Source organism: Nocardioides sp. Iso805N, from assembly GCF_000364605.1.
Classification (GTDB): Bacteria; Actinomycetota; Actinomycetes; order Propionibacteriales; family Nocardioidaceae; genus Nocardioides.
Genome location: NZ_KB822583.1, coordinates 1 through 55205, shown reverse-complemented (window position 1 = coordinate 55205; position 55205 = coordinate 1). Strand labels below are relative to the sequence as shown.

Below are 55205 nucleotides of genomic sequence, written 5' to 3'. Positions count from 1 at the left end.
GATCCGGTGCAGCCAGCCCTCGAAGGTGCCGGGCACGTAGCTGTCGAGCGAGCGGAACACCCGGACGAACACCTCTTGGGTGAGGTCCTCGGCGTCGTGACGGTTGCCGGTCAGGCGGTAGGCGAGCCGGTAGACACGGTCGGAGTGCAGCTCGACGACCTCGTCCCACGACGGGACGCCTGTCGGCTGCGCCTGCTGTTCCGTGCTCATCTCGTCGCTCCTTGCATCTGACCGGGACCTTCTCCTCCACCGTAAGCAAAGCGTCTGAAGGCTTCCTGTGACATTCCAACGAACTTCCCCGGCCAGCCGTTCCCGACCAGGGTAGGCCGATCGGGATAGGTTTGCCTCATGGCAAGCCAGCAGTTCCCGCCGCCCGCCGCCGCCAGTTGGACCTTCGCGGAGCAGTACGTCGCCGAGGACGAGATCCTGGCGGCTGCTCGCGCACGCGCCGAGGAGGTCGGGGTGACCCCGATCAGCCCCGGCAGCGGCGCCGCCCTGCGCTTCCTGGCCTCGGTGCTCGACGCCCGCGCGGTCGTCGAGATCGGCACCGGCACCGGCGTCTCGGGGCTGTGGCTGCTCCGCGGCATGCGGGCCGACGGCGTGCTCACCACCGTCGACGTGGAGACCGAGCACCAGCGGCTCGCCCGGCAGACCTTCACCGACGCCGGCGTCCCCACCCAGCGGGCGCGGACGATCGCCGGCGCTGCCCTCGACGTACTCCCCCGGCTGACCGACGGCCACTACGACATCGTCTTCTGCGACGGCGACAAGACCGAGTACGCCGCCTACCTCACCGAGGCGCTGCGGCTGCTCCGGCCCGGTGGCGTGGTGGCCTTCGACAACGCGCTGTGGCACGACCGCGTCGCCGACCCGGCTCAGCGCGACGCCGAGACCGTCTCGATCCGCGACCTCGTCCGCGAGGTGGCCGCACACGAGGAGCTGACGCCGCTGCTGCTGCCGGTGGGCGACGGCCTGCTGGTGGCGAAGAAGGAGTGGGTCCCCGAGGCCTAGGCCGGATGGGATCTGACCGCGAGAGGTCACTTTCCGCGGGTTGAGTGTCCACGTACGTGGACACTCAACCCGCGGAAAGTGACCTCTCGACCGTTAGAAGCCGGCCAGCGGGTCCTGTTGGCCCAGCCAGGTCAGCAGCAGTCTCGCGCCGAAGCCGGTCGGACCTTGGGTCCACTCCCAGCGTTCCTCGGGAGCATCACCGATCGACGCGACGTCGAGGTGCGCCCACGGCAGTCCGCCGGCGAAGTGCTGCAGGAACAGAGCCGCGGTGATCGCACCAGGCCCACCGCCCGCGTTGTCGGCGTCGGCGACGGTGGAGGCCAGCTTGTCCTCGTAGGCCGCCGCCAGCGGCATCCGCCACAGCGGCTCGCCGGAGACCTCGGCCGCCTCGGCGAGCATGCCGGCGAGCACGTCGTGGTTGGCGAAGTAGCCGCCCAGGTGCTGACCGAGCGCCACCTTCATCGCACCGGTCAGCGTGGCGATGTCGACGAGAGCGTCCGGCTTGATCTTCTCCACCGCGTAGGCCATCGCATCGGCCAGGACGAGGCGACCCTCGGCATCGGTGTTCGTCACCTCGCTGGTGCGGCCGCCGTAGTGCCGGATCACGTCGCCGGGACGCAGCGCCGCACCGGAGATGGCGTTCTCGGCCGCGGCGATCAGGCCCACCACCTTGATCGGGCAGCCGATGTCGGCCAGCGCCGCCATCGTCGAGAGCACGACGGCACCACCGGTCATGTCGCGCTTCATCGTGACCATGCCCTCGGCGGGCTTGATCGAGAGGCCGCCCGTGTCGAAGGTGATCCCCTTGCCGACCAGTACGACGGTGGGCGTCTTGCGACCGGCCCTCGGCGGCGTGTAGTCGAGCCGGATCAACCGGGGAGGCGTCGCGGAGGCCTTGCCGACGGCGAGGATGCCGCCGAAGCCGTCGGCCGCGAGCTGCTCCTCGTCCCACACCTGCACCTTGAGGCCGGCCGCGTCGGCGACCTCGCGGGCCTGCCCGGCCAGCCATGCCGGGTTCTTCAGGTTGGACGGCACGGTGGCCAGGAACCGTGCGCGCCAGCCGGCATGCCCGAGGACCTCGGCCCGGGCGAGGGCTGCGGCGTACTGGCCCGGGGAGAGGTCGGCCAACGTGATCGTCCCGGCCGCGTGCCACTCCGGCCCGGTCGAGCGCCAGTTGAAGTTGAAGGACCCCAGGATCGCGCCGACCACGAAGGCCTCGAGCCCGTAGTCGGGCTCCAGCGCGGGGATCGACGTCGCCACCGATGCGACGTCCCGGGTGGCGCGCGCCAGCGCCGCTCCGGCCCGGCGGAAGTCGTCGCGCCGTTGCGCGCCGACCCCCACCAGAAGGATTCGCTTGAGCGTGCCCTGGCCCTCCGGCAGCGGCACCGACACGACCTCGCCGGCCTTGCCGGTGGCCCGCTCGCTCTCCAGGATGCCGAGCAGGTCGTAGCGCTCGTCGAGCGCCACGGCTCCCGGTCCGATCACCAGTGCAGAGTCGGCCTCGGCCCCGACCAGCGGGACCGCGACCGGCAACGCGACGACCTCGGCATCGAGATCGTCGGGACCGCCGGTGGCGAGGACGAAGCGGGGCGGGGTGACCTGGGGCGGGAGCGTCGAGACGGCCACGATCAGCCGACGACGTCCTTGAGCGCCTCACCAAGGGCTCCGGCCTCGTCGGCGTTGAGCTCGACCACGAGTCGACCCCCGCCCTCGAGCGGAACGCGCATCACGATGCCGCGGCCCTCCTTGGTGACCTCCAGCGGACCGTCGCCGGTCCGTGGCTTCATCGCCGCCATGCGTGGCACCCCATTTCAAATCGGAAACAGCCGGTGTCTGGCTCTCAGTGCGGGGACCATTATCCCCTATCGCAACGCGCCATGTTCAGCGATGCCCACCGAAGAGCCGCAAAAGCGCCTTCGGCGCCTGCACGCGAAGGGTGCGCGAGGCGGGGTGGGCGCCGTACTCGACGGTGATCGCGGTGCCCGGAAGATGCGCCTCGAACCACTGCGTCATGGTGCCGCCGCACACGCCGCCACACTTCACGTGCGAGACCGGAAGGTGCAGGGCGCGAGACACCTTGTGCGAGAACGCGGGCCGACGTGAGTCGACGTCGACGCCGTGCAGCGGCTGGTGGAAGCTGATCAGCCGCTCGGGCTTCACCTTCAGCAGGAAGCTCATCATCGCCCGGGTCTCGGGCTCGCTGGCGGCCTTGGGACCGGAGCCGTAGTGGCCGGTGGTGTGCACCCAGTGGGTCGGGAAGTTGCGGTTGAGGTCGACGCCGTGGGCGTTCTGCCGGGTGTCGGCAGCCAACCCGTCCGGGTTCATCACAGGCACGACCCACAGGTCGACGCCGTGGATCTTCCTGCCGTCACGCAGCGCCTCCGGGATCTTCTGGATCTGGCGCTCGTTGCCGTGCATCGTGCTGACGATCATCATCGTCGGGATGCCCGGGCCCTGCTCGCCGAGGTGGTAGGCGACGATCGGGCGATGCTTGACCGAGTAGCCGATCACCACCCTGTCCACCACGGCGGCCCGAACGGCCGCGGGTGCGGCCACGGTGGGGGCCGCCCCCCGTCCGGCGTACGCCGAGGGCGACGTCGCCGCCGTCAGCACGCCGACGGTGACCAGGGTGGTCAGTGCTGCGCCGAGTCGCAGGTTCACGAGCGTTCCTCAGACTTTCTGCATCAGGTAGGCCCACGTCATCACGATCGCGATGACCAGCATGCCGCCATGGGCCAGGAGGGAGAGCCACGGCCCGGCCGACCAACGGTCCTTGCCGCTGCTGCCGGCGTGGCGACCGCGACTGGGCAGCCACCGGATGAGCATCAGCATGCCGAAGATGACCACCAGCCACCAGAAGCCCAGCCCGAAGATGCCCATCCCCGCGCCACCGAGCAGGGTGTCGTCGGGCGCGACCAGGAAGATGGTCCAGATCACGAAGCCGAGCGCGCCGCAGACCGTGTGCCAGAACGCCCAGCGGCTGCTCACCGCGGCGCGGCCAGCAACCCGGTCCTGCCGCCAGCGCAGTCGCGTCAGCAGGACGATCAGGGCGGCGAGAGCGGTGAGGACGTAGACCACGACCGCTGCCATCAGGCCGGGTCCTCCGCTTCCCCGGCCGAGGCGGACGACCCGTCGCGCACCACATCCGCGGTGCCCGCGTCGCCCGTGTCGTGCGTGCCGTGGTGTGGCGCCGGCAGCGCCAGGGGCGCCGGCTTGCCGGTCGCCTCCTCCAGCTGCTTCGCGAGCCGGGAGAGCAGGGCGTCGACCTCGGACATCCGGTAGCCACGCACGGCCAGCGAGAAGCGGACGGCCTTCAGCTCACCGGGGCCCAGTGGCCCCTCGGCGGGCACGAACACGTCCGGGCGGTCGTCGTACTCCTCCTGGAGGGGCGTGCCGCGGCCGGCGGCGACCACCGCGATCGAACCGATGGCCAGCACCACCAGGATGGCGAACACCCACATCATGACGCGTCCCTCGCCTTCACCATCAGCTCGACCGCCTCGTCCACGTCATCGGTCAGGGTGAGCATGTCCAGATCGGACTGCGCGATGCGTCCTTCGGGCAGCATGGTGTTGCGCATCCACTCCACCAGCCCCTCCCAGTGCCGCACGCCGAGCAGCACGATCGGGAACTGGGTCACCTTGTGCGTCTGCACGAGGGTCATCGCCTCGAACAGCTCGTCGAGGGTGCCGACACCGCCGGGCAGCACGACGTATCCCTGGGAGTACTTGATGAACATCGTCTTGCGGACGAAGAAGTAGCGGAAGTCGATGCCCAGGTTGACGTAGTCGTTGAGCCGGGCCTCCCAGGGCAGCTCGATGCCGAGGCCGACGCTCGTGCCGCCGACCTCCGCTGCGCCCTTGTTGACCGCCTCCATCGCGCCGGGTCCACCGCCGGTGATGACCGAGAACCCGGCCTGCGCCAGTGCTGCGCCGAGCTTGACCCCGGCCTCGTACGTCGGGTCGTCCGGCTTGGTGCGGGCACTGCCGAAGACGCTGATCGCGGGGCCGAGGTCGGCGAGGTCGTTGAACGCCTCCACGAACTCGGCCTGGATCTTCATCACCCGCCACACGTCGGTGTGGTTCCACTCCGACAGCCCGCGGTTGTCGAGCAGACGCTGGTCATTGGTCTCTCCGCCAGGGCGCGCGCCGGGATGCCTCCCCGTGCCCGGACGGGCGCCGTTGAAGCCGGTCATGCTCGCAGCCACTCCTTCAACACGTGTTCACACTCCGTCAACTCTGCGGTAGGAACATACTCGTCACGCGTGTGCGCGAGCTGAGGATCGCCGGGCCCGAAGTTGACCGCAGGTACGCCGAGTGCGCTGAACAGGGCCACGTCGGTCCAACCGAACTTCGGTCCGGGCTCGGTGCCGACCACCTCCAGGAACGCCTTCGCGGCCGGCCGGTCCAGCCCGGGCAGGGCACCGGGGGCGCTGTCGGTCACGACGACGTCGTACGGCGCGAAGAACTCCCGCAGGAAGGCCTCCGCCTCGGCCTGCGATCGGTCCGGGGCGAACCGGTAGTTGACCGTCACGACGCACTCGTCGGGGATCACGTTTCCGGCCACGCCGCCACGGACGAAGACCGCGTTGAGGCCCTCGTGGTAGGTCAGGCCGTCGATCACCGGCTGCCGAGGCTCGTGAGCCTCGAGCCGGCGCAGCAGGTCGCCCGCCTTGTGGATGGCGTTGACGCCCGCCCAGGACCGCGCGCTGTGCGCCCGCTCCCCCGGCACGGTGACCTCGACCCGGATGGTGCCCTGGCACCCGGCCTCGACCCCCGCGTTGCTCGGCTCCATCAGGATCGCTAGGTCGGCCTGCAGGAGATCGGGCCGCTGCTCGGAGAGCTTGCGCAGGCCGTTGTGCTCGCTGGCCACCTCCTCGCAGTCGTAGAAGACGAAGGTGACGTCGCGGTTGTAGGCGCCGAGCGCGGCCGTCTTGAGCATCACCGCGAGCCCGCCCTTCATGTCGCAGGCGCCGAGTCCGAAGAGCTTGCCCATCTCGACGTAGCCGAGGGCGTTGTCGTTCTCCGGGACGGTGTCGAGATGCCCGGCGACCACGACCCGCTCGGCGTGGCCCCGGTCGGTGCGCGCGACGACGGTGTTGCCGAAGCGCTCCACCTCCAAATGCGCCAGCGGGGAGAGCGTCGCTTCAACGGAGTCCGCGAGCTCACCCTCGGTGTGACTGACCGACGGGGTGTTGACCAACGCCATCGTCAGGGACACCACGTCGAGCGGCAGCGGAAGGGGGATCGACATCTCGTTCACGAAGGACAGCCTCTCAGGCCGGGGAGCCACTCACGATAACGAGCCCGGCGTGAGCGTTGCGGCTGCGTTCAGCCACGGGGCGTCGTACACCCAAATACCTTGCTGGCGAAAGGTAAGAGGCCAGCCGCGTTCAGTATCTCGACGTCGAGCGTTTACCAAGCGCTGACAGGTTCCCTTCGCTAGTGAACGTCCAACCTCGCGGCACCCCCACATCGCGGCGGCTGGACCCCGCGGACGGAAGGGCCATCGGTGGCACTGAACCAGCGTTTCAAGATGAGGATGGGTCGGCGCATCGCCACCGTCCTGGCCGCGGCGGCGACGACCGCGGCGACGATGACGGCCGTGACGGCGGTGACCGCGAGCAGTGCTCACGCCGCTGACCCGACGGCACCCGATCACCTGGTGATCGCTGCCGTGTACGGCAGCGACGGTGGTGCCTACAACAGCGACTGGGTCGAGCTCTACAACCCGACCGACGCGGACATCTCCCTCGGAACCGTCAGCGGTTCGACGGTGACACCGAGCTACTACCAGTGCTACCGCAGCATCAGCGGCACCAGCTGCAGCTCGATGAAGTTGTACGGCACCGTCCGGGCGCATCACTACTTCCTGATCTGGGACGGCCACAACGCTGCCGCCGGCACCAGCCGCGGCGCTCCGCCTGCGGGCGTCACCCCGGACCTGAACTTCGCGCTCGACGCCGGCAACACCGCGGGCACCTCAACGGATCCCTCCGGCCAGTCGAACACCGGCTTCGGCGGATACAGCACCGGCGGCCAGATCCTCCTGCTCAGTGCGGCGAGCAACGGGACCTACGCCGGCACAGGCGATCTCTCCTCGGCGGCAGCGAAGGCTGCGGGCGTCGTCGACGCCGTCGCCTGGACCAAGTACGCCGCGGGTCCCCCGGCAGTCATCAGCCAGCCGGGGAGCGCCGAGACCGGCGGCTCCACGGTCGTGACCGGCGCCTCGGCGGGCACGTCCAACTCCTACGTCGCGGCCCGCACATTCGTGAACGGGCTCCCGCAGGACACGGACACCAACGCCAGCGACTTCTCCGCGCTCACCACCGCCGACTTCACGATCCACTCACAGGCCAGCGACCACGTCACGGTGGCCAAGGTGAGCGACGCGGAGATCAGCCGTGGTGAGGCTATGACGCCGATCCAGGTGCAGGGCAGCACGAGCGTCGGCACCCTGAGCTATGCGGCCGACGGTCTGCCGGACGGCGTCACCATCGACCCGACCACCGGCATCATCGGCGGCACCCCGAGCGCGACCGCCGACCTCAAGGACTACCCCGTCACGATCGTCGTCACCGACACCTGGCCGACCGGCTCCGAGACGGCGTCCACGACCTTCACGCTCACCGTCAGCAGTGCGCTGCGGGTCGACTCGATCGCGGACGCCTCCGTCCACAAGGGTGCTGCCCTCACGCCGATCGAGGTGACAACGCACGGTGGCACCCCGGACTATAACTTCACGGCCACCGGCTTGCCCGAAGGCGTCGACATCGACCCGAGCTCCGGTGAGATCAGCGGCACTTCGACGGACAAGGTCGGCCACTACGGCGTGCACGTGACCGTGACCGACGGCGGCACGCCTGCAAAGTCGGCCTCGGTCGACTTCGCCCTGGTCGAGCTGCCGAAATCGACGGCGCCCTCCTCGACCGACCCGCTCGCCGGGCTCAAGATCAACGAGGTCACGGCAACCGGTACGCCGGCCGACGACTGGGTGGAGCTCTACAACACCGGCGCCGACATCACCGACGCCTCGGTGAGCCTGGTCGATGGCGACGGTGACTCCTACCAGCTGCCGACCCAGAGCATCGACGCCGGTGCGTACGTCGTCGTCGGCGGCGCCGACCTCGACGCCGCCGGACTCGATCTCACCGCCCAGGACACCCTCGATCTCACCGAGAGCGACGACACCGTGCTCGACGAGACGTCGTGGACGTCGTACCCCTCGACCTCGTGGGCGCGCTACCCCGACGGGACCGGCGACTTCACCGTCTCCAGCAAGGCCACCGAGGGTGCCGCCAACCTGGATCCCGCCCTGGATACCGACCACCTCGTCATCGCGGCGGTGTTCGGCGCCAACTCCGACTCCGCCAGGTGGTCCAACGACTGGGTCGAGCTCTACAACCCGACCGACAACCCCATCTCGCTGGGCTCGATCGACACCACGACGACGCCCAACGCCACGGTCACCCCCCACTACGACCTGTGCTACCGCACCTACAGCTCCACGACCGCCTGCAGCAGCCTCGTCAAGCTGTACGGGACCGTGGCGCCGCACCACTACTTCCTCGTCTGGTACGGCAACGCCCACACGCCTGTGGACCATGGGGCCTACTCCCCCGGCTTCACCCCCGACCTGGACGTCTCGGTCGCAACACCCGCCAACGGCAACCAGTCCAGCAGCAATATGGGCGGCTGCAACACCGGTGGCCAGATCGAGCTGCTCGACGCCACCAAGGGCACCAGCGCCATCAACGGCGACCTGTCCTCGGCCGCCGCGAAGACCGCAGGTGAGGTCGATGGTGTCGGCTGGATGAACGCCTCCACCAACCAGCCCTCGGCGGCGGAGAGCAACGGCTCGTCCAAGGTCACCGGCGTCGACTCCGGCACGAACAACACCTGCGTCATCATGCGAAAGTTCGCCGACGGCTACCCCGTCGACGCGAACGCGAACAGCACGGACTTCACGCCGGTCACGGGCATCGACCGCGTCGCGGTCACGCCCGTCGGCAACACCGAGATCTCGCTCGGCGAGGCGATGAACCCCATCACGGTGCAGGCGCAAGCGATCTTCGGCGCGCTGACCTACTCGGCCGACGGCCTGCCGGCCGGGGTCACGATCGACAAGAGCACGGGCGTCATCAGCGGCACTCCGGGCCCCTCCGACGACCTGAAGGACTACCCGATCACCGTCACCGTCGGCGACGACATGGCGAGCGACACCACCACGACCGTCTTCACCCTGACGGTGAGCAAGGAGCTGCGACTTCAGCCGATCGCCGACACGATCGCGCACCAAGGCACGGCGCTCACCGCCATCCAGGTGCAGGCGCACGGCGGCGGGGCGCCGTACGCGTACGGCGCCACCGGCCTGCCTACCGGGGTGACGATCGACAAGACCTCGGGCCTGATCAGCGGCACGCCGACCGATGCGCTCGGGCGCTACAGCGTGCACGTGACCGTCACCGACAGCAGCGTGACCAAGGACTCGGCCTCCCGGGACTTCACCTTGGTCGAGCTGCCCAATCTCAGCGCCCCCGCCTCGGGTGACCCGCTCGCCGGTCTGACGATCAACGAGGTCAAGGCCACCGGCATGGCGGCCAACGACTGGATCGAGCTCTACAACACCGGCACCGGTGTCACCGGCACGTCGGTCCGCCTCGTCGACAGCGAGGGCGACACCGATCAGGTGCCCGCCCAGAACATCGACGCCAACGGGTACACCGTCATCAGCGGCTCCGCCCTCAAGGCCGCCGGTTTCGATCTCGCCGCCAAGGACACCCTCTACCTCACCGAGACCGACGACACACTCCTCGACTCGACCTCGTGGACGTCGTATGCCGCGACCTCGTGGGCGCGCACCACCGACGGCACCGGCACCTTCGGTGTCTCGGGCCACACCACCAAGGGCAAGGCCAACAACTCGGACGCACCGGCGGTCAATCCGAACGACCTGCTGGTCTCCGAGGTCAACTACGACACCAACTCGACCGACTACTACGAGTACAGCGAGATCACCAACACCACCGACCACGCGATCGACTTCGCCGCATCCGGCCTGACGCTCACCAAGAGCGGCGCCGTCATGACGCTGCACGATCCGTCGGACACGACGGCGACCTCGCCCATCGCCGACCCGGTCATCCCGGCGCACGGCACTCAGCTCTTCTGGTGGGTCGAGACCAACTACCTCGGCGTCAAGACGACCGCGCAGTTCCTCGCTAACTACGGCCTGCCCGCGTCGACGCCGGTGGTGCTGGTGCAGGGCTTCGGCTCGATGGCCAACTCGGGCGGCGACCGCAGCTACGACATCTCGGTCAACCAGGGCGCGACGACGATCTCGCAGGCCTGGGTCGACACGCCCTGCGCTGCCGGCACCGTGACCAAACCAGGCATCAACGGGACCTTGGTCTGCACGCCCACCAACGGCAACTACGCCGAGCACTACGAGCTGCCCAGCGACCTCAGCAACCCCGTCGCGACCGTCTGGTACAACTCGCTGCACAGCGGCGGCGACGACATCAACTACGCCCTGAAGACGGCCCTCAGCAGCCCCGGCACGGTCGACCTCGAGCAGCTCGGCTTCAGCCGCGCGCTGACCCTCGGGGACGTCAGCGGCACTTCCGTGGAGATCGACAACGGGTCGGCTGCGGCCGTGGAGCTCTCGGGCTACGTGCTCCAGACCAAGAACGGCTCGGCGTACACGTTCCCGACCGGCACCTCGGTCGCGGCCAACGGCTCCTTGACGCTCAGCGCGGCCACGTCGGGGCTTGACGTCAGCGAGAGCAACTACGTCGAGCTCCTGGCGCCCCAGGGCTACGACTACACCGACGGTCTGGGCCTGATCGACACCACCGGCCCGCTCCTCCAGGGCGTGCCCTACGGCAAGGATTCAGGCGGCGCCCCGGTCATCGACGTGACCACCGGCCTGCCGTTGCCCCCGGCCGGCGGTCTCTACCGCCCGGCGGGTGTCTCGGCCGACAACGGCACGGTCTACGTCTCCAACACCGGCGACAACGTGCTCGCGTCCCTCACCGGCGGCTCGCTGAGCACCGTGGCAGGCTCGCTCGCCAACTACGGCGATCTGGGCGACGAGGGCCTGGCCACCGCCGCCGAGCTCTACCAGCCCGGCGGTACGGCGAAGGATGCGGCCGGCAACATCTTCATCGCCGACAGCGGTGACAACGTGATCCGCGAGATCACCACCGACGGCAAGATCCACCGCTTCGCGGGCACCGGTCTCGCCGGTGGCGCGGGTGCGGCAGTCACCTCGACCAGCACGCCTGTCACGGTCAACCTCTGGCACCCGGACGGCGTGGCTGTCGACGGTGACGACAACGTCTTCATCGCCGACACGTACGACAACCGCGTCGTCGAGGTCACCGCGGCCGGCGCGATCAAGGTCATCGCCGGCACGGGCAAGGCCGGCTACACCGGCGACGGGGCCGCCGCCACCAGCGCCAGGCTCGCCCTGCCCGCCGGTCTAGCGGTCGACGCCAAGGACAACGTCTACCTCGCCGACTCGGCGAACAACGTCGTCCGTCGCGTCGATGCGTCGAGCGGTGCGATCACGACGGTGGCGGGCAACTACGCCGCCGGCCAGGTGAGCAACGACTGCCTCGGTGGCTACTCCGGCGATGGCGGCCAGGCGACCGCGGCCCAGCTCAACGACCCGCAGGGGGTTGCGCTGGATGGCAGCGGCGACCTGTTCATCGCCGACACGTTCAACAACGCGATCCGCGAGGTCGCGCCCGATGGCACGATCTCGACGCTCGTGAACGTGGGCGGCGTCGCCGGCGCCGAGAGCCTCAGCCCGGTCGCCACTGCCACCCTCCCCGCGAGCACCCGGCTGAACACGCCGTACGCCGTGGCAGTCGACCAGAAGAAGGGTGTCCTCTACGTCGCCGACACCCGTAACAGTGCCATCGCCGATGTGCTGCACGTGGCCTTCTCCGGCGACGCCGCGGGGCCGATCGAGCCCGCCGACCAGGTCGCCGTGACCGGGTCGGGCAAGGCCGCCACGGCGTGTGCCGCGGCCACCAACGGGCCGGTCACGGCCACGACCGCGCCGAGCATCACGGGCAAGTCCGCCGTGGGCTCGACCTTGACCGCGGCGCCCGGCACCTGGACCCCGACACCGGACTCGTTCGCCTACCAGTGGCTGCGCACCGGGGTGGCGATCGCCGGAGCGACGAAGGCGACGTACACCGTCACCGCCGCCGATGCCCGTCACGCCCTCACCGTCTCGGTGACGGCACTCAAGGAGGACTTCGGCTCCACGAGCGCGAACTCGCACCCGGTGAGCATCCCGGCGCCCGCTCCCCCCGTCGTGAAGCCGAACCCGGCCCTGCAGAAGGCGCAGGCCAAGCTCGCCCACGACCGTGCCGTCCTGGCCAAGCACAAGGTCGCCAAGAAGAAGGCGCAGAAGATCCTGCGGTCCAAGCACTCCTCACGGGCGGCCAAGGCGAAGGCGCACAAGAAGATCACCCACCTCAACAAGCTGATCTCCCGGCTCAAGAAGGCCATCAAGGCCGACGAGCGGGCCGTCCGGTCGGCCAGCTGACCGCCTCCGAGAAGAACGAGAAAGACGAACCATGACTGAGAACACCACCTCCTCGCTCGGAGCTGCCAAGGTCTCGCGGCGCACGGTCATCGCCGGCGCCGCGGCGATCGCCGGCGCGGCCGGCATGTCGGGCCTCCTGCCGACCAGGCTCGCGGCGGCTGCCGCCGCCGCCGAGCCGGCCACCTTCGACCTCTCGCAGATCAAGCACGTGGTCTACGTGATGCAGGAGAACCGCTCCTTCGACCACTACTTCGGCACCTTCCCCGGTGTGCGGGGCTTCGACGACCCGACAGCGATGACGCTGCCGAACGGCAACTCCGTGTTCAAGCAGCCCGATCCGGCCAACCCGGCCGGCTACCTCGAGCCGTTCCACATGGACACGAAGAACACCGCGGCCGCCGCCGTACCGTCGCTCTCGCACGACTGGCGCGACCAGCATGCGTCGTGGAACAAGGGCGCGATGGACGGGTGGCTGCACACCCACCTGGCCTCGGACGGGGACACCAAGGGCTCCTACACGATGGGCTACATGACGCAGGAGGACATCCCGTTCCACTGGGCCCTGGCCGAGAAGTTCACCCTGCTCGACAACTACCACTGCTCGGTGATGGGCCCCACCTACCCCAACCGTGCCATCTGGATGTCGGGCACCAACGACCCGCAGGGCCTTCAGGGCGGTCCGATCCTGGAGACGGTGAAGCCGAACGCGCTGAAGTGGCAGTCGGCCGCCGAGGCACTCTACGGAGCGGGCTACACGGTGAAGACCTACAGCAGCTCCGGTTCGTACAACTACTTCAGCTGGTGGGCGAACTTCGCCAACTATGTGGCGGGCGCCACGACCAACGCGATCCCCCAGGAGCTCTACCAGGCGGTGACCAGCAGCGGCACGCTCTTCGGTGACGGCAAGGGCGGCCTGGGCGATCCCACCAGCCCGACCAAGGCCAGCGTCGGCTATTACGGCTTCGAGGAGGACTGCGCCAACGGCACCCTGGCCGACGTGACCTGGCTCTTCCCGGACGGTCCCTACGCCTCGGACGAGCACCCGCCGAACACGCCCGCCGCCGGCGCCTACTTCCTGGCCTCGAAGCTGGAGGCGCTGGCTCACAACGAAGACCTGTGGAACTCGACCGTCTTCATCATCAACTACGACGAGAATGACGGCTTCTTCGACCACGTGCCGCCGCCGGTCCCGGATCCGAAGCTGCACTCCGAGGAGTACGTCGTCATCCCCTCGCCGAGGGGTACGCCGGGTGGCGGCCTGCCGGCCGGTGCCGGCTTCCGCGTGCCCTGCATCATCGTCTCGCCGTGGACGGTGGGCGGCCACGTCTACTCCCAGGTCGCCGACCACACCTCGCCGCTGAGGCTCATCGAGGCGATCACCGCTGCCGGTGGTCTCAACGCGACCCCCGCGACCAAAGGCCTGGACGGCCAGCTGACCGGCCGGGTGCCCGTGACCTTCGGCGCGATCACACCGTGGCGCCGGGAGACCTTCGACGACCTGGCAGGCGCGTTCCAGAGCGCGGCACTCGCCGCGCCCGACGACACCGAGTTCCACCCTGCTACCCGTGAGGCCAACTACGAGGCCCAGCTCGCCGCCTCGGCGCTGGCCATGCCGAAGCGACCCGGCGCCAGCCAGGAGACGCCGCACCAGGACCCGGCGAACGCGACGACGTCGAGTGCCGCGTCGGGCTCCAAGGCGACGGCCGCCAAGACGACGGAGCCGTACGAGCCGGCGGCCGTCGTCAGCAAGGTGCACGTCACCGATGTCGTCCCGGTCGGCCGTCGGGCCGTGCTCACGATCGCCGGTGCGAAGGCGGGCTCACGGATCGTGGTCCGCAACGCCCGCGGCAAGGTCGTCGCGCACGGCCATGCCCACGCCGGTGGTCGTCTGGAGGTCAAGCTGCCCACCGACCACCTGGCGCCGGGCAAGCACGGCTACACCGTGATGTTCGTCGACGTCGATGGGCTGCACCACACCAAGAACATCAAGGTGCACGTCAAGGCCCGCCACCGCTGACGCACGAAGGCGCGTCCGCCGAGCAACGCCCGCCGAGCAACGTCCGCCGAGCTTGTCGAGGCGCCTCGACAAGCTCGGCGGACGTGGTCAGGCCAGCGCGACCGCGACGGTCGCCTTCTCCCCCTCGCCGACGGCGACCTCGGTGCCGTCGGCGGAGTCCACCACGGCGTACGACGTCGCCAGGGTCTCCTGGGCGATCAGCGTCTCGTGCGTGCGCGCGGCGTCCTGCACCGCTGCGCCACCGGCGATGGTCAGCTCGATCCGGTCCTCGACGTTGAAGCCGGCGTCCTTGCGTGCCTGCTGCACCGCGCGGACCAGGTCACGCGCCAGACCCTCGGCGGCCAGCTCCGGGGTGACCAGGGTGTCGAGCACCACGAAGCCGCTGCTGAGCATCCCGACGGCCTGGGAGTCGGAGGCGGCACCGGCGACCGTCTCCAGGGAGTACTCCCCCTCGGCCAGGGCCAGTCCGCCGGCCGTGACGGTGCCGTCCGGGGCCACCGACCAGTCGCCCGACTTCGAGCCCTTGATCGCCAGCTGCACGTTCTTGCCCAGCCGCGGACCAGCCGCCCGGGCGTTGACGGTGAGCCGCTGCTCCACGCCGTACCCCTTGGCCTCCTCGTCCTCGGCGGCCAGCAGCCGCACCGCCTTGACGTTGACCTCGTCGGCGATGATCTCCTCGAAGCCGCCACCGAGGTCAGGCAGGGCGTCGACACCGACAACGGTGAGCCCACCGAGCGGGAGCCGGTTGCGCAGCTTGCGCGCCTTGCGCAGTGCGGAGGTGGCCGAGCAGACGTCGCGGACGGCGTCCATCGCCTCGACAAGCCCGGCGTCCGCGGGCAGGTCCTCGGCCGAGGGCCAGTCGGTCAGGTGCACCGAGCGGCCGCCGGTCAGACCCCGCCAGACCTCCTCGGTGGTCAGCGGCAGCAGCGGCGCGGTGACCCGGCAGACGATCTCCAGCACGGTGTAGAGCGTGTCGAAGGCGCCCTGCTCCTCGTTCCAGAACCTCTCCCGCGAACGTCGGATGTACCAGTTCGTCAGGACGTCGAGGAAGCGCTGGGTGGCCTCGCAGGCGTCGGCGACGTGGTAGAGGTCCAGCGCCTCGGTCATCTCCGCGACGTACGCCCGGGTCTTGGCCAGGATGTAGCGGTCGAGCGGGTCCTGCGACTCGGTCGACCACGACGCCTCGAGCTGGGCGGCGTTGGCGTAGAGCTGGAAGAAGTACCAGCTGTTCCACAGCGGGATCATCACCTGGCGCACCGAGTCGCGGATGCCCTGCTCGGTGACGACCAGGTTGCCGCCACGCAGGATCGGGCTCGACATCAGGAACCAGCGCATCGCGTCAGCGCCGTCACGGTCGAAGACCTCGCTGACGTCGGGGTAGTTGCGCAGGCTCTTGGACATCTTGTTGCCGTCCGAGCCCAGCACGATTCCGTGGCTCACGCAGGAGGAGAACGCCGGCTTGTCGAAGAGCGAGGTGGCCAGGATGTGCAGCGTGTAGAACCAGCCGCGGGTCTGGCCGATGTACTCGACGATGAAGTCCCCCGGGAAGTGCCCCTTCTTCACAGCCGTGCCGTCGAACCACTCCTGGTTCTCGAACGGATAGTGGTTCTGGGCGAACGACATCGAGCCGGAGTCGAACCACACGTCGAGTACGTCGTCGACGCGCCGCATCGTGCTGCGGACGCCCTCGGGACGCGGGTCGTCCGGGTTCGGCCGGGTGAGCTCGTCCACCCAGGGACGGTGCAGGTCGCGCTCGCCGTCCGCGTTGAGCGGCAGCGACCCGAAGTCGCGCTCGATCTCCTCGAAGGAGCCGTAGACGTCGATCCGCGGATAGGCCTCGTCGTCGCTCTTCCACACCGGGACGGGGCTGCCCCAGAAGCGGTTGCGGGTGATCGACCAGTCGCGGGCGTTCTCCAGCCACTTGCCGAACTGGCCGTGCTTGATGTGGTCGGGCACCCAGCGGATCTGCTCGTTGAGCTCGAGCATCCGCTCCTTGAACGCGGTCACCTCGACGAACCAGGAGCTGACGCCCTTGTAGATCAGCGGCTGGCGGCAGCGCCAGCAGTGCGGGTAGGAGTGCTCGTAGGACTCCTGGCGCAACAGCACGGTGCCCGGGGTGACCGGGCCGGAGACGTTCTTCAGGTCCTGGATGATCGGCTTGTTGGCCTCGAAGACCTGCAGGCCGAGGTAGTCGGTGACGGGCGCGGTGAACTTGCCGTCCTTGCCCACCGGCATCACCGCCTCGATGCCCTCGCGGTCGGTGACCTCCTTGTCGACCTCACCGAACGCACCGGCCGTGTGCACCAGGCCCGTACCGTCCGTGGTGGTCACCGCGTCGTCGGCCGCGACCACGCGGAACGCACGCTCGTGGCCGAGGTAGTAGCCGAACGGCGGGGTGTAGGTGAGGCCGAGCAGGTCGGCACCCTTGCCGCGCCACACGATCGGCGGCTCGGCTCCCGGCTCCAGGTCGGGATAGAGCTCCTTCTGGTATGCCGGCACGCGGGCCTCGGCGAGGATGAAGCGCTCGACACTCCCCGAGCTCGACGAGGGGGCCTCGACGACGACGTAGTCGATCTCCGAGCCGACCATCACGGCCAGGTTGCTCGGCAGGGTCCACGGGGTGGTGGTCCAGATCAGCAGCTTCGCGCCGCAGAAGTCGTAGCCGTCGGTGGTCCCAGCCGATGTCACCGTGTACCCGACCGTCACGGCCGGGTCCTGGCGCTGCTGGTAGACGTCGTCGTCCATCCGCAGCTCGTGGTTGGACAGCGGGGTCTCGTCGTTCCAGCAATAGGGCAGGACGCGGAAGCCCTCGTAGATGAGGCCCTTGTCGAAGAGCGTCTTGAACGCCCAGATCACCGACTCCATGTAGTCGGGGTTGAGGGTCTTGTAGTCGTGCTCGAAGTCGACCCAACGGGCCTGGCGGGTGACGTAGTCGCGCCACTCGCCGGCGTACTTCATCACCGACTCTCGGCAGGCCGCGTTGAAGACGTCGATCCCCATCTGGTGGATCTCGTCGGTCGTCTTGATGCCGAGCTGGCGCATCGCCTCGAGCTCGGCGGGCAGACCGTGGGTGTCCCAGCCGAAGCGGCGCTCCACGCGCTTGCCGCGCATGGTCTGGTAGCGCGGGACGATGTCCTTGACGTAGCCGGTCAGCAGGTGGCCGTAGTGCGGCAGGCCGTTGGCGAACGGCGGCCCGTCGTAGAAGACGAACTCGTTCCCGCCGTCAGCACCCGCGTCCCGCGCGTCGATGCTGGCCTGGAAGGTGCCGTCCTGTGCCCAGTAGGCCAGGACGCGCTGCTCCAGCTCCGGGAACCGGGGGCTCGCCGGGACGCCGCCCTTGGAGGGGTCGAGCGACGGGTCGGTGGTGACCTTGGGATAGGTCATCGGGCATCTCCTGGGATTTCGGTGGTTGCGCCTGTCGAAACCCCGGGGACGACTCTCGCCGCGGTACCACCCCGGTTGCGCCTCGACAGGCTCGGCGTACGTCCACCGAGCTCGGTGTCCGTGCATCGTGCTTGTCGAGATGCCCCTTGTTCTTCGGCTGTGACGGGCCGGACCCGCCCGGTTCTACTGGGACCTCGGCGATCGGGCGTGTCGAGATCTGTTCTTCCGGGGGCTCGCCGCTGATGACGGCTCAGACGCCTTGGCTCCTAGCGTACGGGGTCGCGCGCACGACTGGCGAACCAGATCTCGCGCTCACCGCCGCTTGGGGTCGTCGGCGAGACCGGCCTCGAGCCAGGCGTATACCTGGGAGTCGCCACGGGTCACGAGGAGGACCACCTCCTGCTGCACGGGCGTGACCGGCCGCCCTGCGATCCATCCGCGCACGATGTCGGTGGCAGCGCCACGCACGGCCTCGACGGCCTTGGCCAGCGCCCACTCCGGTGCGGGGTGCCCCGAGGTGGTTGCGACGCCGGGCACCTCGAGGCTCCACGAGCCGTCGTCGGCCTGGGTGATCGTCGGTGTCGGCAGAGGTGCGCGCTTGCTCGGCATCGGCCCATCGTGTCACGCACGAAACGGGCTTGCCCCAGGTCGGCGGCTACCGGTTGGCTGAGACCCATGGCATTCGACGGCATGTTCGTGGCTCCCGAAGACGACCCGCGCCAGGACGGCGGCGCCGTCGGAGAGCTCGCGACCTACCGCGACTACCTGCGCAACTACCGGCTCACCTTGGAGCTGAAGTGCCAGGACCTCTCCCCCCAGCAGCTGGCCAGCCGCTCGGTGCCTCCCAGCACCCTGAGCCTGCTCGGGCTGGTGCGGCACGCGGCGTACGTCGAGCAGACGTGGTTCCAGCGCGCCCTGCAGGGCAACCTCGACGAGCCGAGGCCGTTCACCTCCTCCGAGGACCACGACGTCGAGTTCAACGGCGCGATCGGCACCCCCGAGTGCGTCGAGGAGGCGTTCGCGGCCTGGCGGCACGAGGTGGAGCGAGCGGACGCGTGGCTGGACGCCCGGACGGACGGCGACATGGGTCGCACGGTCGTCTACAACAGCGACGGTGCCGAGGCGAGCGTGCGCGACATCCTGGTCCACCTGATCGAGGAGTACGCCCGGCACTGCGGTCACGCCGACCTGCTGCGCGAGTGCGTCGACGGGCGGACCGGCGAGTGACGCTCACCGGGGCCTTCGAGGCGCACCCGGGCGGAGAGCTGGCGATCTATGCCGGCTACCTGGCCGGCCACCGCGAGGTGCTCGCCGCCCGGTGCGTCGGTCTCACCCCCGAGCAGCTGGCCCGACCGGGCGTGCCGCCCAGCGACATGAGCCTGCTCGGCCTGGTGCGGCACATGGCGCGGGTGGAGCACTACTGGTTCGAGATGGTGATCGACCAGCGGCTCGACCAGCCCCGCCTCGATGACGACGACCCCACCGGCGGCTTCCACCGGGTCGCGCCGACGCATGCGTCCGTCGAGGAGGCGTTCGGTCGCTGGCGCGAGCAGATCCGGTACGCCGAGGCCTGCATCGGGCGGCTCGGCGAGGCAGGCCTGGGCGAGCCTCGCCGTACCAGGCACGGTGAGCTCACCACCGTGCGCGACGTGCTGGTGCACCTCGTCGAGGAGTACGCCCGGCACAACGGCCACGCGGATCTGCTGCGCGAGGCGATTGACGGGCGACACAGCGCCTGACTCTGTGGATAAGTCGTGGCGCCAGATTGGCGCCACACCTACGATTGAACCCATGGCGACGATCCAGATCAAGCACGTGCCGGACACGACGCACGCGGTCCTGAGCCGGCGCGCGGCGGCAGCCGGCCAGTCGCTCCAGCAGTACCTGCTGGGCCTGCTCGACGAGCAGGCCTCGCACCCGACAACGGACGAGCTGATGGATCAGGTCGACGCCACCGCTCGTTCGTCGATCTCGCTGAGCGCCACCCGCACGATGATCGAGGACGACCGTGCTGGTCGTTGACACCAGCGCCATGCTCAAGGCTCTGGCGGATCAAGACTTCACGGCGCGCCGGCTACGTCGCCTGTTCCGCGACGAACAGCTGGCGGTGCCAGAGGTGCACGACCTGGAGATGGTGTCGGCTGTCGCCGGCAACCTCCGCGGCGGCAATCTCGATCCCGCAGCGGCCGAAACGGCTCTTGCCCATCACGCCGCCTTGCGTCTGCGCCGCCACTCGCATCGCCCGCTGCTCTCCCGGATCTGGGAGCTGCGCGACAACCTGTCTCCGTACGACGCAAGCTACGTCGCGCTGGCTGAGCGGCTCGACGCGCGGTTGATCACCTCGGACGCCCGCCTCGCACGGGCACCGGGTGTCCGCTGCCCGATCGAAGTCGTCACTGACTGATCGCCGCCCCGCGCACCCACCGCGGCCCCGGTAGGCTTCGGCCCCGTGACTAGGACCGCCTGGGGCTTCGGCCTGACGACGTACGCCACCGACTCGACCGTGCTCGACGCGTGGTTCCCGAGCCCGGCGCTCGGCGACCAACCGGCCGACGCGAACGTGCCGGCCGAGCTCGCCACGCTCGAGGGCGCCGACGAGCTGCGCCAGGTCACCCGCAAGGTCGAGCTGGTCAGCATCGACCTCGACGCCGCCCCGGCCAGCACCCAGGACGTCTGGCTGCGCCTGCACCTGCTCTCCCACCGCCTCGTCCAGCCGCACGGGCAGAACCTGGACGGTGTCTTCGCCCTCCTCACCAACGTGGTGTGGACCAGCGCCGGACCGTGCGCGGTCGAGGGCTTCGAGCTCACCCGCGCCCGGCTCAAGGCGGCCGGCCAGCACGTCACCGTGTACGGCGTGGACAAGTTCCCGCGGCTGGTCGACTACGTCGTCCCGAGCGGCGTCCGCATCGCCGATGCCGACCGCGTCCGGCTCGGCGCTCACCTCGCCGCGGGCACCACCGTGATGCACGAGGGCTTCGTGAACTTCAACGCCGGCACGCTCGGCACCTCCATGGTCGAGGGCCGCATCTCCGGCGGCGTCGTGGTCGGCGACGGCTCCGACATCGGCGGCGGCGCCTCCATCATGGGCACCCTGTCCGGCGGCGGCAAGCAGGTCATCTCGGTCGGCGAGCGCTGCCTCCTGGGCGCCAACTCCGGCATCGGCATCTCGCTCGGCGATGACTGCGTCGTCGAGGCCGGCGCCTACATCACGTTCGGCACCAAAGTCACCCTGCCCGACGGCACCGTGGTCAAGGCCAGCGAGCTGTCCGGCGCCAGCAACGTGCTCTTCCGCCGCAACTCGACCACCGGCACGGTCGAGGCGGTGCCGTGGAAGGGCGAGGGCATCGCCCTCAATGCCGCGCTCCACGCCAACTAGCGGCATGCGGAAGCTCGCGATCACTCTCGTGGTGGTCGCAGTCGTCGGCGTGGCGGCGTTCGCCGGCCTGCGATCGCTGACCGGGAGGCTGCACTCGTTGATCCCGCAAGCCGAGGACTGCACCGCCTCGGTCGGCGGCCATGATGCCGTCCTCGACCCCGAGCAGGCGGAGAACGCCGCGCTGATCACCGCGCTGGCGGTCCGGCGCGGCCTGCCGGCGCGGGCGGCGACGATCGCGCTGGCCACGGCGATGCAGGAGTCCAAGCTCTACAACCTCGAGGGCGGCGACCGGGACTCGCTCGGCCTGTTCCAGCAGCGGCCCAGCCAGGGCTGGGGCACCCGTTCGCAGGTGCTGGACCCGGTGCACGCGACCAATGCGTTCTACGACGCACTGACCAAGATCCCGAACTACCAGAACCTCGAGATCACGGTGGCGGCTCAGAAGGTGCAGCGCTCGGCCTTCCCTGCGGCGTACGCCAAGCACGAGCCGGACGCACGAGCGCTGGCCTCCGCGCTGACCGGGTACTCCCCGCACGCGTTCGCCTGCCGCTTCGACGACCCGGACGTCGGTGCCGGCCACCCGGCCGCGCTCCGCAAGGAGGTCGGCAACCTGTTCAGCGGTGTGGCCGACGAGCCGGTGGTGCGCGGGAACGTCGCGACCATCGGCGTACCGTCCAGGACCGCAGGTTGGGCGGTCGCGCACTACATCGTCGCGGAGGCGCAGCGGCTCGGCGTCCTCCGGGTGTCCTACGCTGGCTGGACCTGGTCGACCGGCAAGGACGGCGACTGGAAGCGCACCGGCAACGGTTCGGCCGACCGGGTCACCGTCGCCTTCGCCTGAGCTCTCGCATCTCGGCCACCGCGTCCGGCCTCAGGCCAGCAGCTGGATGGTCACCACCGCGGCGACCCCGATCGCGGCCAGGCCACCCTGAGCGAGGGTGAGCAGGCGCGACGGCGGCTCGATCGGACCGCGCTCACCACGGACCCGTCGGACCACCCAGCCGAGCACCACCCAGACCGCGAGCATGCCGGAGAGCGCTGCCAGGGGCGCGGCAGTGGTCCAGTAGCGCGCCCCGGCCACATGCACGAAGGGCTGCAGCAGCAGGCCGAGCAGGCCGACCTTCACCAGGACGCTCAGCAGCTGTGCGCGCCGCGAGCGCCGGGTGATCACCAGCAGGCCCAGCGCCGCCAGCCGGACCGTCGGGCCGAAGACCCGCAGCGTCCAGTGCTCCACCGCTCGGGCCGTCGCGCTGCTCCTCTGACCTGGCGGGTGCAGCTTGAACAGGAACGCCGTCGGATCGTCACGGTAGTTGTGCCAATCGGCGATGACGTCACGGGCATAGGAGTGCGGCGTCACGTCCTGGCGGGCGTACGCCGACATCTGGCTCAGCACCGTGACCTCGCTCGTGCCGGTCGCACGCGCGACCTCGCGGGCGTAGCGCACCGGCGAGAACCAGATGGTCGAGCCCGGGTCGCACATCCCGTAGCAGACCTTGGTGCGGTCGCCGAAGGTGTTGGCCATCGCCATCGGCACCGACGTGGTGGTGATGACCCGGGTGTCGAACGTCGCCGACGCGGCGATCGACCAGGGCACCAGCAGTGCCACGAAGAGGCCGCCGGCCAGCAGCAACGGAGGCAGCGCCCGGCGACCGCACCACAGCAGCGCCATCAGCCCGACCAGTCCGATGCCGAAGACCAGCGGGGTCGAGGAGGAGCGCAGGTAGACGGTCGCGATCGCCAGGAAGCCGATCAGCGCACCCTCGGCCAGCCGCGGGACCACACCGTCACTGGCCCGGCGCAGCACCGCCACCATCCGGGTGATCAGCAGGGTGGCGACGAGGCCGGCGAGGAGATCGCCGTAGGCGGTGTAGCCGAAGAGCAGCCACATCGGCACCAGTCCCGGCACCAGCGCCAGCCCGAGGGCCCACCAGCGTCCGACCACGCGGCGTACGTCGAGCACGACCAGCACGTAGACGACCAACGCGATCAGCCCGAGCCAGCCACGAGCGACCGCGAGCGAGGCGTGTGGATCCACGAGGTAGAGCGGAGTCAGCAGCAGCGCCATGCCCGGCATGAACCAGCCGCTGCCGATCAGGTCGCGACGCAACTCGGCGGTGTCCGGACCGTGCAACCCGGCCAGGTCGCGCAGCAGGTTGGACAGTGCCTTGCCACCATCGACGTAGGCGACCTCGTCGCCGGAGAACGGCGTGTGCGAGACCTGGTGGAACAGCAGCGCCCGCAGGAGTACGCCCGCCAGCAGCGCCGCCCCGATCAGCAGATCGAGCCGGCGCCACATCCGGGAACCGACGAGCGGCTCAGGCATAGCGCGTGGAGGGCGGCCACTCCGGCGGGAACCGCTTGGTGGAGAACGGGTTGGCGCACTGCGCCGGGTCGGGCACGTCGGTGTGCTGGGCCACGCTCGGAAGGGACAGCACGATCTCGCCGCGCACGATCGAGTCGGACGGGATGCGGGCATAGGACGTGACGCTCGCGTTGCCCGGCGGGAGGCCGGCACGCCGCAGCGCGGCCGTGATCCGCTGCTGCGCGGTCGCCCGGTCGATCTCGTCGTACTGCAGCACCAACCGACGATGCTGCCCGCCCGGTCCCTCCACGTCGCCGTCGCTGCGCACCTGGTAGGGGAAGTCGATGGTCATTCCCGAGGGCAACGGGTAGCAGCCGGTGGCGAGCGCATCCGCGGGCAGCGGTGGACGATAGTTCCCGGTCGGCTCGGCACGCCCGACGTGCGGGCTCACCAGCAGCAGGACCAGCGCGATGAGCACGGGCAGCAGCCACCAACGGCGGCGTGCAGTGTGCCACGAGAGCCGTCCCGGGCCACGCGGGGTCCTGGTCGTCACGGCCTTGACCATAACGACCCGGACCTGAATCTGACCTTGCCCGACGCGCCAGGCTCAGCCGACTGTGAGGCGCTCCACAGCGGCGTCGACACGCTCGTCGGTCGCGGTGAAGGCGATCCGGACGTGCTCGCGGCCGGCCACGCCGTAGAACTCGCCGGGGGCCGCCAGGATGCCGCGCTCGGCGAGCCAGTCCACCGTCGCCCAGCAGTCCTCGCCGCGGGTCGACCACAGGTAGAGCGAGGCCTCCGAGTGGTCGATCGCGAAGCCGGCATGGATCAGCGCCTCGCGCAGCCTGGTGCGGCGCGCGGCGTAGCGGGCGTGCTGCTCGCGGGCATGCGCGTCGTCGGAGAGCGCAGCCGCCATGGCGGCCTGGATCGGCCCCGGCACCATCAGGCCGAGATTCTTGCGCACCGCCAGCAGCTCGCCGACCAGCGACTCGTCACCGGCCACGAACGCGCACCGGTAACCCGCCAGGTTGGAGCGCTTGGAGAGCGAGTGCACGATCAGCAGGCCGTCGTGGGAGTCGCCGCACACCGAGGGATGCAGGATCGAGAGCGGCTGCTCCCCCTCCCAGCTGCACTCGATGTAGCACTCGTCGGAGATCAGCACGGTGCCGCGCTCGCGGCACCAGTCCACGACCTTGCGCAGGTGCTCGACCGGGAGCACCCGGCCACTGGGGTTGCTCGGGCTGTTGAGCCACATGATCTTCGGCCGCTCGGGACCGAGGGCAGTGAGCGAGTCGCTCGCGACCGCGCGGGCTCCGGCGAGCACGGCACCGACCTCGTAGGTCGGGTACGCGAGCTCCGGGTAGACGACCAGGTCACCGGCGCCGACACCGAGGTGGAACGCCATCGAGCCGATCAGCTCCTTGGAGCCGACGACCGGCAGCACGCCGTCGAGACCCAGTCCGGTGACGCCGTGGCAGCGCTCGAGCCAGTCGATCGCCGCCTGGCGCACCGCCGGCGTACCGATCGTGGTCGGGTAGCCCGACGAGTCCGAGGCCCCCTTGAGAGCGTCCTGGACCACCTGCGGGGTCGGGTCGACGGGCGTGCCGACCGACAGGTCGACGATCCCACCGGGGTGCTGGCGCGCCTTCGCGGCGTATGCGGTCAGCTTGTCCCAGGGGTAGTCGGGGAGCTTGCTCGAGATGGTTCTCGAGGCTCGCTCCGCTCGCACCTCAACCAACGTGGATCAGTGGTCCTGGTTCTGCGGCTCGAGTGCGGCGACGAACGCCTCGTCCTTGTCGATCTCGCCCATCTTGGCGGCACCGCCAGGGGATCCGAGGTCGTCGAAGAACTTCACGTTCGCGTCGTAGTAGTCCTTCCACTGCTCCGGCACGTCATCCTCGTAGAAGATGGCCTCGACCGGACAGACGGGCTCGCACGCACCGCAGTCGACGCACTCGTCGGGGTGGATGTAGAGCATCCGCTTGCCCTCGTAGATGCAGTCGACAGGACACTCGTCGACACAGGCCCGGTCCTTGACGTCGACACAGGGCTGGGAGATGACGTAGGTCATCTGGATCCTCCTACGAGAGCTTCAGGGGGCGGTCGTAGACAGCCTAGTATCACTGCGTGCCCGAGCATCTGCTAGGTCCACATGTGGTGGGACAACGCGTCGTGATCAGGCGTCTGCTCAGGGGCCGGTCCGGTCCCACCGGCGGCCCCGCCTTCACCGACCTCCTCGGCGTCTGTACGGCGTGGGGCGACGGGTCGATGACACTGCGCCCCGACACCGGGGACCCGGCGGACCGCGCACCGGTCGACATCGCCCTTGCCGACATCGTCTCCGGCAAGCCGGTGCCGCCGCGACCCTCGCACCTGGCCCGCGTCTCCGCACGTGATGCCGAGGCGCGCGGCCTGGGGGTGGTCCCGGGCATGGAGACCGCCGAGCTCGGCGGGTGGATCCTGCGCACCGACCCAGCACCGATCGGGCGGTTGCTCAAACGGGCCAACTCCTGTCTGGCGATGGGCTCCCCCGGGCTGCCCTTCGCGGACGCGGTCGAGCGGCTGCTGGCGTTCTACTCCGCCCGCGACCGTGCGCCGATGGCCCAGGTCGAGCAGGGCTCCGAGGTCGAGGCGTCGTTCCTCGATGCGGGATGGCAACCTCTGGGGCGCGGTGACGCGTCGTTCCAGGCCGCGCCGCTCGCTCGGTTGCACCGGCTGCTGGCCCCTCGACAGGCTCGGGGAACGGGTGAGGCTCGGGGAACGGGTGAGGCGCAGCCGTTGACACTCCAGGCGGTGGGCTCATCCGCCACCGCGGAGCTGCGGGACGAGCACGGGACCCGGATCGCGGCCGGCTCTGCGGTCCTGGACGGCGACTGGCTGGGGCTGCACGGGCTGGCGGTGGACGCGGAGCACCGACGGCGGGGGCTGGCCACGGCCGTGCTGGCCGAGCTGGTCGAGTGGGGCGCGGAGCAGGGTGCGCGCACGGCCTGGCTGCACGTGGAGACCGACAACATCGGGGCACTCGCGCTCTACGAGAGGCTGGGCTTCAGCGAGCACCACGCGGCGCGCTACGTAGTACCAGCTTGACCAGCGCCACCAGCTCCAGCACCGGCCCGAGCACCACGAGCCCGTAGTCGAGCGGGTGCCGGCCAACCGCGTAGTCGCCCTCGCGGCGGGAGAACATCGCGATCACGAACGGCACCCACCAGCCGAGCGTGAACGGCACCTGCACCCACCACCGGGCCGGGAGGGCCAGCACGCATCCGATCGACGCGACGGCGGCCAGCAGCAACCCCCACCACCAGCTGTGCACCGCCACCGCCGCCAGGCCGACCAGCGCACCACCGACGAACAGCACGGCCGCCACCAGCAGCCGCACCGGCAGACTCACCGGCTCACAGCCCGGCGAACAGGTCGGTCTCGTGACCGTTCTCGTCGAGCGGGCCGAGCGTCCCCTGAGCGATCCGGAACGCCTCGAAGCCCCACGCCTGCGCGCCGACGTTGTTGGACAGCGCGAAGAACGGACCGTCCACGCTGATCTGCGTGGGGTAGGCGCGCAACGCGTCCAGCTTCTGCTCCACGTAGGCGATCGCGTCCACCTCGCAGGCGATGTCGGCATCGGGCGTGGTCATCGGCAGGTCGCCGTCCGGATCACCGCCGAAGAAGTCGATCTCCTCGCCGGCCTCCTTCATCGTGCGCAGACCCTCACGCATCCGCTCCTCGGAGATCGCCGACCAGTAGATCTTGCTGATCCCCCAGGGGGCACCCAGATCCTTGCGGTACGACGGCACCGCGGCGAGCTGCGCGGCGTACATCGCGACCCGGTGGGCCTGGATGTGGTCGGGGTGGCCGTAGTTGCCGAACTGGTCGTAGGTGACCAGGACCTGTGGCCGGACCTCGCGGATGATCTGCATCAGGTGGTTCGCGGCCTCGGTCAGGTCGGCGTGCCAGAACGCGTTGTCATGACTCTGCCCATTTTCCGGTAGGTCAGCCGGGATCGCGTAGCCGTCGGGGTGCCACTGCATGCCCGAGTCCCGGTAGCGGCCGAAGCCGCCCAGCCAGCGGTGGTCGATCCCGCGTCCGTCCGGGCTGGCGAGCGCCGCCATCGCGGCCTCGATCTCCGTCTTGCGGTGCTCTCCGAGCCGGTCGTCCTTGTCCGCGGCCAGGTGTTCCAGCTCGGGTACCAGGATCTCCCCCATCTCGCCCGCGGTGCAGGTCACAAGGGTCACGCCGCGACCCTCCGCGACGTACTTGGCCATGGTGGCGCCCTGACCGATCGACTCGTCGTCGGGGTGGGCGTGGACGAGGAGGAGACGCTGTGCAGGCTGGCGGGAAGACTCGGTCACGCCCCCGATCTTAGAGGGGCCTCTTGATCCGCTTCGGGGCGTCCGGCAGTGGCTCGGGGGCGACCGAGGTGTCCGGGGCCGTATCGGCCACGTCGAACCAGCCGTCGTACTCGTCCACGAGCAGCTCGACGACGAAGTCGGGCGCGTCGGTCTCCACCACCCACGGGTGGCCCTCGTCGTCGTCCTCGCCCTGGAGTCGCTCGCGCGACCGGACGGCTGACCAGCCGTCGCCGATCAGCTGCTGCTCAACGCTCAGCGCGTCGGCCTCGTCGAAGAAGACGGCGCGCACGTAGGCCGACTCCGTGGAGGCACCCCGACAGGCTCGGCGTACGTGCTCGAGGAACGGCCGATCGGGCTCCAGCCAGTCGACCTGGTCGAGCTCGTCGGGGGCGAGCCAGCGGATCTGGTCGTGCTCCCGCGGCCGCACCTCCCCGGCGGTCACCCGACACAGCGCCACGCGCAGCTCGTAGCCGTTCTCGGTCGATGCCGTACCGATGGGCACGACCGGCGCCAACCACTCCCCGACCTCGATCAGGCAGCCCAGCTCCTCACCGATCTCGCGCGCCAGCGCGGCCTCGACACTCTCCCCTGCCTCGACCTTCCCACCGGGAAGCTCCCAGCGGCCGGCAGTCTCCGGCGGTGCCGTACGCCGGCACGCCAGCACCCGGTCGTCTCGCAGGATCGCCGCTGCCACCACCGTCGTTCGCATGGGGCCATTGTGCTGCTGAAGGCGCGATCCTCGGCGCCGCGGTGGCCGAACAATCGTTCGCCGCGCCGGGACACCCCAGGCTCCCCGAACAATCGTTCGCCGCGCCAGGACACCCCACGCTCCCCGAACAATCGTTCGCCCTGCGGGCCGATCGCCTACGGTCGATCCCGTGATGCCGCGCCTGACGCCCACGCCTCTACCTCCACCCCCCGCCGCGACCGGCGCGCCGGTGAGCGTGGCCGAGGTGCTGGCGGGCGCGGAGCGGCGGGTCCGGTGGGCGATCCCGCCCGGCCTGCGCGTACGCCGGGGCTACACGTGGGACCGCCTCGACCGGCACGATGCGACCTGGTGGCCGCAGGGGATCACCTCGTCGATCGACGCCCATCGCACCGACCTGGCGGAGCGGCTGCTGCTGGTGAGCTGGTACTCCAAGGGCGGCGACGGCGTACGGATCACGTTCCTGGACCTGGCCACGCGGCGCTACACGCACGTGCCGCTCGCGCTGATCCGCGACGGGGAGCTCGCCCCGCTCTCGGTGCACGCGGGTGGTCTGGCCTGGCGTGGGCCGTGGCTCTATGTCGCGGCGACAGGCCGGGGCTGCTACGCCGCACACCTGGACGACCTCCGCCGACGACCCGACGGCAGTCTGACCTGGCCGGTGCGGTTGCGCTACGCCGCCGACGACGGCATGCGGTACTCGTTCCTCTCCGTCACCGACGCCGGGGAGCTGGTGGCCGGTGAGTACGGCGGACCGGCGCAGCCGACTCGCCTGGCCCGGTTCCGGCTCGATGACTCGGGGGCCCTGCTGCTCGGTGAGGCCGGCGCCGCCACTGCCCACACGGTGGATGTCGGCGTGCCGTCGATGCAGGGCGCCACCCGGATCGGCGACCGCTACGAGCTGATGGTCTCGCGCGGACGCCGCCGCCCAGGCGACCTGTGGGAGGGCCGGGCCGGCGAGCTTCGGGTCCGGCCGTTCGCAGCGCCGCCCGGGCCCGAGGACGTCAGCTACGCGCCCGCGACCGGGCTGCTGTGGGGCGTGACCGAGTTTCCCGGCCGACGGTGGGTCTTCGCGCTGCGACCGGGGCGTTGAGCCCTCTCCCGAGCGGGTGACTCACCCTCGGGGCAGCCGCGCCAGCTGGCGCGACTGCGCAACGAGGCGACCGGCCGAGTCCCAGATCTCGCAGTCCTCCTCGAACATGCCACCCGCGACGTTGCGGGTGGCATGTCGCACCTGGAGCCACCCTGGCGCCGGCATCGCACGGACGTGCACGGTCAGCTCGAGCGTCGGCGCCCAGCCCGGTCGTCCCAGATCGAACGTCACCGGCGGCAGCAGATCGACGATCGTGAGTAGGCTCAGTGGATCGGGCTCGCGGCCGTCCTTGAGCCGGAACCACGCGCTGATCACGCCCCTGCCGCTCGGCTGGCCGACCGCCCAACCGATGTGGTCAGGGTGGAAGAGCATCTCGAAGCGCTCCATCATCGGCGCGATCGTGCGCATCCGCTCGGGTGCCATCGCGTTCGGCACACACTCCTCGCGCGGCGGCAGATCGGGGGCCGTCGCAGTGGTCTCGTGCTGGTCAGGCAGGGCGGAGAGGTCGCCGTACGTCGCCAGCGCGGTGATCCGCGAGACACCGTCCTGCGTCAGCTCGGCAGCGACCGTCGCCACCGAGCCGCCGTCGCGCTTGATGGCGGTCGTGATCGTCGCCGGCCCGGGCACGCTGGCGCTGAGGTAATAGGCACTGATGCTGAACGGGTCCGGCTTGGCCGGCACCGTCTCGCGGATCGCGTTGCCGATCGTGGCCAGCAGATAGCCGCCGTTGACACCCCCTCCGACCACCCAGCCGCCGCTGAGGTCGGCGGAGTAGGCGCCCTCACCTCCCGAGGGATGCGCGATGGCGTTCACGGAGATGTCACGGTCGAATTCGGCGCCCACGGCGGCAACCTACCCGCCCGCACCGACATGATGGACCCATGCCCACCCACCCACCCCGCAAGCCCTCGTTCGTCTACGACGTCGGCGAGGAGCCGGACCCGCGGTTCAGCCTCGCGAACGAGCGCACGTTCCTTGCATGGGTCCGGACCGCACTGGCCATGCTCGCGGGCGCCGTCGCGCTGCACTCGCTGCAGCTGCCAACGTCGTCGTGGTTGCGCGGTCTCGTCGTCGTACTGCTCCTGATCGTCGGTGCCGTCTGCACCGTGCTCGCCTACGTGCGCTGGGCGCGGGTCGAGCGGGCGATGCGGCTGCGCCAGCCGCTTCCCCACTTCTCCCTCGGCTGGCTGCTGACCGCGGCGGTCGTGATGGTCGCCGTGCTGCTGGCCTTCACCCTCACCCTCTGACGAATCGGCCTTTCCTCAGGCTCGGATCGGGACGTCGTCAGTCGCCAGTCGGGCGCGGTCGTGCAGGTCCCCGACCCAGGTCGCCAGGGCGATCACGATGCCGGCCAGCAGGAGGCCGGCACCGAGGTGCCACTTGAGGAGCGCGGCGCCCGAGGCGGCTCCGGCGATGATCGCCACCACCGCCACCGCCCGTCGGGCGGCGCCGTCGTGCTTGCCGCTGCCGAGGTCGGCCGCCAGGCCGGTGATCGTCGAGGTCACCACGACGGTGGTGACGTCCTTGACCGCGATCAGCCGTGCGGCCGCCGCCTGCAGTCCCATCGCCAGCGCCGCCGTGGTGGTGACGGTGACACCGACCGGGCGCGACGGGTCGTCGCCGACCAGGAGGAGCGTGGTCCCCAGCACGAGCATGAGCAGGGCGACCGAGGCGAAGACCGCTGTCGTCCGACCGTGCCAGCTCCGGGTGCCGCTGCGCAGCAGCCGACCGGCGAGCGCCGCGCCGACCATGAAGCCGACCAGGGCCAGGGCAGGTCCCACGATGGGCAGTCCCGAACCTCCGACGACGGCCATGCCGAGGACGACCACGTTGCCGGTCATGTTGCCGGTGAAGACCTTGTCCAGGCCCAGGTAGCCGACCGCGTCGTTGATGCCGGTGGTGAAGGTCAGCACCAGCATCAGCCACAGGTGCATCCGCTCGGTCGGTACGTCGACCAGCCGCTGCCGCACACTCACGAGGCGGCTGCCAGCGCGGCGGCCGCGACCGCGAGGTCGTCCACACCGCGGATCAGCTCGGCGGGCTTGTCGGTCGCCAGGTCCAGGTGGAACCCGAAGAGCGAGGAGTCCACCAGCGTGACGACCCGCGTGACCCGGTCCAGGGGTGCGCCGCAGCGCACCAGGTACCGCTCCAGGGCCTCGGCCCAGCGCTCGTTGGCCTCGCGCACCACCGAGAGGTAGGGCTCCCGGCCGATCAGGCCGCTGGCGGCGGCCTGGCAGTAGACGTCCAGGAAGCCGTGCATCGGGGCGCCGAGGAACGCCTGCCACAGCCGGTTGACCCCGGCTCGGACGCCGTCCACGGGCGGGAGTGCGTCCACCGAGGCGACGCCGCGGTCGGAGGCCCGGGCGACCACGGCGGCGACGAGCTCGTCACGGCTGTGGAAGTGGTAAAGCAGCATCCGGTCGCTGGTCCCGATCGCAGCGGCGACCGGGCGAAGCGTCAGCCCGATGAGTCCATGCGCGAGGACGTGGTCGGTGACCTGGTCCAGCAGCGCCTCTCGTCGTGACATGGGCGAAATGGTAGCGGAATCCGTAGCAGGTGCTACGCTGGCGGGGTAATATGTAGCGAGCGCTTCATACAAATACCAAGAAAGTGTCGTGAGAATCGTGTTCGTCGCAGTAGTTCTACTGATGACGGCCATCGGCTTCGAGGTCGGCGCCACCGCCGCCATCCCGCGAACCGACTCCTTCCACAACTTCGGCTGGTCCGTGCTGGTCGTCGCCGGGTACGCCGCCGCCACCTGGCTGCTCTCCGTGGTCGTCAAGACCCTGCCCCTCGGGGTCACCTACGCCACCTGGGCGGGCCTGGGCACCGTCGCGGTCGCCGTCATCGGCTACCTCGCCTACGGCGAGCACATGTCGTTGCTCAAGGTGGTCGCCATGGTGGCGATCGTCGGCGGCGTGGTCGCCCTCAACGCGAGCAGCTCGCACGCCTGACCGCCTCGGTCGCCGAGCCCGTCGAGGCACCGAGCCTGTCGAGGCACCGAGCCTGTCGAGGCACCGAGCCTGTCGAGGCCCCGAGCCTGTCGAGGCGCCTCGACAAGCTCGGCGGCCGGTCACTCCTCGGGCTGCTCCCCCGGGAAGAGGTAGACCTCTCCGTCGCGCACCTCGACCCGGTGGGCGACGGTGTCGACCGTGGCCGGCAGACCCATCACCTTGCCGTTCTTGAGGCAGAACCGCGAGGCGTGCACGGGGCACTCGACGGCGCCGTCCTCCACCCAACCGTCCGACAGCGACGCGACCGCGTGGGTGCAGGTGTCGTTGAGTGCGTAGACGGTGCCGTCGTCATCGCGCAGCAGCGCGATGTCGTCCTCGGTGCCGGTGAGGTCGCTGGAGATCGCGAGCCCCTCCCCGATGGCGATGTCGTCAAGGGCGGCGACGCGGATTCCGGTGCTCATCAAGCTCCTTCGGTACGAGACGCTCAGACCGCTGCGGCCGCGGCGCGGCCGGCAGTGCGGCCGCTGAACAGGCAGCCGCCGAGGAACGTCCCCTCGAGCGCGTTGTAGCCCATCATTCCGCCTCCGCCGAAGCCGTTGACCTCGCCTGCCGCATAGAGGCCCGGCAACGGGGTTCCGGCCGCGGTCAGGCACCTCCCGGAGAGGTCGGTCTCCAGGCCGCCGAGCGTCTTGCGGGAGAGGATGTGCAGCTTGACCGCGATCAGCGGGCCGTTGGCCGGGTCGAGGAGCTGGTGCGGCTTGGCCACGCGGGAGAGCTTGTCGCCGCGGTAGTGCCGCGCGGCGTACATCGCGGTGATCTGCGCGTCCTTGGCGAAGGGGTTCTCGATCTGGCGGTCGCGGGCCTCGATCAGTCGGCGCAGCTCGCGCTCGTCGATGGCCGGACCCGACGGGTCGTTGGCGGCGAGCTTGTTCATCCCCGCGACCAGCTCGCCGAGCGAGTCGGCGACCACGAAGTCCTCGCCGTACTGCTTGAACGCCTCGACCGGGCCGGGACCCTTGCGGGCGCGGTCGATGACCCCGCGCACCGACTTCCCGGTCAGGTCCGGGTTCTGCTCGGAGCCGGAGAGGGCGAACTCCTTCTCGATGATCTTCTGGGTCAGCACGAACCAGGAGTAGTCGTAGCCGCTCTCGCGCAGCACCTTGAGCGTGCCGAGCGTGTCGAAGCCGGGGAAGTTGGGCGCCGGCAGCCGACGACCGGTCGCGTCGAGCCACAGCGACGAGGGCCCCGGCAGGATCCGGATGCCGTGGTTCGCCCAGATCGGGTCCCAGTTGCGGATGCCCTCCACGTAGTGCCACATCCGGTCGCGGTTGATCACCCGCGCACCTGTCGCTTCGGTGATGCCGACCATCCGCCCGTCCACATGGGCAGGTACGCCGGAGACCATCGACGCTGGCGGCGTCCCGAGTCGCTCCGGCCAGCTCTTGCGGACCAAGTCGTGGTTCCCTCCGATCCCGCCCGAGGTCACGATGATCGCCTGCGCGCGCAGCTCGAAGTCGGCGACCTCCACCCGCGAGGACGCCTGGCCCCGCTGGATCGAGCTGGCCTCCAGGACCCGGCCGCGCACGCCCGTCGCCGTACCGTCCTCGACGATGACCTCGTCGACCCGGTGGCGGAAGGCGAACCTGATCCGCCCGGCCTGGGCGTGCTCGCGCACCCGCCGCTCGAAGGGCGCCACCACACCCGGCCCGGTCCCCCAGGTGATGTGGAAGCGCGGCACCGAGTTGCCATGGCCGTCGGCGCGTCCGTCGCCGCGCTCGGCCCAGCCCACGACCGGGAAGAACCGGTGGCCCATCTGGTGCAGCCATGCGCGCTTCTCGCCGTGCGCGAAGTCGAGGTAGGCCTCCGCCCAGCGCCGCGGCCACAGGTCCTCGTCCCGGTCGAACTGGGCGCTGCCCATCCAGTCCTGCGTCGCCAGGTCCAGGGAGTCCTTGATCCCCATCCGGCGCTGCTCGGAGCTGTCGACCAGGAACAGTCCCCCCAGACTCCAGAACGCCTGCCCGCCGAGCGACTGCTCCGGCTCCTGGTCCACGATCAGCACCGACCTACCGGCGTCGGCGGCCTCCGCCGCCGCCACCAGGCCGGCCAGTCCGGCACCGACGACGATGATGTCTGCTCGTTGAGTCTCGGCCTGCGTCATGACCCCGATCTTGGCACGGACGGCTGAGCATCGAGCACGAACTCCGGGCTCAGCAGGACCGGTCCCGGGACCTACCCTTCAACCAGAGTTCAACCAGGGTTGGCCCGAGCACCTGGGTCAGGGCGGCAGGTTCGGACCATGTCCGACACTTCTCGGGGCTCCGACCTCACCCGCCGCAGTCTTCTCGCCGCCCTCGGCGCCACCGGAGCGGTGGTCGCCAGCGGCGGCCTGGCCAGCGCCGGTACGCCGAAGGCGTCCTCTCCCACCGGTGCCACCGGTGCCGCCACCGCGAGCGCCGCTACCGCGGCCACGACCGGCCGCGCGGGCGCCCGACCGACGCCGGTGCCGCCGGTCGCCGGCCTGCACGTGGGCTTCGGCACGGATGCCGCCACCCAGGTCAGCGTGACCTGGCACGCGATTGAGACAGTGCGGAACCCGCGGGTGCTGATCGCCCGCGACGGCGGCGAGTTCGAGCGGGCGGTGAGTGCCGAGGTGGCGTCGTACACCGACGCGAAGTCGGGCACCGTGGTGCACGCCCACCACGCCCGGCTGCGCGGGCTGAAGCCGGACACGTCGTACATGTACCTGGCCACCCACGACGGCGCGAAGCCCGAGTTCGGGACCTTCCGCACCGCACCCCGGGGCCGCGCGGCCTTCCGCTTCACCAGCTTCGGTGATCAGGGCACGCCTACGGTCGGCAAGTTGTCCGGCACGACCTACGTCAACGACAACCTCGGCTCCCCCGCCGCGGGCGACACCACTGCCGGGGTGGAGAGCGTGGAGCCGCTGCTGCACCTGTTCAACGGCGACCTCTGCTACGCCAACCTGGCCACCGACCGGGTCCGGACCTGGTCGGACTTCTGGAACAACAACACCCGTTCGGCGCGGCACCGCGCGTGGCAGCCCTCGCCGGGCAACCACGAGAACGAGCTCGGCAATGGAGCGATCGGTTACACGGCCTACCAGACCTACTTCGATCTCCCGCGTCAGGACGGCCAGACCGGCGAGACGGCCGGGCTCTGGTACGCCATCACCGTCGGGGCGGTGCGCTTCGTCTTCCTCGCCAACGACGACGTCTGCCTCCAGGACGGCGGCGACAACCGCGTGCTCGGCTACTCGCACGGCGCGCAGAAGGCCTGGCTGGAGCGCACCCTGCGCGCCGCGCGGAACGATCGCGACATCGACTGGATCGTCGTGTGCATGCACCAGGTGGCGATCTCGACGGCCAACAACTTCAACGGCGCCGACCTCGGGATCCGGGAGGAGTGGCTGCCACTGTTCGACGCCTACGGCGTGGACCTCGTGGTCGCCGGGCACGAGCACCACTACGAGCGCTCCAAGGCGATCCGCGGCCAGCAGCCGAACCAGACCCGCACGCCGATCCCGACCGTGTCGAAGCTCGACGTCGTCGACACCACCCAGGGCACCGTGCACATGATCATCGGCGGTGGCGGCACGTCGGCGCCGTCCAACCAGCTGCTGTTCGACCCGCCGCAGTGCCGCGTGATCGTCTCGGTCTCCGACCGCCCCAGTGCCGCGCCCGGCACCGTCACGCACGGCACGCCGACGTACGTCACCGAGGATGCTCCGTGGGCCGGCACCCGCGACGTGGCGCACTCCTACGGGTTCGCCTCGTTCGACGTCGACCCGGGCCGGCCGGGCGGGCACACGACGATCGCGGTGACCTACTACGAGGTCGGCGGCCCCTACGGGACGCTGACGCCGTTCGAGACCTTCACCCTCACGCGTCCGCGGAGCCGCTGAGCACGAACTCCAGGCGCGGCAGCATCCGACCCGGCACCGAGCCGCTCGGCACCTCGCCCACCCGGCGGGCTCCATGGCGCAGGTAGAAGCCCGCCGCGCCAGGGTCCGCGTCGAGCGCGAGCAGGCGCCAGGCCCGGCGCCGCGCCTCGGCGAGCGCACCCCGCAGGAGTACGCCGCCGACGCCGCTCCCGATCACCGCCGGCTCCACGAAGCAGGCGTCCAGCTCGCCTCGGTCCGGGGCCGCGCCGACGCCGAGCGCGTAGAAGCCGACCACCAGTCCGTCCCGCTCGGCGAGCACCACGTCGCCGCTCCCGCACTGCTCGGCGGTCCAGGTCAGCTCGGCGCGGCAGGCCTCGAGGAAGGCGGCGTCGTACCCCCAGTGGGCCTTGGAGCGCAGCGCCAGGTCGGAGATCAGCGCCGCCTCCTCGGGACGTGCCTGACGCAGCGCGGTCATGAGCGGGCCGAGGCCTCCTCGACCCCGCGGGTGGCGAGCTGGTCGGCGAGCTCGTTGTCGGCCACGCCGGCATGCCCCTTCACCCAGAACCACTCCACCTGGTGCCGTTCGCACGCCGTCTCCAGCCGCTGCCACAGGTCGGCGTTCTTCACCGGCTGCTTGGTGGAGGTCTTCCAGCCGTTGCGCTTCCATCCCGCCAGCCACGAGGTGATGCCACTGCGCACGTAGGTGCTGTCGGTGAAGACGTGCACCTCGCACGGCCGGTTGAGCGTCTCCAGCGCCATGATCGGCGCGGTCAGCTCCATCCGGTTGTTGGTGGTCGAGTCGGGCTCGGCGCCGTACAGCTCGCGGACGTGCGTCCCGAACCGGAGCACGGCGCCCCAGCCACCCGGCCCGGGGTTCGGCCGGCAGCCGCCATCGGTGTGGATGGTGACGATGTCGCCCGTCTCGCCAGCGGCGCTCATGCGCTCCAGATCCAGCTCAGCAGGCCCTCCAGCGGCTCGGGGATCGCCTCCAGCGGTACGACGTCGGCCATCGCGGCGGCGTAGGTCCGTTTGCGCCCGCCGTTGGCGCCGATGAAGCGCCGCAGCTGCTCGGCCGCCTCGTCAGCCCGGTGCGCGTCCTGGTTCTGGAAGGCGCGGAAGCCCGACAGGTCGCCCTTGCCCTCGAGCAGCTCGGTCACCGCCGCGACGCCGAGCGCCCGGACCAGCTCCTCCTCCAGGTCACGGCGGCAGGCGAAGAACCCCTGCCGGCTCAGGTCCTCGCCCTCCTGGCGATTGAGGGCACGGGCGAAGAAACGCTCCTCGGCCTCGTCGTAGAGACCACCGACGCGGCGGCCGGCCCCCGCCTTCTCCGCGATGAACCGGCCGGCGTTGCCGGCGCCGCCCATGCTCACCACCTCGATGGTCTCGTCGCCGAGGTCGATGCCGTAGCGCGGGGCGAGGGTCTCCACGGCGGCCTTGTCGGAGTCGCCCTCGACGAGGATGGTGATCGGTCGTGCCATGCGCGGGAGCCTAACGGCGGCCGGTCGTCGCGATCGCAGCGGGCAGGCCTCGCGGCGGCTCCGCTCAGAAGTCCTCGTGCGGGTCGTCGCCCGGCGACGTGCCCCAGCGCCAGCGCGGCCTCGGGCCCGTGGCGACGGCGATCGCGATGAAGAGCAGCACCACGACCACGACGTAGGCGACGTACGCGACGGTGAGGCCGGCACCACCGGCACTCGGCAGGACCAGGGCGGGCACGACGACCAGCACGAGGAACGCCGCCGTGAGCGCCCAGCCCTGCCACCGGCAGGGCTGGGCCCTGCCACCGGCAGGGCGTGAACCCCCAGCCGTAGCGGCGGCGCTTGAACCAGTACGCCATGACGCCACCCTAAGAGGCGCGCCGCCCGTTTCGGGTGACCCCTCGGCGCACCCCGCGACCTAGCCTGACGGTGTGAGCACACCATCCGTGCATCGCCGGTACGCCGATCCCACGCAGAGCCTGTTCGTGGGCTCCGCGGTCCTCTTCGCCGGCGTACTGCTCGGTGGCGTGGGCCTGATGCAGTTCCTGCAGGGCATCGCCGCGGTGGCCAACGACAAGGTCTACGCCTCCGGCGGCCGGGTCTTCGACATCAGCGTCACCGCGTGGGGCTGGGTGCACATGGTGGTCGGCCTGGTCGCGATGGTGGTCTCGATCGGCATCATCATCGGACGGCGTTGGGGCATGGTCGGCGGCATCGGCGTGGCGATCGTGAGTGCGGTGAGCAGCTTCCTCTTCCTACCGCACAACCCGGCCGGAGCGGTGATCCTGCTGGGGTTCGACGCCCTCATCCTGTGGGCGCTGTGCGACCAGCTCCGGGTCGGCGACGAGGACTGATCGGCTGAGCGCCGGCCGACGGTGCGTCGATCAGTCGCGGCGACGCCGGAACAGCCGAGCCAACGGCGAGGTCACTTCGCTGACCGGGTTGGTCCACTCCTGTGGCATGGCAGCAGGCGCGGCCGCCGGTGCCGTCGGGTCGACGACCGTCGGGCTCGCCGCCGAGGTTGTCGCCGAGGTCGCATCGGCTGCGTCCGCAACGACGCGCTCCAGGAGCCGGTCGACCTCGCCCATGTCGTAGCCCTCGCGCATCCGGACGGGCGTGAACCGCGCCCCGGCGACCAACGCGGCAACCGGTTCACCGGCACGCAGGCGCCTACACAGATCGTCGAGGAAGTCGTCCACCTCACCCGTGTCATAGCCCTCCCGGAGCCGTACGGGCGTGAAGCGGCAGTTCTCGACCTCGGCAGCGAGTGATTCGTTCACCCGCACAGTGTGGCCCAACGGCGCGCGGCTAACTCTCATCAGCGAGCGCCCTCGGCCGCCCGATGCGATGTCTCCGTGATCGGAACCACCACAGCTCCAGGGCGATGCCCATCGCGATCCCTACGACAAAGGTCAGGCCGGAGATCACGAGACTCAAGCCGAGCACGCCGCGCACCGACCGCTCGGGATCGACGTAGACCCTCGGGTTCTGATCTCCGCGCAGTACCCGCACCAGCGTCTGGCGCTCGTCGATCGTCGGTACGTCGCAGGCCTCGACGTCGGTGAAGACTGCCGGCAGACCGGCCGGCGGGTCGGAGGAACGCCGGGTGACCGATTCCCGCTGCTCGAGGTCGTGCTTGCCGCAACGCCCCGTCCCGTCGGTCGGGACCACCGCCACGACCACGGCGTGCTCGACCGGACGGTGGCGGGTCGCATACCAGTCCCGCCCCAGGACGCCCGCGCCGAGCACGAACGCGATCAGCGCGAACCCCAGTGCTCGCAGCAGCACCGCTGCGACCACCGTGCGGCGTGACGGCGCGGCAGCATCGTCCCGGTGGCGGTCGATCACGCCTGCCTCGCGGTGTCAGGCAGCAGGCTCACCGCAGAAGTATCGCCACCAGAGCCACCGACCTGTGCACCGACCTGTGCACCGACGTCGGCGTCACCCGCTCCGGGTGACCCGGGTCGCCCGGCGCCCGGTCGATGATCGAGCCGAGCGAGCGAGAGGACGAACCATGGGACTGCTCTTCCGGCCGAGGAGGCCACTGCTACGGCTGGCCGCCGGAGCGACCACGGCTGGCGTCGCCTATCACATGGGCCGGCAGCGTGCGGAGCAGAACGCGTACAACGACCAGGCCGCAGCGGCGTACGCCGCCACCCAGCCACCGCCGGCGGCGGCATCGCCCCCGACCGCCGGCGACCCGACGCTCGAACGCCTGGAGAGGCTCAGCCAGCTGCACAGCGCGGGCGAGCTCTCCGACACCGAGTTCGCGGCCGCCAAGGCCAAGCTGCTCGGCCTCTAGACCCCGCTGCACAATGGAAGGACCGATCGTGACAGATCAAGACCCCCGCGCCGACCTGGTGCGACGTGCCCTGGCGATGACGGCAGGCGCGGATCCGGCCGACCTCGAATCCGTCTTCACCGAGGACGTCACCTTCACCACTCCGGCGCTCTTCGTCGCCGGCCGCGCCGAGCTCGCCGCCGAGCTTGCGCTACGGGACACGATGATGACCGACCTCGGCGTGGACATCGGCACCCTCGGCATCGACGGCGACCGCGGCTGGGCGGAGTGGGTCGTGACCGCTCAGTTCATCGGCGGTCTGAGCGTGGACGATGGCACCGAGCGGACCATGCTGGTCGAGCCGGTCGGGAAGCCGGTGCGGCTCGAGGGGGCAACGGCGCTGGAGTTCGACGGCGACCGGATCTCGGCGCTGCGGCAGTACTGGGACGAGGTCGCCCTGCTCGACGCGCTCGGCCTGCTGCCGAGCGACTGAGCGAGCGCGCGTACGGCGTGCGCGCGTCGTGCTCAGGGCGCCAGGCCGCCATGTCGCGGCGGCCTGACGCCGTGAGGCGAGTGGGACTTAGGACAGCGCCGAGACGCCGAAGACCTCGGCGAGCCGCTTGATCTTGCGGGCGCGGCCGAGCCGGGGCAGGTCGCTGCCGTCGCGGATGACCTGACCACGAGCGTCGAAGTCGGCGAGGAAGTCACGGGCCCAGGCAACGTCGGACGGTGCCGGGCTGATCACCTCGTTGATCACCGGGAGCTGCTCCTTGTCCAGGCAGAGCTTGCCGGTGAGGCCGAGCGAGACGGTGACTCCGGCCTGCTCGCGCAGCACCGGGTGGCTGCTGCTCACCGTCGGGCCGTCGACGGGGCCCGGCAGTCCGCCGATCCGCGAGGCCACCACGAGGCGCGAGCGCGGGTAGGCCATCGCCAGCTCGTCGGCGCTGGTGCCGGTGTCGCGACGGTAGTCACCACTGCCGAAGGCGAGCCGTACGACGCCGCGGGCGCGAGCGATCGAGACCGCCTCCTCGATGCCCAGCGCGGACTCGATCAGTGCGAGCACAGGAGCCGCGCCGCCGAGCCGGTCGAAGGTCTCGGTCACGTCGGCGGCCGACTCGGTCTTGGCCAGCATCACGCCGAGCAACCCGGGCACGCCGGCGAGCTGGCTGACGTCGTCGCCCCAGTAGGGCGTGGTGTGGTCGTTGATCCGGACCCACGCCTGCCGCTCCCCCGACGAGAGCCACTCGATGACACCGCGACGGGCCTCGTCCTTGGCAGCGGGGTCGACGGCGTCCTCGATGTCGAGCACGATCTGGTCAGCGGGCGACTCGTAGGCCGCGTCGAACAGCTCCGTGCGGCTGCCGTTGACCAGCAGCCATGAGCGAGCGTCCTCGGGTCCGATCTTCCTGTGCTTGTTCACGCCGACATTGTTCCGGGCGCCTCCATGCCGCCGCGCGCCGCCCCCTGAGAAAGCCGGCTCGGGCGAGGCCCGACATGGACCACGACCGTGCCTGCGATGAGATCGTGCAGGCCGCGCGAGCGGCGCTGGAAGGCGATCAGCACCAGACCCACGAGGAAGAGCGTGGCCGAGAGCGCGAACGCCACCGCCCGCACCAGGGCCCGGGCCGGTCCGACGGGTGAGCCGTCGACCCGCTGCACCCGCAGGCCCAGCAGCCACTTGCCGACGGTGGCGTCTGCCACCGCGACGCAGACCGTGGCGTAAACAGCCGCCCAGGCGCCGAGGGCGACCGCCGCCAGCAGCTGAGCACCCTGCTTGCTGAGCCACGAGTCCGAGAGGCCGAACGCGTCGAGGAGCAGGTGCAGCACGGCGGTGGTTCCGGCGTACGCGGCGAGGACCACGCCGAGGTCCACCAGCCAGGCCAGCAGGCGGCTGACCCCGCCGGCGTAGGCCGACGCCAGTCCGGTGGCGGGGTCGTACCAGACCGGCCGGGTACGCCGCCGCAGCGTCACGCGGTCGGCGATCCGCTCCGCCAGCCGGTCGGCATCGGCGAGCCGCGCCCGCGCGAGGTCGAGGGTGCCGCCGGCCAGGTGCCCGGTGGTCTCCGCGACGATCTGCGGGATCCCGGCCCGGTAGACGATCCGCTCCATGTCGACCCGTTCGAGCAGCGCATCGATGTCGACGCGCTCCATCAGCCGGTCGATGTCGACGCGGCCGAGCAAACGATTGACGTCGACCTCGTCGAGCACCGTGTTGACGTCGACGTTGTCCAGCACCGCCTCGATCGGGACGATGCCGACCATCCGGCCGGTCACCGCACCCGCCACCCGGCCGATCAGGCCAGGCTCCTGGCGCTGATCCGGGGCTGGTTGATGACCGCGCGCCGGCGTACTCACGCTCGTCACCCTAGACCCGTGAACGACCTCCCGGGCGACGACTCGGCCGATGTCGGCACCAAGCAGGCGCCGGTGGTGGAGACTGCCCTGCATGGCCCTGCCGTTGCGCTCCCGCGTCGCGCTCACCGACATCAGCTCCCGCGCCTGGGAGCACCCCGCCGACCGCGGTGCGCTGGTCGCGCTGCGCAAGCTCAAGGGGTTCGACACCGTCGTCAAGACGATGAACGGCCTGGTCAGCGAGCGCGCCACCCGGCTGGTGCTGCTGGGCAACGCAGTGCGGGTCGACGAGCGCCAGTTCCCGGTGCTGCACCGCCTGCTCGCCGACGTCGGCCAGGTGCTCGACGCCGCCGAGCTGCCCGAGCTGTACGTCGTCAACGATCCGACGGCCAATGCGATGACGATCGGCATGGACAAGCCGGTGATCGTGCTCAACTCGGGCCTGGTCGACCTGATGGACGAGGAGGAGCTGCGCTTCGTCCTCGGTCACGAGCTCGGTCATGCACTGTCGGGCCACGCGGTCTATCGCACCCTGCTGCTGGAGCTGCTGCAGTTCAGCGGTGTTTTCGGAGCGCTGCCGCTGGGCGCACTGGGAGTGCGCATCATCCTGGCCGCGCTGATGGAGTGGTCGCGCACCTCCGAGCTCTCCGCCGACCGGGCCGGGCTGCTGTCCACCCAGGACCCGGCAGTGGCGCTGCGGGTCCACATGAAGCTCGCCAGTGGCGGCCACCTCGCCGACCTGGACGCGGCCTCCTTCCTGGCCCAGGGCGCCGAGTATCGCGAGTCCGGTGACCTGCGCGACTCGCTGCTGCGGCTGACCCTGGTCGAGCAGGCCAGTCACCCCTTCGCCGTCATCCGTGCCACCGAGGCGCGGCGCTGGGTGGACTCGGGCGAATACACCGCGATCCTCGGCGGAACCTACCCCGTCCGTGCCGACGATGCCGGTGCGCCGATGAGCGAGGCCGCGCGCCAGGCCGCGGCTCACTACGCGGAGAGCTTCGCCCGGGCCCAGGACGCGCTCGTCTCGGCGATACGCGACCTCGGCGGACTGGTGGGTGCCGCCAAGGGCTGGTTCGACGAGCGCTTCGGCCGGCACTGATCGCGCTGGTCGACCCCTGCTCACCTGACTGTCCTTCACGATCTCGGCGATTGCTCCCCGATCCGGTCCTCGCGCCAGGAATGATGGCGCCGGACATTCGCAGACCTGGATGGGACGACTCGTGGGGATCGAACCGGAGCGGCCGGCGCGCGTGCTGCGCCGTACCGTGCTGCTGGGGCTTGCCGGGACCGTCATCGGCGCGGCCGCGCTGGGGGTGGAGGCGGCGACCTCGCCCGGACACAAGCACGCTCATGGGAACACCCGCGCCGCGTTGACCGGAGCCGTCGTGCCCGCGGTCGCGGCACCCACGCCGAGCCCGCCGCCCGTGCTCACCACCCATGCTCCGCACTGGGCGCAACGCTGGCACGCGCCGATCTACGACCTCGACGACTTCCTGCGCCGCAGCCGGCACGTCCACTTCCCACGCCGCTCGGTGCTGCTGACGGTCGACGACGGTCCGAGCCCGCTGTGGACGCCGCGCTACCTTCGGCTGTTCGCCAAGCACCACGTGACGGCGACGTTCAACCTGATCGGCGAGCAGGTCGCGCCGAACCGCAGGATCGTGCGGCCGATGGTCGGCGAGGGCCATGCCGTCGCGAACCACACCTGGACCCACGACGAGCGGCTGCCGTTCCGCAGCCGGCGCGACATCCACCGCGAGGTCGCCCGGACGAACGAGGCGATCCACGACGTCACCGGTCACCGGCCCATCCAGTTCCGGGCACCGGGCGGCGTCTGGGGGCCGAAGCTCTTCGCCGAGCTGAACCGGGAGCGGATGCTCCCGGTCGACTGGAACATCGACCCGCGCGACTGGGCCCGCCCGGGGACGCCCGCGATCGAGCGGGCGATGCTCGCCAGCCACCCAGGCGACATCATCCTGTGCCACGACGGCGGCGGCGACCGGTCCCAGACGTTCCACGCGCTGGAGAAGGTGATCCCGGCGCTCAAGCACCGCGGCTTCACCTTCGTCGCGCTGCCCTGAGTCCGATTCGGCGCTCGCGGGCTCTCTTCGTCTGCTTCAATCGCGGCGTGCGGCGACTCATCCAGACGATGCTCGTGATCGCGATCGTGCTGGACGCGGCGTACTGGACGATCTGGTTCCTCGACCGCTCGGTGCTGGCCAGTGAGCAGACCCAGGCCTACTACCAGTTCGAGAACGCCTTCCCGCTCGCCGACGCCTGGCTGGGGCTGGCCTGCGTGCTCGCGCTGGTCACGCTCACCCGGCGACACCCGGCGGCCCTGTTCTGGCTGATCGCCGCCGGCTCGGCGGGCCTCTACCTGTTCGGGATGGACTTCCTCTACGACCTCGAGCACCACATCCTGTTCACCAGCGCGGGCGGTGTCGTGGAGGCGCTGATCGTGGCGCTCACGCTGGCGTTCGCCCTCACCGCACTCCGCTACGCGTGGCGGCACCGGGACGAGCTGATCGCTGGGGCCTGATCGGCGAGCGCCCGGCGGCGTCGGAGCCGCGACCCGCCGTCGGCGTTTTGACCCACGCTTGCTGCCTCGGGTTTCAATGGAGCCGTGATGGACATGCGGAGTCGGAGTGCAGCAGGCGCGGCCGTGGTGTCCGCGCTCCTCGTGACGCTCCTCGTGGCGCTCACCGCGTGCTCCGGCTCCGGGAGCGACACGGGCCAGGCACCGGCGTCCTCCTCCGGCGCCGGCGCAAGCACCGCTCCGTCCTCGACGTCCGCCTCGGCCAGTACGTCGGCCAAGCCGAAGAAGCACTACCCGACGGGTCCCGCGATGCAGTTGCAGAGCATCGCCCCGCTCAGCGGCGCCACGGTCGGCGTGGCGATGCCGATCTCCATCGTCTTCACCGACCCGGTCGCGACCTCCGCGCGAGCGAAGATCGAGAAGCACCTCAAGCTCTCCAGCTCCACGCCCGTGACCGGTGCCTGGCACTGGTTCAGCGACCGCCGCGTGGACTTCCGCCCGCAGAGCTTCTGGACGCCCGGCACCACGGTCACCACGGTCGCCGACCTCAAGCACGTCGGTGACGGCAACGGCCGCTACGGCACCCGCTCCTACACCCGCGACTTCACCATCGGCGACGACGTCCGCACCCATGTCTACGTCAAGCAGCACAAGACCGTGGTGACCCGCGACGGCAAGGTGCTGCGCTCGATGCCCAGCGACGCCGGTAGCCCCGACTGGCCGTCCTGGAACGGCATCATGGCGGTGGTGAACAAGTCGCCCACGATCCGGATGACGTCCTGCAGCGTCGGCATCGCCTGCAAGAAGAGCGACCCGAACTACTACGACCTCACCCTGCCCTGGGACGTCCGGATCACCTGGTCGGGCACCTTCCTGCACTACTCCACCGGCGATCCCAACCCCGGCCACAGCTACGGCTCGCACGGTTGCGTCCACCTCTCGCTGGCCGACGCGAAGTGGTACTACAACCTCTCCAAGGAGGGCGACCCGGTCACCGTCACCGGCTCCCCTCGCGGCAAGGCCGACGGCGACAACGGGTACGCCGACTTCAACCTGTCGTGGCCCCAGTGGCTCGCAGGAAGTGCCGCGGGCCAGCTCACCACCCAGGCATCCTGAGGTCGAGATCGACGGCCTCCTCCCCCACCCGGCCACGGGTCGGCTGTTCCCCTCGCCGGTCCCGCCCGGCACGGGCTGGCCCGGCGACCCGGCCACTGCGGAGACTCCGATCGCACGGACCGCCGCGCAGGTACGCCGCCTCGCCGGCCGGGACCGCCTCGACACTCGGCTGAGCCTCGACGAGCTCGGCGCCCGGGTCAGCGTCTGCCGCGCCTGCCCGCGACTGGTCGAGTGGCGCGAGGAGGTCGCCGAGACCAAGCGTGCGTCGTACGCCGGCGAGCCATATTGGGGGCGGCCCATCCCCGGCTTCGGCTCGACGACGCCGAGCATCCTGATCGTCGGCTTGGCACCGGCCGCCAACGGCGCCAACCGCACCGGCCGGGTCTTCACCGGCGACCGCAGCGGCGATTGGCTGTTCGCCTCGCTTCACCGCGTCGGCCTGGCCACGCAGGGCACCAGCGTGCACGCGGCCGACGGCCTCGAGCTGATCGACACCCGCATGGTCGCCACCGTGCGGTGCGCGCCACCGCAGAACAAGCCCACCACCCGCGAACGGGACACCTGCTCGCCCTGGATCGAGGCGGAGCTTCGCCTGCTCGCCGAGCACGTCACCGTCGTGGTGGCGCTCGGCGCGATCGGCTGGGACGCGACCCTGCGGTCCTACGCCGCGCTCGGGTGGCAGGTGGCCCGGCCCAAGCCGCGCTTCGGTCACGGCGTCGAGGCGACGCTGGTGGGAGAAGGCCGCTCGGTGACGCTGCTGGGCTGCTACCACCCGAGCCAGCAGAACACGTTCACCGGCCGGCTCACCGAGGCGATGCTCGACGGCGTACTCGCCCGGGCGGCCGGCCTGCGCGAGACGGCCACGGACTGATCTTGGGCCGATCTCGGGCCGATCTCGGGCCGATCTCGGGCCGATCTCGGGCCGATCTCGGGCTCAGCTGGGTCCTGCGCTCCCTACCCAGTCGCCTGGCATGCTGCAGATATGACCGACCTGAGCGACAAGGCCACCGAGCTCCTCCGTCTGCACCACACCGGCGAGACCCTCGTGCTCCCGACCGTCTGGGACGCGTGGTCGGCCCGGACGGTGGTGGCGGCCGGGTTCCCGGCGCTGAGCATCGGCAGCCATCCGCTGGCCGAGTCGCGCGGGCAGCAGGACAACGAGGGCATGACCCTCGATGACGCGCTGGACGGCATCCGACGGATCACCGCGGCCGTCGACGTACCCGTCACCGCCGACGTCGAGTCGGGCTACGACACTCCTGCCGCCGAGCTCGTCGAGCGCGTCCTGGAGGCCGGCGCCGTCGGGATCAATGTCGAGGACACGGTGCACAGCCAGGGCCGGCTCCGTGACGTCCAGGAGCACGCCGACTACATCGGCGCCATCCGCAGCGCCGCCGACGCCGCCGGCGTCGACCTGGTCATCAACGCCCGCACCGACGCCTTCCTGGGCAGGGTCGCCACCTTCGAGGACCCGCTCGCCGAGGCCGTACGCCGCCTGCAGGCCTGCGAGGCGGCCGGTGCCCGCTGCGTCTATCCCGTCGGGGTCCCGGACGCCGCCACCCTCCGCAGCCTGCTCGACCAGCTCTCCGGCCCGCTCAACGTCACCGCCCACCCGATCAACGGCGCCCCCTCCGGCTCCTTCAAGGATTTGAAGGCGGCGGGCGTCCAGCGGATCACCTTCGGGCCGCTGCTGCAGATGGCACTGACCGACAACGTGACGGATCTGGTTGCTCCCTGGCGCTGACGGCCGCGGGGGCCAACCGGCGCATTCGTGCGGCGAGCGCGGCGAGCCTCAGTGGCGGGCACGCCCGACCGGCGACTCCAGGTCTTCGAGGCCCGCAGCGGCGAGCATGCCCTCCTCCATCTCGAACGCCTCCAGATCCGGTGACGCCTGCACCACGGGCTGCCTTCCCGGCAGCAACCAGGCCACCAGTGCTGTGACGACGCCAAGGCCGGCGGCGACCAGGGCGGTCGCCTGGTAGGAGCCCAGCGTCGGCGCGCCCTGATCGCCGAAGGCGCGCAGGAGCGTCACGGCCAGGCCGCTGCCGATGGCGAAGCCGACGTAGCGCGAGACCTGGTAGAACCCCATCGCGCTGCTGGTCTCCTCGCTGGGGACCGAGCCGACGATGAGGCCCGGCATCGCGGCGAAGGTGTAACCCAGGCCGATGCCGAGCAGGCCGGCACTGACGAAGATCTGCCACAGGTGCGAGTGGCCGAAGGCGAAGAACACCGATGCCGCCGACACCATCAGCGAGCCGAACGGGATGACCAGACGCAGGCCTACTCGGGCAGTGACCCACGGCAGGGTCCGGCTGACCGACGCGCTGAGCACCGAGAGCGGCACCAACGTGAGGCCGGCGACGAAGATCGACTCCCCCAGACCGAAGCCCGGCAGCTGGACGAACTCGGTGATGCCCACCATCGAGACGTACATCACCACGCCGAGGAGGAGTCCGCTCACGTTGGCGGTGAGCACCGGACGGCGCCGTACGAGCCGCAGGTCGACGAGCGGGTGGGCGACGCGGAGCTCGTAGAGGGCCCAGAGGCCGAGCAGCGCGAGGCCGATCACGATCATGAGGATCACGCGGGTCGAGCCCCAGCCCCAGTCCGCCGCCTTGTCGAGGGCCACGAGGAGGGAGACGAGACCAGCTCCGACGATCACGGCGCCAGGCAGATCGATCGGGCCGGTTTCACCGGTGTTCCTGGGCGCAGGCACGACCAGCCACGCCAGCACCAGCGCGAGTGCGCTGACGCCCGCACCCACCCAGTAGGCGAGCTCGACTCCGCCGTGGTCGGCGAGCAGCCCGGTAACCGGGTACCCCAGACCCACGCCGGCGGCCGCAACCACCGAGAGAGCCGCGATGGCCCGGCCCGCCCGCTCGGCAGGAAGGTTGTCGCGGGCAGCCGCCATCGCCAACGGCATGATCGCCAGGCCGAGGCCCTGGAAGGCGCGTCCGAGGATCAGCAGCGCGAGCGTGGTGGCCACCGCCGCCAGAGCGCCGCCGGCCACGACGACCGCGAGGCACACGAGCATCACCCGCTTGCGATGACGTCCGTCTCCGAGCCTGCCGACCAGCGGGGAGGAGACCGCCGCAACCAGGACCGTCGCCGTCAGCGCCCACTGCGCGTTGCCGATGCTCGTGTGCAGACGCTCGGCGAGCCGCGGGATCAGGGGCGCGCCGAGGCTGCTCACAACCGAGACGACCCCGCCGACGAAGATCAGTACGGGGACGAGGATGCGTTCTCGGAAGCCGGGCACGGCGGCAACTATACAGATGATCTGTACAGATCATCTGTAGGTGCCATAGCCTCCTTCCATGGACGACACGACGGGACCTGCGACGAGCTCGGCCGCCATCGCCGGCGACCTCCGGGCGGTCGTGGCCCTTCTCGTACGCCGTACGAGGGCCAACCCGGTCTTTCCACCCCACCAGTTCGGGGTGCTGCGGGCCATCGACCGCATGGGCCCCCAGACAGCGAGCCAGCTGGCGGCACTCGAGTTCGTTCGGCCGCAGTCCATGGCGCACACCCTCCAGCAGCTCGACGAGGCCGGGTTCATCACCCGGCACGCCGACCCGACCGACGGCCGGCAGACCCTGATCGCCCTCAGCGACAGCGGCGTCCGCGCCCTGGCCGACCAGCGCCGTGAGGTCACCGGCTGGCTGGCTGCCGAGATCGACCAGAAGCTTGACGCCGGTGAACGAGCCACACTGGCCCAGGCCGTCACCCTGCTGGGTCGCATCGTCAAGGGCTGACTCGGGTCCGACGATCGGCGTCGGACAGCGACGTACGGAACCACGACGTGGGCGGCTCGGGACCAGCAACGACTCCGACTTCCTCAGGGCGCTCCCAGCGGCGCCAGGTCGAGCCCGGCCTCAGGTAGTCGCTCGACCTGCTCGACGAGCCCGCTGAACCCGTCGGTCTGGTCCCCGAACGCCGCCAGGTTGGCCGGCGCGTAGCCGCCCTCCCGGTAGTGGCCGACGGCGGAGGCCGCTACCCGAACGGACACGGCGCGTTCGTTGGTGAGCCGACGCAGTCCATGGCTGAAGTCGCTCTCCTCGTGCCGCCCACGCAGATGCTCCTTCACGCCGAGGATCTCGTTGTCGACCTTGTAGAGAAGGCTGAGCGGGTTGTGGCAGATGGGGTCGGAGCCGCTGTTCACGTAGGTGTCCAGCAGATCGGCTTCGAAGACCAGCCCTGCGGCATGAGCCTCGCGTGCCATCCACAGCAGCGAGGTGTCCGACAACCCCGTCTGGACATATCCCCCTCCGACATCGGAGTGGGCACCTTCGAACCACACCTGCTTGATCCGCGGATCCTCGATCGGGGTGTCTGCGGGCTCCTTGGCCTCCCAGAGCGTGGGCGAGAACTTCAACCTGGTCTCGTCGATCGCCAAGGCATGTCGAGCGCACAGCACCTGGTCGCTGAGCTGAACGTCATGGAACCGCGGGGTGTCACGCTCGAAGCCGGGGACGCCGAGTGCCCCGACGGTGTCGAAGACGCCGAGGAAGGTCACCGTGGCGGTGTGGCAATGGTCGTGCTTGAACTCCTCCACGCTCTCCCCGAACGCCCCCTCCGGCATCTGCGTCCGCTCGTAGAAGCGGACGGCGGCAGGGAGCCGCTCCTGCACGAGTGCCACCTTGGTCAGCAGCCCCACGCGAGCGAGCATCCCCGCCACCGAGCGGGCGGTGTAGGCGCCCCGGCTGAACCCGATGATGAAGATCTCGTCGCCCGGCTGGTAGTTCTGCGCCAGGAACCGGTAGCAGGCGATCACGTTGTGAAACAGGCCCAGGCCGAAGGCTCCGCCCAACAGCCGGTCGGCCTCGTAGCTGCCGGCTCCCACACCGCTGATGTAGTAGACGAGCTGGTAGACGCCGCCGGTGGCCGAAGGGTCGGTCTGGACCGTGCGAGCGATCTTCTCGACATTCGTGACGTTCTCGCTGTCCGGCTTGTTCCACGTACCGTCACAGCAGACAACCAAACGCTTCATCTGCGGCCTCCTGGAGCCCTGATGAGTCAAGGAACGACCGGTCGAGCCGTGCATCCCAGTTCTTACTCTTACTCCGCGGCGGCGCCTGCGCGCCAGACCTCCCTGGCGTCCGGGCGGGCGCAGGCACAGGGCCGCTCGGTGCCCGTGACAGTCTTGGCCGCATGACCACGATCAAGATCAACGCCATCACTGTCCCGGCCGGTTCTGGCGACGAGCTCGCTCATCGATTCGCCGCACGGGCCGGCGCGGTCGACGACGCTGACGGCTTCGAGGGCTTCGAGCTGCTGCGCCCCACCGACGAGAGGGAGCAGTGGCTGGTCATCACCCGCTGGCGCGACGAGGACTCGTTCCAGGCATGGGTGAACTCCCCCGGGTTCGCCGAGGGTCACCGCTCAGCGGTCGAGCGGGCGGGCGGCGAGGCACCCCGCCCCGTCTCCACCCACAGCGAGGTGTGGAACTACGAGGTGGCGGGCGGCTCGAAGCCGCAGGGCTGATATCCACGCGGGGCGCGCCGTGAAGGCGATACTGCGGTGGTGAGGCCAAACCTCCCGCTGTTGCTCCTCATCCCGCTGCTGGCCGCGTGCAGCGATACGTCCAGCGGCCAGAACGCCTCGTGCCGCGGTCCCTATCTCGACGACCAGTCGCCGACCGGCGTCTACGGGGCGCCGGCACCGACGATCCAGCCAGGGCGCACCGTCACGATCTACGGCCACTGGTACACCGATACGTGCAATGACACGAGCATCGACAACGCTCCGCTGAAACCGCTGCCCGCGGTCCAGCTCACGCTCCGTATGTCCGACCGATCCGCCGTCAGCCTCGGCAGGTTCGTCCCGGACGGCCCAGACATGGGGTTCAAGGTGTCTGTCCGCGTCCCCACAACGGCACCTCAAGGCGCCGCGACCATCACGGACGACTTGAACAACACCTACCGCTTCACGGTCGCAGGGTCATCAGCCGCCTGACGACGTCTCGCCGGTGAGCTGACGATCTCGGATCGGCAACCGCGCTCCGCGAGGGCTGGCGCTCATAGGGCGACGACCAAGACGATCCCGGCGGTGATCAAGGTCGTCGACAACCGACCTCACATCGGGTAGCTCAGCTTGCCTCCGGGCAGGCAGACGACCAACCCGATTTCATCGCCGTCCGTCGTCTGCGCCGGTCGCAGCGGCCGCGCCCCCGTCATACCTGACGGGGCAGGGCTTCACCGTCTCGCGGCCGACTCTCACGTGCCATGCCGGACGATCGCATCACGATGCCGGCAAGCAAGGTTCGGTTCGAACCCCCGCGCGAACAAACCATGTTCGTCGGCAGACGTAGCACGGTCGAACCGCCGCGTGGTGGCGCACGATTTCGGCGTGCGAGAAGCCAGCGCCTCCTGCGACAATGCCGTGGGCGCGCCGGGGTATTTGGTCAGCCCCTCCAGGCGGCACGCTCAGGCGTGGGCCCTCGGCAGAGCGCCAGGTGGACGGATACGGCCCCGGCGCGTTCGCGCGTCGATCCGCCGCGTACCGTCCGGGTCGCGTCATAGCACCGCGAACCGGCGCACTTTCTAGACGACCGGATCTGCGGAACGTCGAGCGGGGCGGCTGAAACCCCGGCCCCGGGACCGCGCGCGACCGTCGGTTCCTAGGGCCGCGGGCGCGTCACGAGGATGTAGTGGTGCCGCGACCGTCCTCCGTCACGTCATCGAGGAACGGCAACGGCGCGTAGTCGCCGGAACGCCACTCAGGGATAAGCACGTCCTTCCAGTCATCAAGGATCGCGTTCCGCCGAAAGTAGGCGTCAAAGAACGAGCGGTACTGCTCGTGCAAGACGTACCTCCAGTCGCCAGCTCCAGTCACGTCTCGGCGTTCGACGCTCACTGTCCATGACTTACGCAGACACCACGTGACCACCGACGCACACACGAAAGCGGTCGAACGAACGAACTGCCCGCGCGATCCCCCTGGAACCCCGCCCGGGATTCTGAAATCTAGGTGGGCCAGCCACTGCGGCATGAACCGGGGATTTACTGAGATGAAGTAGGCCTGCCCGTATCGCTCGAACTCCTCGTTGAGCGGCGGGCTCCACGGTGGCGGCTCTGCTCGGCCCGTGGCCGCGGGTGGGTGCGGTCGGTCGTCTTGCACGCCACGATTGTCGCATCGCGAACGTACTCATCTGCCGCGACGAGCCCCTTCAAAGGTGCGTCACAACGCTGCGAACCGGGGCGCCAACACGACGGCCGGCTCTGTCGATGAAACGACGTGGGGGCACCCTCGCCGTTGCGGGTCCTGCCGTTCAGCCGACCGTTGAGTCGCGGATGGGACAGACTCTGCTTGTGCGCGTACCCGACGTGAACGTTCGCAGCTGGCGCCTCGAGCCCGATGCATCAGTCATCGAGCGCGGTTCACCGCTCTACATCCTGGTCGGGGGGCCTCCATCTTCGCGATCTATGTAGCCATGCAACGGACCCTCGGAGGATTCCAGGTCGCGGTGTTGGTGTTGGCGGTGTTCCTTGCCGCGGACCTCGGCGTGCTGCACCTGGCCGCCTGGTTGCAAGGAGGCCGTCCATCGCGACCCATCCATCGATGGGTGATACGCATCCTCAACCGGCTATCCGTGGCTCCGAAGACCGCTGCTCAACGCTGGTCGCTTCGCGCCGGTCACGCCGTCATGCTTCTCGGCGGAATGCTGATCAACGAGTACGCCGACAGCTTCGCCCTTGCGCTTGGCTACGTTGCCGCAACAGGACTCAGCTGCGCAGCACTGATGCTCGTGTGGCGCAGACCGTCGACGCCGATGCCCACGCCCTGAGCCGATCCTCTGCAGAAGATGGTCCGCTGAAGGGTCACCGGGCCCAACAGCTCGCCAACGACTGCGTCACATCGCCGCGATTACGGCGCTCCCTGTGTTTCGGGATGTCAGCGTGCGCTAAGGCGCGAAGCAGCCCCACGGCGCGCTCCAGATCGTGCCCAAGCGAGACCACTTTCGAGCGTCGCCGACAACCACTCGACCACCACGACGAAGGTGAGCGGCGGTGTCGGCGACCGACTCGATGTCATCTGAGATCTGGCCGACGCCGAGGTCGCCCTCCTTCTCCCCTGGCTCGTGTAGGTCATCGCTGAATGCCGCTGCAAGTTCGACGAGCCAGTTGATCTCGATTGACGTCGCTCGCCGTCCGTCGGTCTTGGCCTCTAGTGGGTCTGGCGCTCGGAGCCGGTGTCGAAGAACTGATCCAGGTAGACGTCTGGTGCGAGGTCGCTTTCGCGCATCAGGGAGAAGACCTCGGCGCCGTCGCTTGGTCCATCGACTAGGTGATAGCACTGCGCCAGGCCCGTGTACGTGCTTGGTGACTCCTCGATCGCGGCCGCGTACTTCAGGGCCTCAGCTTCGGCCTGAGCGATGGCGTCATCCGCCGAGTCCGCGCGCCACAAGGTAATGCGCTCCTCGTAGACAGCGCTTCGACGGCTCGTCGGGGGGGCCCTACCCCCGGATCTTGGACACGGGGTGTGATTACGCGGCGGTCGGCAGCGTAGCGGGCCGGCGGGCCTCGTAGGTGGACGGGGACAGATAGCCGCACCAGGAGTGGCGGCGGCGGGTGTTGTAGCGGACGAGCCACTTGAAGACCTGCCGGCGGCAGGTGACCTCGTCGGCCCAGCAGGCGGCGTCTTGGAGGACCTCGCGCTTCATCGTGGCGTTGAACGACTCCGCGAGCGCGTTGTCGGCCGAGGATCCGACCGCGCCCATGGACTGGGTGACGCCGAGCTTGCGGCACAGCTTGGCGTAGGCCTTGGAGCAGTAGACCGACCCGTGGTCGCTGT

At 70.2% G+C, this 55205-nt stretch carries 62 protein-coding genes (1 of these 62 running past the window's edge); 27 read left to right on the top strand and 35 right to left on the bottom strand.

Annotated features, from left to right (window positions below; genetic code table 11):
* Positions 1–210: the beginning of an RNA polymerase sigma factor SigE gene (gene sigE, locus H036_RS23395; RefSeq protein ID WP_017936033.1), read on the bottom strand. It extends 378 nt beyond the left edge of the window; 210 of the gene's 588 nt are visible here — the first part of the coding sequence; its start codon is at positions 208–210; the stop codon falls past the left edge of the window.
* Positions 211–348: 138 nt separating this feature from the next.
* On the opposite strand from sigE, the gene H036_RS0117125 reads away from it, so the two are divergent.
* A complete protein-coding gene (locus H036_RS0117125) occupies positions 349–1011 on the top strand; it encodes an O-methyltransferase (RefSeq protein ID WP_017936032.1) in 663 nt (220 codons plus the stop codon).
* Between the two features lie 93 nt (positions 1012–1104).
* On the opposite strand, the gene H036_RS0117120 is transcribed toward H036_RS0117125, so the two are convergent.
* The 7 genes from H036_RS0117120 to dapE form a co-directional block, all read right to left on the bottom strand.
* Positions 1105–2637 carry a leucyl aminopeptidase family protein gene (locus tag H036_RS0117120; RefSeq protein ID WP_017936031.1) on the bottom strand — a complete coding sequence of 511 codons (1533 nt, stop codon included), beginning with the start codon at positions 2635–2637 and terminating at the stop codon, positions 1105–1107.
* Positions 2638–2639: 2 nt separating this feature from the next.
* Entirely contained in the window at positions 2640–2807 is a 168-nt protein-coding gene (locus tag H036_RS25000) for a DUF3117 domain-containing protein (RefSeq protein WP_017936030.1), read from the bottom strand.
* Between the two features lie 85 nt (positions 2808–2892).
* Positions 2893–3672: a M14 family zinc carboxypeptidase gene (locus tag H036_RS0117110; protein WP_017936029.1), complete on the bottom strand. Its 780-nt coding sequence runs from the start codon at positions 3670–3672 to the stop codon at positions 2893–2895.
* A gap of 9 nt (positions 3673–3681) precedes the next feature.
* Entirely contained in the window at positions 3682–4101 is a 420-nt protein-coding gene (locus tag H036_RS0117105; RefSeq protein WP_017936028.1) for a hypothetical protein, read from the bottom strand.
* Positions 4101–4475, bottom strand: a complete 375-nt coding sequence (locus H036_RS24570; RefSeq protein WP_232421894.1) for a DivIVA domain-containing protein — start codon at positions 4473–4475, stop codon at positions 4101–4103. Before H036_RS24570 ends, H036_RS0117105 begins: the two co-directional genes overlap by 1 nt.
* Positions 4472–5206: a TIGR00730 family Rossman fold protein gene (locus tag H036_RS0117095; protein WP_017936026.1), complete on the bottom strand. Its 735-nt coding sequence runs from the start codon at positions 5204–5206 to the stop codon at positions 4472–4474. Before H036_RS0117095 ends, H036_RS24570 begins: the two co-directional genes overlap by 4 nt.
* Positions 5203–6264 (bottom strand): succinyl-diaminopimelate desuccinylase, encoded by a 1062-nt coding sequence (dapE, locus tag H036_RS0117090; RefSeq protein ID WP_036488979.1) that lies wholly within the window; start codon positions 6262–6264, stop codon positions 5203–5205. Before dapE ends, H036_RS0117095 begins: the two co-directional genes overlap by 4 nt.
* A gap of 282 nt (positions 6265–6546) precedes the next feature.
* Between dapE and H036_RS24565 the strand changes: the two genes are divergently transcribed.
* On the top strand, positions 6547–12573 hold the full coding sequence (locus H036_RS24565; RefSeq protein WP_157417534.1) for a putative Ig domain-containing protein: 6027 nt from the start codon (positions 6547–6549) through the stop codon (positions 12571–12573).
* A gap of 31 nt (positions 12574–12604) precedes the next feature.
* Complete coding sequence (locus H036_RS0117080; protein ID WP_017936024.1) at positions 12605–14590, top strand: phospholipase C; 1986 nt, start codon at positions 12605–12607, stop codon at positions 14588–14590.
* An 87-nt stretch (positions 14591–14677) separates the two neighbouring features.
* Here H036_RS0117080 and ileS read toward each other — a convergent pair whose 3' ends face one another.
* The gene (gene ileS / locus H036_RS0117075; RefSeq protein WP_017936023.1) at positions 14678–17974 is read right to left on the bottom strand and encodes an isoleucine--tRNA ligase; all 3297 of its coding nucleotides are present in this window, start codon (positions 17972–17974) and stop codon (positions 14678–14680) included.
* A gap of 312 nt (positions 17975–18286) precedes the next feature.
* On the bottom strand, positions 18287–18583 hold the full coding sequence (locus H036_RS0117070; RefSeq protein WP_017936022.1) for a hypothetical protein: 297 nt from the start codon (positions 18581–18583) through the stop codon (positions 18287–18289).
* A 66-nt stretch (positions 18584–18649) separates the two neighbouring features.
* Here H036_RS0117070 and H036_RS0117065 point away from each other — a divergent pair, with 66 nt between their 5' ends.
* From H036_RS0117065 to H036_RS0117040, 6 genes are read left to right on the top strand one after another with little or no spacing between them, the layout of a single operon-like run.
* The gene (locus tag H036_RS0117065; RefSeq protein WP_017936021.1) at positions 18650–19201 is read left to right on the top strand and encodes a DinB family protein; all 552 of its coding nucleotides are present in this window, start codon (positions 18650–18652) and stop codon (positions 19199–19201) included.
* Positions 19198–19713, top strand: a complete 516-nt coding sequence (locus H036_RS0117060) for a DinB family protein (protein ID WP_017936020.1) — start codon at positions 19198–19200, stop codon at positions 19711–19713. Before H036_RS0117065 ends, H036_RS0117060 begins: the two co-directional genes overlap by 4 nt.
* Positions 19714–19765: 52 nt before the next feature.
* Positions 19766–19996, top strand: a complete 231-nt coding sequence (locus H036_RS0117055) for a FitA-like ribbon-helix-helix domain-containing protein (protein ID WP_017936019.1) — start codon at positions 19766–19768, stop codon at positions 19994–19996.
* Positions 19983–20378: a type II toxin-antitoxin system VapC family toxin gene (locus tag H036_RS0117050; RefSeq protein ID WP_017936018.1), complete on the top strand. Its 396-nt coding sequence runs from the start codon at positions 19983–19985 to the stop codon at positions 20376–20378. The genes H036_RS0117055 and H036_RS0117050 overlap by 14 nt, the downstream gene beginning before the upstream one ends.
* 45 nt (positions 20379–20423) lie before the next feature.
* Positions 20424–21350: a 2,3,4,5-tetrahydropyridine-2,6-dicarboxylate N-succinyltransferase gene (gene dapD, locus H036_RS0117045; RefSeq protein WP_017936017.1), complete on the top strand. Its 927-nt coding sequence runs from the start codon at positions 20424–20426 to the stop codon at positions 21348–21350.
* Positions 21351–21354: 4 nt separating this feature from the next.
* Entirely contained in the window at positions 21355–22191 is an 837-nt protein-coding gene (locus H036_RS0117040) for a hypothetical protein (RefSeq protein WP_017936016.1), read from the top strand.
* Between the two features lie 30 nt (positions 22192–22221).
* On the opposite strand, the gene H036_RS0117035 is transcribed toward H036_RS0117040, so the two are convergent.
* Genes H036_RS0117035 through fdxA form a run of 4 tightly spaced genes read right to left on the bottom strand, consistent with a single transcriptional unit; the run spans position 22222 to position 25723 of the window.
* Complete coding sequence (locus H036_RS0117035; RefSeq protein ID WP_026146133.1) at positions 22222–23673, bottom strand: hypothetical protein; 1452 nt, start codon at positions 23671–23673, stop codon at positions 22222–22224.
* Positions 23666–24205, bottom strand: a complete 540-nt coding sequence (locus H036_RS0117030; protein ID WP_157417532.1) for a hypothetical protein — start codon at positions 24203–24205, stop codon at positions 23666–23668. The genes H036_RS0117035 and H036_RS0117030 overlap by 8 nt, the downstream gene beginning before the upstream one ends.
* 54 nt (positions 24206–24259) lie before the next feature.
* Entirely contained in the window at positions 24260–25381 is a 1122-nt protein-coding gene (gene dapC / locus H036_RS0117025; protein ID WP_017936013.1) for a succinyldiaminopimelate transaminase, read from the bottom strand.
* Between the two features lie 15 nt (positions 25382–25396).
* The gene (gene fdxA, locus H036_RS0117020; RefSeq protein ID WP_017936012.1) at positions 25397–25723 is read right to left on the bottom strand and encodes a ferredoxin; all 327 of its coding nucleotides are present in this window, start codon (positions 25721–25723) and stop codon (positions 25397–25399) included.
* Between the two features lie 56 nt (positions 25724–25779).
* On the opposite strand from fdxA, the gene H036_RS0117015 reads away from it, so the two are divergent.
* On the top strand, positions 25780–26739 hold the full coding sequence (locus H036_RS0117015) for a GNAT family N-acetyltransferase (RefSeq protein ID WP_157417530.1): 960 nt from the start codon (positions 25780–25782) through the stop codon (positions 26737–26739).
* Here H036_RS0117015 and H036_RS0117010 read toward each other — a convergent pair.
* Genes H036_RS0117010 through H036_RS23380 form a run of 3 tightly spaced genes read right to left on the bottom strand, consistent with a single transcriptional unit; the run spans position 26699 to position 28707 of the window.
* The gene (locus H036_RS0117010) at positions 26699–27043 is read right to left on the bottom strand and encodes a hypothetical protein (RefSeq protein WP_017936010.1); all 345 of its coding nucleotides are present in this window, start codon (positions 27041–27043) and stop codon (positions 26699–26701) included. The two genes, H036_RS0117015 and H036_RS0117010, sit on opposite strands and share 41 nt — an antisense overlap.
* A 4-nt stretch (positions 27044–27047) precedes the next feature.
* A complete protein-coding gene (gene mshB, locus H036_RS0117005) occupies positions 27048–27998 on the bottom strand; it encodes an N-acetyl-1-D-myo-inositol-2-amino-2-deoxy-alpha-D-glucopyranoside deacetylase (RefSeq protein WP_017936009.1) in 951 nt (316 codons plus the stop codon).
* A 10-nt stretch (positions 27999–28008) separates the two neighbouring features.
* Entirely contained in the window at positions 28009–28707 is a 699-nt protein-coding gene (locus tag H036_RS23380) for a (deoxy)nucleoside triphosphate pyrophosphohydrolase (protein WP_017936008.1), read from the bottom strand.
* Between the two features lie 229 nt (positions 28708–28936).
* Between H036_RS23380 and H036_RS0116995 the strand changes: the two genes are divergently transcribed.
* The gene (locus tag H036_RS0116995) at positions 28937–29797 is read left to right on the top strand and encodes a hypothetical protein (protein ID WP_157417528.1); all 861 of its coding nucleotides are present in this window, start codon (positions 28937–28939) and stop codon (positions 29795–29797) included.
* Between the two features lie 21 nt (positions 29798–29818).
* On the opposite strand, the gene H036_RS0116990 is transcribed toward H036_RS0116995, so the two are convergent.
* Positions 29819–30640 (bottom strand): thioesterase family protein, encoded by an 822-nt coding sequence (locus tag H036_RS0116990; protein WP_017936006.1) that lies wholly within the window; start codon positions 30638–30640, stop codon positions 29819–29821.
* A gap of 38 nt (positions 30641–30678) precedes the next feature.
* On the opposite strand from H036_RS0116990, the gene H036_RS0116985 reads away from it, so the two are divergent.
* The gene (locus H036_RS0116985; protein ID WP_017936005.1) at positions 30679–31044 is read left to right on the top strand and encodes a YidH family protein; all 366 of its coding nucleotides are present in this window, start codon (positions 30679–30681) and stop codon (positions 31042–31044) included.
* A gap of 15 nt (positions 31045–31059) precedes the next feature.
* Here H036_RS0116985 and H036_RS0116980 read toward each other — a convergent pair whose 3' ends face one another.
* A complete protein-coding gene (locus H036_RS0116980; RefSeq protein ID WP_017936004.1) occupies positions 31060–31773 on the bottom strand; it encodes a YoaK family protein in 714 nt (237 codons plus the stop codon).
* On the bottom strand, positions 31770–32324 hold the full coding sequence (locus H036_RS0116975; protein WP_017936003.1) for a TetR/AcrR family transcriptional regulator: 555 nt from the start codon (positions 32322–32324) through the stop codon (positions 31770–31772). Before H036_RS0116975 ends, H036_RS0116980 begins: the two co-directional genes overlap by 4 nt.
* A gap of 121 nt (positions 32325–32445) precedes the next feature.
* Between H036_RS0116975 and H036_RS0116970 the strand changes: the two genes are divergently transcribed.
* Entirely contained in the window at positions 32446–32751 is a 306-nt protein-coding gene (locus H036_RS0116970) for a DMT family transporter (RefSeq protein ID WP_017936002.1), read from the top strand.
* A gap of 119 nt (positions 32752–32870) precedes the next feature.
* Here H036_RS0116970 and H036_RS0116965 read toward each other — a convergent pair whose 3' ends face one another.
* Both H036_RS0116965 and H036_RS0116960 read right to left on the bottom strand, forming a co-directional pair.
* A complete protein-coding gene (locus H036_RS0116965; RefSeq protein WP_017936001.1) occupies positions 32871–33212 on the bottom strand; it encodes a non-heme iron oxygenase ferredoxin subunit in 342 nt (113 codons plus the stop codon).
* A 23-nt stretch (positions 33213–33235) separates the two neighbouring features.
* Positions 33236–34909 (bottom strand): FAD-binding dehydrogenase, encoded by a 1674-nt coding sequence (locus H036_RS0116960; RefSeq protein ID WP_017936000.1) that lies wholly within the window; start codon positions 34907–34909, stop codon positions 33236–33238.
* A 138-nt stretch (positions 34910–35047) separates the two neighbouring features.
* On the opposite strand from H036_RS0116960, the gene H036_RS0116955 reads away from it, so the two are divergent.
* Complete coding sequence (locus tag H036_RS0116955; protein ID WP_017935999.1) at positions 35048–36673, top strand: fibronectin type III domain-containing protein; 1626 nt, start codon at positions 35048–35050, stop codon at positions 36671–36673.
* On the opposite strand, the gene H036_RS0116950 is transcribed toward H036_RS0116955, so the two are convergent.
* From H036_RS0116950 to H036_RS23375, 4 genes are all read right to left on the bottom strand, one after another.
* Positions 36651–37127, bottom strand: a complete 477-nt coding sequence (locus H036_RS0116950) for a GNAT family N-acetyltransferase (RefSeq protein ID WP_017935998.1) — start codon at positions 37125–37127, stop codon at positions 36651–36653. The two genes, H036_RS0116955 and H036_RS0116950, sit on opposite strands and share 23 nt — an antisense overlap.
* Positions 37124–37591 carry a ribonuclease HI gene (gene rnhA / locus H036_RS0116945; protein WP_017935997.1) on the bottom strand — a complete coding sequence of 156 codons (468 nt, stop codon included), beginning with the start codon at positions 37589–37591 and terminating at the stop codon, positions 37124–37126. The genes H036_RS0116950 and rnhA overlap by 4 nt, the downstream gene beginning before the upstream one ends.
* The gene (locus H036_RS0116940; RefSeq protein ID WP_017935996.1) at positions 37588–38130 is read right to left on the bottom strand and encodes a TOPRIM nucleotidyl transferase/hydrolase domain-containing protein; all 543 of its coding nucleotides are present in this window, start codon (positions 38128–38130) and stop codon (positions 37588–37590) included. Before H036_RS0116940 ends, rnhA begins: the two co-directional genes overlap by 4 nt.
* A 64-nt stretch (positions 38131–38194) precedes the next feature.
* Positions 38195–38377, bottom strand: a complete 183-nt coding sequence (locus H036_RS23375) for a hypothetical protein (RefSeq protein WP_017935995.1) — start codon at positions 38375–38377, stop codon at positions 38195–38197.
* Positions 38378–38558: 181 nt separating this feature from the next.
* Between H036_RS23375 and H036_RS0116935 the strand changes: the two genes are divergently transcribed.
* Positions 38559–38981 (top strand): DUF7144 family membrane protein, encoded by a 423-nt coding sequence (locus H036_RS0116935; protein WP_157417526.1) that lies wholly within the window; start codon positions 38559–38561, stop codon positions 38979–38981.
* A gap of 30 nt (positions 38982–39011) precedes the next feature.
* On the opposite strand, the gene H036_RS25990 is transcribed toward H036_RS0116935, so the two are convergent.
* Positions 39012–39407, bottom strand: a complete 396-nt coding sequence (locus tag H036_RS25990; RefSeq protein WP_017935993.1) for a DivIVA domain-containing protein — start codon at positions 39405–39407, stop codon at positions 39012–39014.
* Between the two features lie 28 nt (positions 39408–39435).
* On the bottom strand, positions 39436–39975 hold the full coding sequence (locus H036_RS0116925; protein WP_017935992.1) for a hypothetical protein: 540 nt from the start codon (positions 39973–39975) through the stop codon (positions 39436–39438).
* A gap of 166 nt (positions 39976–40141) precedes the next feature.
* On the opposite strand from H036_RS0116925, the gene H036_RS0116920 reads away from it, so the two are divergent.
* Together H036_RS0116920 and H036_RS0116915 are read left to right on the top strand one after the other, a co-directional pair.
* The gene (locus H036_RS0116920) at positions 40142–40429 is read left to right on the top strand and encodes an SHOCT domain-containing protein (RefSeq protein WP_017935991.1); all 288 of its coding nucleotides are present in this window, start codon (positions 40142–40144) and stop codon (positions 40427–40429) included.
* A 28-nt stretch (positions 40430–40457) separates the two neighbouring features.
* The gene (locus H036_RS0116915; protein ID WP_017935990.1) at positions 40458–40901 is read left to right on the top strand and encodes a nuclear transport factor 2 family protein; all 444 of its coding nucleotides are present in this window, start codon (positions 40458–40460) and stop codon (positions 40899–40901) included.
* A gap of 87 nt (positions 40902–40988) precedes the next feature.
* On the opposite strand, the gene H036_RS0116910 is transcribed toward H036_RS0116915, so the two are convergent.
* Both H036_RS0116910 and H036_RS24560 read right to left on the bottom strand, forming a co-directional pair.
* Positions 40989–41828, bottom strand: a complete 840-nt coding sequence (locus H036_RS0116910) for an HpcH/HpaI aldolase/citrate lyase family protein (RefSeq protein WP_017935989.1) — start codon at positions 41826–41828, stop codon at positions 40989–40991.
* Positions 41825–42763 (bottom strand): RDD family protein, encoded by a 939-nt coding sequence (locus tag H036_RS24560; protein ID WP_157417524.1) that lies wholly within the window; start codon positions 42761–42763, stop codon positions 41825–41827. The genes H036_RS0116910 and H036_RS24560 overlap by 4 nt, the downstream gene beginning before the upstream one ends.
* Before the next feature lie 91 nt (positions 42764–42854).
* Here H036_RS24560 and H036_RS0116900 point away from each other — a divergent pair, with 91 nt between their 5' ends.
* The 6 genes from H036_RS0116900 (at position 42855) to H036_RS0116875 (ending at position 48156) form a co-directional block, all read left to right on the top strand.
* The gene (locus H036_RS0116900) at positions 42855–43859 is read left to right on the top strand and encodes a M48 family metallopeptidase (protein WP_017935987.1); all 1005 of its coding nucleotides are present in this window, start codon (positions 42855–42857) and stop codon (positions 43857–43859) included.
* A gap of 121 nt (positions 43860–43980) precedes the next feature.
* Positions 43981–44841, top strand: coding sequence for a polysaccharide deacetylase family protein (locus tag H036_RS0116895; RefSeq protein WP_157417522.1), 861 nt, complete (start codon positions 43981–43983; stop codon positions 44839–44841).
* Between the two features lie 47 nt (positions 44842–44888).
* Complete coding sequence (locus H036_RS23360) at positions 44889–45299, top strand: hypothetical protein (RefSeq protein WP_017935985.1); 411 nt, start codon at positions 44889–44891, stop codon at positions 45297–45299.
* A 126-nt stretch (positions 45300–45425) separates the two neighbouring features.
* Positions 45426–46412, top strand: coding sequence for a L,D-transpeptidase (locus H036_RS0116885; protein ID WP_198290006.1), 987 nt, complete (start codon positions 45426–45428; stop codon positions 46410–46412).
* Positions 46378–47283, top strand: coding sequence for a uracil-DNA glycosylase (locus tag H036_RS0116880; RefSeq protein WP_017935983.1), 906 nt, complete (start codon positions 46378–46380; stop codon positions 47281–47283). The genes H036_RS0116885 and H036_RS0116880 overlap by 35 nt, the downstream gene beginning before the upstream one ends.
* 111 nt (positions 47284–47394) lie before the next feature.
* The gene (locus H036_RS0116875) at positions 47395–48156 is read left to right on the top strand and encodes an isocitrate lyase/PEP mutase family protein (RefSeq protein ID WP_017935982.1); all 762 of its coding nucleotides are present in this window, start codon (positions 47395–47397) and stop codon (positions 48154–48156) included.
* 48 nt (positions 48157–48204) lie between these two features.
* On the opposite strand, the gene H036_RS23355 is transcribed toward H036_RS0116875, so the two are convergent.
* Positions 48205–49671 (bottom strand): MFS transporter, encoded by a 1467-nt coding sequence (locus H036_RS23355; protein ID WP_017935981.1) that lies wholly within the window; start codon positions 49669–49671, stop codon positions 48205–48207.
* 58 nt (positions 49672–49729) lie between these two features.
* On the opposite strand from H036_RS23355, the gene H036_RS0116865 reads away from it, so the two are divergent.
* The gene (locus tag H036_RS0116865; protein WP_017935980.1) at positions 49730–50167 is read left to right on the top strand and encodes a MarR family winged helix-turn-helix transcriptional regulator; all 438 of its coding nucleotides are present in this window, start codon (positions 49730–49732) and stop codon (positions 50165–50167) included.
* Between the two features lie 83 nt (positions 50168–50250).
* On the opposite strand, the gene H036_RS23350 is transcribed toward H036_RS0116865, so the two are convergent.
* A complete protein-coding gene (locus tag H036_RS23350; protein WP_017935979.1) occupies positions 50251–51402 on the bottom strand; it encodes a DUF2235 domain-containing protein in 1152 nt (383 codons plus the stop codon).
* A 161-nt stretch (positions 51403–51563) separates the two neighbouring features.
* Between H036_RS23350 and H036_RS0116855 the strand changes: the two genes are divergently transcribed.
* Both H036_RS0116855 and H036_RS0116850 read left to right on the top strand, forming a co-directional pair.
* Positions 51564–51896, top strand: coding sequence for an antibiotic biosynthesis monooxygenase family protein (locus H036_RS0116855; protein WP_017935978.1), 333 nt, complete (start codon positions 51564–51566; stop codon positions 51894–51896).
* Positions 51897–51956: 60 nt separating this feature from the next.
* Positions 51957–52367: a hypothetical protein gene (locus tag H036_RS0116850; protein ID WP_017935977.1), complete on the top strand. Its 411-nt coding sequence runs from the start codon at positions 51957–51959 to the stop codon at positions 52365–52367.
* Positions 52368–53048: 681 nt separating this feature from the next.
* Here H036_RS0116850 and H036_RS25495 read toward each other — a convergent pair.
* Entirely contained in the window at positions 53049–53531 is a 483-nt protein-coding gene (locus H036_RS25495) for a hypothetical protein (protein WP_157417520.1), read from the bottom strand.
* A 313-nt stretch (positions 53532–53844) separates the two neighbouring features.
* Here H036_RS25495 and H036_RS25490 point away from each other — a divergent pair, with 313 nt between their 5' ends.
* Positions 53845–54198, top strand: coding sequence for a hypothetical protein (locus H036_RS25490; RefSeq protein WP_198290005.1), 354 nt, complete (start codon positions 53845–53847; stop codon positions 54196–54198).
* A gap of 380 nt (positions 54199–54578) precedes the next feature.
* Here the strand turns inward: H036_RS25490 and H036_RS23345 are convergent, their stop codons facing one another.
* Positions 54579–54818 (bottom strand): hypothetical protein, encoded by a 240-nt coding sequence (locus H036_RS23345; protein ID WP_017935974.1) that lies wholly within the window; start codon positions 54816–54818, stop codon positions 54579–54581.
* 79 nt (positions 54819–54897) lie between these two features.
* On the bottom strand, positions 54898–55205 hold a 308-nt coding region (locus H036_RS0116835), incomplete at its 5' end, for an integrase core domain-containing protein (protein WP_017934619.1).

What these genes read in the sequence shown, in the direction of transcription:
- H036_RS0116985 (WP_017936005.1), top strand. Translation starts at nt 30,679, where the DNA reads ATGCCCACCCACCCACCCCGCAAGCCCTCGTTCGTCTACGACGTCGGC.
- rnhA (WP_017935997.1), bottom strand. Translation starts at nt 37,591, where the DNA reads ATGAGCGCCGCTGGCGAGACGGGCGACATCGTCACCATCCACACCGAT.
- H036_RS0117095 (WP_017936026.1), bottom strand. Translation starts at nt 5,206, where the DNA reads ATGACCGGCTTCAACGGCGCCCGTCCGGGCACGGGGAGGCATCCCGGC.
- H036_RS24565 (WP_157417534.1), top strand. Translation starts at nt 6,547, where the DNA reads ATGAGGATGGGTCGGCGCATCGCCACCGTCCTGGCCGCGGCGGCGACG.
- H036_RS23380 (WP_017936008.1), bottom strand. Translation starts at nt 28,707, where the DNA reads ATGCGAACGACGGTGGTGGCAGCGGCGATCCTGCGAGACGACCGGGTG.
- H036_RS24570 (WP_232421894.1), bottom strand. Translation starts at nt 4,475, where the DNA reads ATGATGTGGGTGTTCGCCATCCTGGTGGTGCTGGCCATCGGTTCGATC.
- H036_RS0116865 (WP_017935980.1), top strand. Translation starts at nt 49,730, where the DNA reads ATGGACGACACGACGGGACCTGCGACGAGCTCGGCCGCCATCGCCGGC.
- H036_RS0116940 (WP_017935996.1), bottom strand. Translation starts at nt 38,130, where the DNA reads ATGGCACGACCGATCACCATCCTCGTCGAGGGCGACTCCGACAAGGCC.
- H036_RS0117065 (WP_017936021.1), top strand. Translation starts at nt 18,650, where the DNA reads ATGGCATTCGACGGCATGTTCGTGGCTCCCGAAGACGACCCGCGCCAG.
- H036_RS0117070 (WP_017936022.1), bottom strand. Translation starts at nt 18,583, where the DNA reads ATGCCGAGCAAGCGCGCACCTCTGCCGACACCGACGATCACCCAGGCC.
- H036_RS0116960 (WP_017936000.1), bottom strand. Translation starts at nt 34,909, where the DNA reads ATGACGCAGGCCGAGACTCAACGAGCAGACATCATCGTCGTCGGTGCC.
- H036_RS0117105 (WP_017936028.1), bottom strand. Translation starts at nt 4,101, where the DNA reads ATGGCAGCGGTCGTGGTCTACGTCCTCACCGCTCTCGCCGCCCTGATC.
- H036_RS25000 (WP_017936030.1), bottom strand. Translation starts at nt 2,807, where the DNA reads ATGGCGGCGATGAAGCCACGGACCGGCGACGGTCCGCTGGAGGTCACC.
- H036_RS0116900 (WP_017935987.1), top strand. Translation starts at nt 42,855, where the DNA reads ATGGCCCTGCCGTTGCGCTCCCGCGTCGCGCTCACCGACATCAGCTCC.
- H036_RS0117035 (WP_026146133.1), bottom strand. Translation starts at nt 23,673, where the DNA reads ATGCCTGAGCCGCTCGTCGGTTCCCGGATGTGGCGCCGGCTCGATCTG.
- H036_RS0117080 (WP_017936024.1), top strand. Translation starts at nt 12,605, where the DNA reads ATGACTGAGAACACCACCTCCTCGCTCGGAGCTGCCAAGGTCTCGCGG.
- H036_RS0116955 (WP_017935999.1), top strand. Translation starts at nt 35,048, where the DNA reads ATGTCCGACACTTCTCGGGGCTCCGACCTCACCCGCCGCAGTCTTCTC.
- ileS (WP_017936023.1), bottom strand. Translation starts at nt 17,974, where the DNA reads ATGACCTATCCCAAGGTCACCACCGACCCGTCGCTCGACCCCTCCAAG.
- H036_RS0116855 (WP_017935978.1), top strand. Translation starts at nt 51,564, where the DNA reads ATGACCACGATCAAGATCAACGCCATCACTGTCCCGGCCGGTTCTGGC.
- H036_RS23350 (WP_017935979.1), bottom strand. Translation starts at nt 51,402, where the DNA reads ATGAAGCGTTTGGTTGTCTGCTGTGACGGTACGTGGAACAAGCCGGAC.
- H036_RS0117125 (WP_017936032.1), top strand. Translation starts at nt 349, where the DNA reads ATGGCAAGCCAGCAGTTCCCGCCGCCCGCCGCCGCCAGTTGGACCTTC.
- H036_RS0116965 (WP_017936001.1), bottom strand. Translation starts at nt 33,212, where the DNA reads ATGAGCACCGGAATCCGCGTCGCCGCCCTTGACGACATCGCCATCGGG.
- H036_RS0116950 (WP_017935998.1), bottom strand. Translation starts at nt 37,127, where the DNA reads ATGACCGCGCTGCGTCAGGCACGTCCCGAGGAGGCGGCGCTGATCTCC.
- H036_RS0117040 (WP_017936016.1), top strand. Translation starts at nt 21,355, where the DNA reads ATGCGGAAGCTCGCGATCACTCTCGTGGTGGTCGCAGTCGTCGGCGTG.
- H036_RS0116920 (WP_017935991.1), top strand. Translation starts at nt 40,142, where the DNA reads ATGGGACTGCTCTTCCGGCCGAGGAGGCCACTGCTACGGCTGGCCGCC.
- H036_RS0116975 (WP_017936003.1), bottom strand. Translation starts at nt 32,324, where the DNA reads ATGTCACGACGAGAGGCGCTGCTGGACCAGGTCACCGACCACGTCCTC.
- dapE (WP_036488979.1), bottom strand. Translation starts at nt 6,264, where the DNA reads ATGTCGATCCCCCTTCCGCTGCCGCTCGACGTGGTGTCCCTGACGATG.
- H036_RS25490 (WP_198290005.1), top strand. Translation starts at nt 53,845, where the DNA reads ATGCAACGGACCCTCGGAGGATTCCAGGTCGCGGTGTTGGTGTTGGCG.
- H036_RS0117055 (WP_017936019.1), top strand. Translation starts at nt 19,766, where the DNA reads ATGGCGACGATCCAGATCAAGCACGTGCCGGACACGACGCACGCGGTC.
- H036_RS0116970 (WP_017936002.1), top strand. Translation starts at nt 32,446, where the DNA reads ATGACGGCCATCGGCTTCGAGGTCGGCGCCACCGCCGCCATCCCGCGA.
- H036_RS0116875 (WP_017935982.1), top strand. Translation starts at nt 47,395, where the DNA reads ATGACCGACCTGAGCGACAAGGCCACCGAGCTCCTCCGTCTGCACCAC.
- fdxA (WP_017936012.1), bottom strand. Translation starts at nt 25,723, where the DNA reads ATGACCTACGTCATCTCCCAGCCCTGTGTCGACGTCAAGGACCGGGCC.